General features: G+C 67.0%; 29 protein-coding genes. 20 read left to right on the top strand and 9 right to left on the bottom strand.

Features of this window, described 5'->3' with window-relative positions; translation table 11 throughout:
- The 3 genes from gspF to ACREPD_RS11550 form a co-directional block, all read left to right on the top strand.
- The coding region (gene gspF / locus ACREPD_RS11540; protein ID WP_431599465.1) for a type II secretion system inner membrane protein GspF at positions 1-1,043 on the top strand (1,043 nt) is incomplete at its 5' end.
- Between the two features lie 189 nt (positions 1,044-1,232).
- Complete coding sequence (locus tag ACREPD_RS11545) at positions 1,233-2,444, top strand: substrate-binding domain-containing protein (protein WP_431599466.1); 1,212 nt, start codon at positions 1,233-1,235, stop codon at positions 2,442-2,444.
- A gap of 194 nt (positions 2,445-2,638) precedes the next feature.
- The gene (locus tag ACREPD_RS11550; protein ID WP_431599467.1) at positions 2,639-15,016 is read left to right on the top strand and encodes a filamentous haemagglutinin family protein; all 12,378 of its coding nucleotides are present in this window, start codon (positions 2,639-2,641) and stop codon (positions 15,014-15,016) included.
- A 42-nt stretch (positions 15,017-15,058) separates the two neighbouring features.
- On the opposite strand, the gene ACREPD_RS11555 is transcribed toward ACREPD_RS11550, so the two are convergent.
- From ACREPD_RS11555 to gspH, 3 genes are read right to left on the bottom strand one after another with little or no spacing between them, the layout of a single operon-like run.
- Positions 15,059-15,676 (bottom strand): PulJ/GspJ family protein, encoded by a 618-nt coding sequence (locus ACREPD_RS11555; RefSeq protein ID WP_431599468.1) that lies wholly within the window; start codon positions 15,674-15,676, stop codon positions 15,059-15,061.
- Positions 15,673-16,032, bottom strand: a complete 360-nt coding sequence (gspI, locus tag ACREPD_RS11560; protein ID WP_431599469.1) for a type II secretion system minor pseudopilin GspI — start codon at positions 16,030-16,032, stop codon at positions 15,673-15,675. Before gspI ends, ACREPD_RS11555 begins: the two co-directional genes overlap by 4 nt.
- Entirely contained in the window at positions 16,029-16,478 is a 450-nt protein-coding gene (gene gspH / locus ACREPD_RS11565) for a type II secretion system minor pseudopilin GspH (protein ID WP_431599470.1), read from the bottom strand. Before gspH ends, gspI begins: the two co-directional genes overlap by 4 nt.
- 114 nt (positions 16,479-16,592) lie before the next feature.
- On the opposite strand from gspH, the gene ACREPD_RS11570 reads away from it, so the two are divergent.
- Positions 16,593-17,054 (top strand): hypothetical protein, encoded by a 462-nt coding sequence (locus tag ACREPD_RS11570; protein ID WP_431599492.1) that lies wholly within the window; start codon positions 16,593-16,595, stop codon positions 17,052-17,054.
- 7 nt (positions 17,055-17,061) lie between these two features.
- On the opposite strand, the gene ACREPD_RS11575 is transcribed toward ACREPD_RS11570, so the two are convergent.
- Complete coding sequence (locus tag ACREPD_RS11575) at positions 17,062-17,376, bottom strand: hypothetical protein (protein WP_431599471.1); 315 nt, start codon at positions 17,374-17,376, stop codon at positions 17,062-17,064.
- Positions 17,377-17,577: 201 nt separating this feature from the next.
- On the opposite strand from ACREPD_RS11575, the gene ACREPD_RS11580 reads away from it, so the two are divergent.
- The 6 genes from ACREPD_RS11580 to ACREPD_RS11605 are packed head-to-tail and all read left to right on the top strand — an operon-like array spanning position 17,578 to position 24,342.
- Positions 17,578-19,212 (top strand): ShlB/FhaC/HecB family hemolysin secretion/activation protein, encoded by a 1,635-nt coding sequence (locus ACREPD_RS11580; protein ID WP_431599472.1) that lies wholly within the window; start codon positions 17,578-17,580, stop codon positions 19,210-19,212.
- Between the two features lie 34 nt (positions 19,213-19,246).
- Complete coding sequence (locus tag ACREPD_RS11585) at positions 19,247-21,037, top strand: DUF2341 domain-containing protein (RefSeq protein WP_431599473.1); 1,791 nt, start codon at positions 19,247-19,249, stop codon at positions 21,035-21,037.
- 10 nt (positions 21,038-21,047) lie between these two features.
- A complete protein-coding gene (locus ACREPD_RS11590) occupies positions 21,048-21,461 on the top strand; it encodes an ExbD/TolR family protein (protein WP_431599474.1) in 414 nt (137 codons plus the stop codon).
- Positions 21,462-21,466: 5 nt separating this feature from the next.
- The gene (locus ACREPD_RS11595) at positions 21,467-22,165 is read left to right on the top strand and encodes a TonB family protein (protein ID WP_431599475.1); all 699 of its coding nucleotides are present in this window, start codon (positions 21,467-21,469) and stop codon (positions 22,163-22,165) included.
- Positions 22,166-22,208: 43 nt separating this feature from the next.
- Positions 22,209-23,969 carry a putative porin gene (locus ACREPD_RS11600; RefSeq protein ID WP_431599476.1) on the top strand — a complete coding sequence of 587 codons (1,761 nt, stop codon included), beginning with the start codon at positions 22,209-22,211 and terminating at the stop codon, positions 23,967-23,969.
- A gap of 37 nt (positions 23,970-24,006) precedes the next feature.
- A complete protein-coding gene (locus tag ACREPD_RS11605) occupies positions 24,007-24,342 on the top strand; it encodes a hypothetical protein (protein ID WP_431599477.1) in 336 nt (111 codons plus the stop codon).
- Positions 24,343-24,373: 31 nt separating this feature from the next.
- On the opposite strand, the gene ACREPD_RS11610 is transcribed toward ACREPD_RS11605, so the two are convergent.
- From ACREPD_RS11610 to ACREPD_RS11620, 3 genes are read right to left on the bottom strand one after another with little or no spacing between them, the layout of a single operon-like run.
- Positions 24,374-25,753, bottom strand: coding sequence for an MFS transporter (locus tag ACREPD_RS11610; RefSeq protein ID WP_431599478.1), 1,380 nt, complete (start codon positions 25,751-25,753; stop codon positions 24,374-24,376).
- Positions 25,750-26,994: a cytochrome P450 gene (locus ACREPD_RS11615; protein WP_431599479.1), complete on the bottom strand. Its 1,245-nt coding sequence runs from the start codon at positions 26,992-26,994 to the stop codon at positions 25,750-25,752. Before ACREPD_RS11615 ends, ACREPD_RS11610 begins: the two co-directional genes overlap by 4 nt.
- A gap of 49 nt (positions 26,995-27,043) precedes the next feature.
- Entirely contained in the window at positions 27,044-27,826 is a 783-nt protein-coding gene (locus ACREPD_RS11620; protein WP_431599480.1) for a tRNA-dependent cyclodipeptide synthase, read from the bottom strand.
- A gap of 223 nt (positions 27,827-28,049) precedes the next feature.
- Between ACREPD_RS11620 and ACREPD_RS11625 the strand changes: the two genes are divergently transcribed.
- On the top strand, positions 28,050-28,781 hold the full coding sequence (locus ACREPD_RS11625) for a helix-turn-helix domain-containing protein (protein WP_431599481.1): 732 nt from the start codon (positions 28,050-28,052) through the stop codon (positions 28,779-28,781).
- Here ACREPD_RS11625 and ACREPD_RS11630 read toward each other — a convergent pair.
- Together ACREPD_RS11630 and ACREPD_RS11635 are read right to left on the bottom strand one after the other, a co-directional pair.
- Positions 28,778-31,480: a UvrD-helicase domain-containing protein gene (locus ACREPD_RS11630; RefSeq protein ID WP_431599482.1), complete on the bottom strand. Its 2,703-nt coding sequence runs from the start codon at positions 31,478-31,480 to the stop codon at positions 28,778-28,780. The two genes, ACREPD_RS11625 and ACREPD_RS11630, sit on opposite strands and share 4 nt — an antisense overlap.
- Positions 31,481-31,618: 138 nt before the next feature.
- Positions 31,619-32,839, bottom strand: coding sequence for an MFS transporter (locus ACREPD_RS11635; protein WP_431599483.1), 1,221 nt, complete (start codon positions 32,837-32,839; stop codon positions 31,619-31,621).
- On the opposite strand from ACREPD_RS11635, the gene ACREPD_RS11640 reads away from it, so the two are divergent.
- From ACREPD_RS11640 to ACREPD_RS11680, 9 genes are all read left to right on the top strand, one after another.
- The gene (locus tag ACREPD_RS11640; protein WP_431599484.1) at positions 32,826-33,452 is read left to right on the top strand and encodes a D-Ala-D-Ala carboxypeptidase family metallohydrolase; all 627 of its coding nucleotides are present in this window, start codon (positions 32,826-32,828) and stop codon (positions 33,450-33,452) included. The genes ACREPD_RS11635 and ACREPD_RS11640 overlap by 14 nt on opposite strands.
- A gap of 155 nt (positions 33,453-33,607) precedes the next feature.
- Positions 33,608-33,862 (top strand): hypothetical protein, encoded by a 255-nt coding sequence (locus ACREPD_RS11645; RefSeq protein ID WP_431599485.1) that lies wholly within the window; start codon positions 33,608-33,610, stop codon positions 33,860-33,862.
- 36 nt (positions 33,863-33,898) lie between these two features.
- A complete protein-coding gene (locus ACREPD_RS11650; protein ID WP_431599486.1) occupies positions 33,899-35,572 on the top strand; it encodes a type IV secretory system conjugative DNA transfer family protein in 1,674 nt (557 codons plus the stop codon).
- A gap of 421 nt (positions 35,573-35,993) precedes the next feature.
- Positions 35,994-36,443, top strand: coding sequence for a hypothetical protein (locus ACREPD_RS11655; RefSeq protein ID WP_431599487.1), 450 nt, complete (start codon positions 35,994-35,996; stop codon positions 36,441-36,443).
- Positions 36,444-36,532: 89 nt separating this feature from the next.
- Entirely contained in the window at positions 36,533-37,585 is a 1,053-nt protein-coding gene (locus ACREPD_RS11660) for a virB8 family protein (protein WP_431599488.1), read from the top strand.
- Complete coding sequence (locus ACREPD_RS11665) at positions 37,582-38,361, top strand: TrbG/VirB9 family P-type conjugative transfer protein (protein WP_421567386.1); 780 nt, start codon at positions 37,582-37,584, stop codon at positions 38,359-38,361. Before ACREPD_RS11660 ends, ACREPD_RS11665 begins: the two co-directional genes overlap by 4 nt.
- Complete coding sequence (locus tag ACREPD_RS11670) at positions 38,358-39,617, top strand: TrbI/VirB10 family protein (RefSeq protein WP_431599489.1); 1,260 nt, start codon at positions 38,358-38,360, stop codon at positions 39,615-39,617. The genes ACREPD_RS11665 and ACREPD_RS11670 overlap by 4 nt, the downstream gene beginning before the upstream one ends.
- Before the next feature lie 15 nt (positions 39,618-39,632).
- Positions 39,633-40,676 carry a P-type DNA transfer ATPase VirB11 gene (virB11, locus tag ACREPD_RS11675; RefSeq protein WP_431599490.1) on the top strand — a complete coding sequence of 348 codons (1,044 nt, stop codon included), beginning with the start codon at positions 39,633-39,635 and terminating at the stop codon, positions 40,674-40,676.
- Positions 40,676-41,115: lytic transglycosylase domain-containing protein (locus tag ACREPD_RS11680; protein ID WP_431599491.1), on the top strand; the 440-nt coding region annotated here is incomplete at its 3' end. The genes virB11 and ACREPD_RS11680, both read left to right, overlap by 1 nt.

The raw sequence follows: 41,115 nt of genomic DNA on the forward strand, positions 1-41,115 counted from the left end.
GGCGCCGCGCGCTCAGTGCAACGGAGCTGGCGTGGGCCACCCGGCAGCTGTCCAGCCTGCTGGCCGCGCGCCTGCCGCTGGAGGCCGCGCTCAGCGCGGTGATCGAACAGGCCGAGCAGGCACACGTGGTGCAGGCGCTGACGGCGGTGCGTGCGGACGTACGCAGCGGCCAGCGGCTGACCACGGCGCTGGCCAGCCGCCCGCGCGACTTCCCGGCCATCTATCGCGCGTTGGTCGGTGCGGGCGAGGACTCCGGTGACCTGGGCCAGGTGATGGAGCGCTTGGCCGACTACATCGAGGATCGCAATGCGCTGCAGGCCAAGGTCATCACCGCCTTCATCTATCCCGGCGCGATCAGCCTGGTGTCGGTGGCGATCGTGATCTTCCTGCTCAGCTATGTGGTGCCGCAGGTGGTCACCGCGTTCGTGCAGGCGCGGCAGACGCTGCCGCTGCTCACACGGGTGATGCTGGAAGCCAGTGCATTCGTGCGCGAGTGGGGCATCTGGGTGGGGCTGGGTGTTGCGGCTGCCGTGGTGGGGTGGCGGCTGGCGTTGCGCCGCCCCGCATTCCGCCTGCGCTGGGATACCGGCCTGCTGCGCGTGCCGATGCTCGGCCGTTTCGTGATCGGCGTAAACAGTGCCCGCTTTGCCTCCACGCTCGCGATTCTCATCGACGCGGGCGTGCCGCTGCTGCGTGCACTCGACGCGGCGCGGCAGACGCTGGGCAATGCGCTGCTTGCACGCTGTGCGGACGACGTGGCGGCGCGTGTGCGCGAGGGCGTGGGGCTGGGGGCGGCATTGAAGGTGCAGAAGGTATACCCGCCGATCCTCGTACATCTGGTTGCCAGCGGCGAGAAGACCGGTGCGCTTGCACCGTTGCTGGAGCGCGCGGCGCAGACCATCTCGCGCGAGATCGAGCGTCGCGCGATGGCGCTCACTGCATTGCTCGAACCGGCGATGATCCTGGTGATGGGTGGCGTGGTGCTCACCATCGTGCTCGCGGTGCTGATGCCGATCATGGAAATGAACCAGCTGGTCAACTGAGTTCTCCACACCGTTCTCCAGAGTATTACAGCGAGTTCCACACCTTTCTTAAGCGCGCTGTCATCGCACGCGCCGAGCATCACCTACGTCGTCGCAGCGAGGACTGGGAGGTCCCCGGCGGCAGCAGGTGCAGTGATCGTTCCTCCCTCGGTGTTTCAACTTCGTAGTAGAACCCTTCTGGAGAAGACCATGAGCAAGTACAAGATCCTCGCCGCGGTGGTTGCCACCGCTCTGATGTCCGTCGCCGGCGTTGCCTCGGCCCAGGTCGCCGTGACCGGCGGTGGCGCCTCGCTGCCGGCCGACCTGTACAAGGGTTCGTCGGACAGCATCCTGCCGGCCAACTTCAGCTACGCCGTGACCGGCTCGGGCACCGGCAAGAGCGCGTTCCTGACCAACAACTCGGCACTGTTCAGCGCCACCGGCACCGTGCATTTCATCGGCAGCGACTCGGTCCTCAGCGGCGGCCCCGCCCTGGTCCCGACCGCCGGCAGCGAGCGCGCGATCTACAACAGCACCTACAACGTGGCCGGTGACGCGAACCGTTACGGCCCGCTGCTGCAGTTCCCGTCGGTGGCGACCTCGGTCACCATTCCGTTCAACAAGGCCGGTGCCGCGCTGAACATCGCCGACGCCGACCTGTGCCGCATCTTCTCCGGCCAGTACACCACCTGGGATCAGGTTGCAGGCAGCGGCCGTACCGGCAACCTGCGCGTTGTGTACCGTAATGAAAGCAGCGGCACCAGCGAGCTGCTGACCCGCTTCCTGACCACGGTCTGCGAGAACGAAAACCTGTCGGCCAGCACGCTGAAGGACGGCAAGTTCTCGGTGCAGTCCACCTTCAAGAACCTGTTCGTCGGCAACGTGGCGCCGGGCACCTTCGACGCCGCTCCGGCCAACGGTGGCACCTCGCTGTACACCACCGTGTACGCCGCCGAAGGCCGCATCGGCTATGTCGGCCCGGACGTGATCCCGAACCTGGAAGACGCCACCAAGGTTGCCAAGCTGCGCGGCTTCTCGCCGAGCGAAGTGAACGTGTCGGAAACCCTGGACACCGTCGCCCCGCCGAGCACCCCCGATGAGCTGGCCAACCCGTCCCGTTGGGCGCCGGTCTTCACCAACCCGTCCAAGGGCTATCCGATTGCCGGCTACACCTACTTCGTGGTCGGCCAGTGCTACAAGAGCACCCCGGTCACCGCCCAGCTGCGTGCCTTCCTGTCCACCCACTACAACGCGGGCGTGGCCGGCACCAACGACACGGCGGTCCGCGCGCATGGCTTCATTCCGCTGAACCAGGCGTGGCGCGAATCGATCCGCAACAACCTGGTCCTGGCCAGCACGGTCAACGGCCTGGGCAACACCACCACCTGCGGCGTCTCGCCGAACACCATCGGCCGCCCGTAAGCGGCAGGTATCAAGGAACGATACCCAGGGCGCCGGCAGCAATGCCGGCGCTCTTTTCGTTGGTGGGCAAGCCAACTCCCTGTCGGCTTTGCGCCGCCGCCCCCGTCTAAGAGGTGCGTGGCCAGATCCTTGGGGGGCCACATCCATTCAGCAACCGCTCGTGTCGAGCGGGCCTTCCGGTTGACGAGGTTTCGATGTCGCACCTGCATTCGACCGCCCTGCGCGGTACCGCCGCTTCCCAGCGTACGCTCGGCAATCACCCGATGGCGTGGGCCATCGCCGTGGCCTTGAGCTCCCTCACGGTGCCGGCGGCCGCGCAGCAGGCCTTCAGCCCAGCGTGGTTCGCCGAGAAGGGGGCCGCACAGGGCGCGGCGGCGCAGAGCGGGCGCATGCCAAATGGAGTGCCGGTCAACTTCGGCCAGCCCACCCAGCAGCAGGACGCGGCGCGGCAGAAGCTGCAGCAGTCCATCGACAACCTCGGCAGCGCGGCGCAGGCGATCACGTTGCAGCAGCGCCTGCAGGAGCAGGCCCGCCAGAATCTGCGCAACGCCGGTTACGTAGTGGCCGATGGGTTGGGCGAGGGTGGCCTGAAGGTGGATGAGAATCCGCTCACCCGCGGCTGGCTCAACGCACGCGAGGCGATACAGCGCACCGGCGCCGACGGCAGGGTCGAAGTAAGCATCGAGCAGACTGCCGACAAAGCCGTCCTGAACTGGGAAACCTTCAACGTAGGCGGCAACACCACGCTCAGCTTCGGGCAGAACGCGGACTGGGCGGTGCTGAACCGGGTCAACGACCCGAATGCCCGGCCCAGCCAGATACTGGGTCAGATCAAGGCGCCGGGCAGCGTGTTCGTCACCAACCGCAACGGCGTGGTGTTCGGCAACAACAGCCAGGTCAACGTGCGCAACCTGGTGGCCGCCGCCGCCCGGATCAGCGATGCACAGTTCAAGGACAACGGGCTGTACAGCGCGGACAACACCCATGCCACGCTGACCGATGCACTCGGCGATGTGGTGGTCGAGCGCGGCGCCCGCATCACGACCCATGAGCCGTCCACGGCGACCCGCAGCGGCGGCTATGTACTGCTGGCGGGGCACACGGTTGAGAACGCCGGGCAGATCGAGACGCGGCAGGGCCAGACCCAGCTTGCCGCCGGCGATGCATTCGTGATCCGTCGTGGCGTCGGCACCGCGCAGAACACCGCGTCCACCACCCGCGGCAATGAGATCGCGCCGCAGTTCGTCGCGGGCAGTACGGCCGGTGAGGTCAGCAACACGGGCCTGATCCGCGCACGCGAAGGCGACATCACCCTGGCGGGGCGCACGGTGGAGCAGGCCGGTGTGGCAGTGGCCTCCACCACCGTGAACCAGCGGGGCAGCGTGCACCTGCTCAACGCGATCAGCGACCACGCCGGTTCGGTGACGTTGACGGAAGGGTCGACCACGGCGGTGCTGATCGAGGACGACGGCAAGGCCACCGCGCTGGACAGCCAGCGCGATGCGCTCATCGCCGAGTCGGCGGCGCAGGATCCGCTGCGCGCCACCAGCAACAGCGGTACGTTCGACAACCTTTCGCGCATGCAGGACCGGCGCGACCAGTCGCGCATCGAGATCGTTTCGGGCGGCGCGGTCGCCTTTGAAGGACAGTCCCTGACCCTGGCCACGGGCGGCCAGGTGGTGGTGGACGCCGCGGGGCGCAGTTTCCTGGCCGATGGCGCGCGCGTGGACGTGGCCGGCGCGACCGGCGTCAAGGTCTCGATGGAGAGCAACAACGTCAAGATCAACGTGCAGGGCAATGAACTGCGCGACTCCCCGGACAACCGCGACAGCGGCAAGCTCAACAACCTCAACAACAACAGCGCGTGGATCGATCGCCGCTTGCTGGTGCATGTGCCCGCCGGAACCGGTGGCTACGAGGCGGATCGCTGGTATGCGGCGGGCGGGCTGCTGGAAGTGGGCGGCTACCTTGGCACCAACGGCCATTCCATCGGCGAGTGGGCGGCGCAGGGCGGCAGCGTGCTGCTGGGCGGCAGCGAGGTCATCACCCAGGCTGGCTCGCGGATCAACCTGGCCGGTGGCAGCCTGGACGTGGCCACCGGCACCATCCACCAGACCTGGCTGCGCGGCAACGATGGCCAACTGTACCGGCTGGACGACGCACCGGCGGCGATGGTGTTTGCCGGGGTGTACCGTGGCTTTGAAAGCGCGCACGAACGCTGGGGCGTCACCGAGAGCTTCCGCAACCCGCTCATCGCCAGTGAAACGCGGGTCGAGAACGGCTATACCGTCGGCCGTGACGCCGGCAGCCTGACACTGTCCGCGCCGACGGTCGTTCTGGAAGGCGATATCGACACCGGCACCTTCCAGGGCGTCCGCCAGGACCGTGGCCCGGATGTCGGCCAGGAGGGTTACGCGCAGGCGCAGACGGCGGTGGCCCGCAATGCCGCGCTGCTGCTGGGCAGCTACAGCGCCCGCGGCCGCGACGGTGCATTCGCCACCGAGGTGCGGTTGGACGATACGCGCGCCACACCGGCCGCGTCTGGCCTGCAGACCCCGTTGGAGGCGAGCCGTCGCAATACGTTCTGGATGGACGCCGATACCCTCAGTGCGCAGCAGTGGGGGCGACTGGACCTGACCACCAGCGGCACCCTGCGCACCGCCGGCAGCCTGCACCTGCAGGATGGCGCGGCCTTGGCATTTACCGCCGCCCGCGTGGAGATCGACGGCGATATCGCGGCCCACGGCGGTTCGCTGCTGGCCGGCAATCTGTTGAACGTGCAGGGCACACCGCAGGCGCTGCTCCGTGAGGGACGCGGTGGCGTGGTCGTGGGCGACAACGCCCGCATCGACCTGAGCGGCACCTGGACCAATGCGCTGATGCAGCCCGAGGCGACCGCCCGTGCCGCCTGGATCGACGGCGGCACGGTGCAGCTGGAAAGCAGCCACGACGTGCAGTTGGGCGCGGGCAGCCAGCTTCTGGTGGATGCGGGTGGGCGGGTGACGGTAGGTGGCGACATGCGCGGCGGCAAGGGCGGCAGCGTGCTGTTGCGCGCCGACGACGCGCGTGTGGCCAGCGATGGCTCCGGCCGCGTCACGCTCGGCGAAGGCGCCACTTTCAGTGCGCTCGGCGTCACCGACAGCGGCCGTTTCACACTGGAGACCGGCGGCCAGGTGCGGATCGGGGGCGAGCCCGCGACGGATGGCCTGGACCTGGATGGCGCCGTGTTCGCCAGCGGCTTCGCGTCCTATGACATCAATGGCCACCGTGCACTGGATGTTGCCGATGACGCGCAGCTGCAGGTGGTGCGCCCGACACTGCGGCCAACCGCCGGGGCTCTGTCCGCCACTGACCGCGATGCAGCGCTCGAAGCGTGGCTGGCGCCGCAGTACCAGATGGATCTGGCCACGGGCGCAGTCATCCAGCGCGACGGCGCGAACCTGACACTGCGCTCGGAGCGCGCGTTCCACGGCGGCGACCTGCGCATTGGCGACGGCGCGCTGGTCGGAGTGGACAGCGGTCAGTCCATCGCGCTGCGTGCGGGCGGCAACATCACCGTGGACGGCACGCTGCAGGCACGCAGCGGACAGATTTCCATCAACGGTACCCGCAATCCGTCCACGCTGTTCGACGGGGTGCCGGGTACCCGCACCTGGCGGATCGGTGACGGGGCCGTGCTCGATGCCAGCGCGGACAGCTTCGTGGGCACCGACGCCAGCGGGCGGCGCCAGGGCATCGTGCATGCCGGCGGCAGCATCAGCATTGGCGGCGAGCTCGACTGGGAAGCGCGCAACGCGGTGGTCGATCCGGTGGATGCCTTCGTGGTCGTGGACACCGGCGCACGCCTGCTTGCCTCGGGAGCGACCGAGCGGCTGCAGGTGCAGGGGCGCGGCGAGCAGCAGGTGGATACCAACGGCGGCAGCATCGTGCTGCGTTCGGCGGATGCGCTGTACCTCAACGGCACCCTGGAGGCCGCCGCGGGCGGCAGTGGTGCCGAGGGCGGCACGCTCGGCATCGCGTTCGGTGGCGCTACGTACGCAAGCACAGCCATTGACGCGGTGCTGGTGGCGCGCACGCTGGGCCTGGGGCAAGCGCGGGAGGATGCGTCGGATACGCGCGTTCCCCGCTATGGACACGGCTATCTGAGCGTGGAACAGATCGAACAGGGCGGCTTCGACCACCTGTCGCTGTTCGGCGACGTGCGTGCGGATGACAGTCTGGACCTCTCCATGGGCGGAAGCCTGCGCCTGCATGGCAGCATCGGGTTCGTACCGGGCACCGAGGCGCAGCGCACGCTGATGCTGTCGGCGCCGTATCTTCGCCTCGCACAGGCGACCTGGCGGATCATCGGCGGTGAGAACCTGAAACGTTCCGTGGCCGCACCGCTGGACACGAAGAACGATCATCGCCTGCAGGCCAATGCCGCGCTGATCGATGTGCGCGACGTGGTCAACGTGGCCGGCTTCGACCAGGTCAATCTGCACAGCAGCGGCGACCTGCGCCTGCTGGCCGGAAGCACGATTGGCGCCAGTGGGTTCACACAGCTGGCAGCGCCGAAGGCACTGGAGATCACCGCCGCGCAGATCTATCCCACCACCGGTGCGCGTGCGGGCATTGCCGTGGGACTGGACCCCAACCGGGTGGGTAGCGATGGCTTCTGGACCTGGGCGAATCCGGAGGCGGTGCTGCGCATCGCGCGGTCCGAAGGCAGCACGGCACCGCTGCCGCATTCGGTGTTCGGCACCCTCAGCCTGGTCGGGCCCACCATCGAGCAGGGCGGCATTGTGCGCGCGCCGCTCGGCGCGCTGCGCCTGGGCGGCACCAGCACCCAGGCGGAAGGGGCACAGGTACGCCTGCTCGCTGGCAGCATCACCTCCACCAGTGCGGCGGGGCTGTCGCTGCCCTACGGCGGCACCGTCGATGGGCTGCAGTGGTACGTCGATGGTGCGCTCGTTTCGCCGCAGGTGATCGGCGGCCGGATAGGCTCCACTGTGGAGCCCATCGGCATCACGTTCGACGCGGCGCAGACGTCGATCGACGCCGGTGCCTTGCTGGACCTTTCCGGCGGCGGTGAACTGACCGGTGCGGCGCACGTGAGCGGGCGCGGTGGTTCGGTGGACATCCTGCGCCACGCGCTGGCGGACGCCAACCCGGCGTATGCGTTCAGTGCGTCAGGCAATCCGGTGTACGCGATCGTGCCGAGCTACACCGGCAGCGCCGCGCCGGCGGGGATGGCGCAGGGAAGCGCCGACCCCGCGATCGGTCAGCGCATCGTGGTGCCGGCGGGTGTCCCCGGCCTTGCCGCGGGCACCTACACGTTGTTGCCGGCGGTGTACGCGCTGCAGCCCGGGGCGTTCCGGGTGGAACTGGGCGGCTCCGGCGTCACCGGCGTTGCCGGTGCCGTGGCGACGGGCACCGGCTCCTGGCGGGTGGCAGGGCAGCAGGGGAGCGGGCTGGGCGGTGCGATATCGCCCCTGCTGACCGATCTGCTGATCACGCCCGCCGACGTGGTGCGCCGCCATTCGGGCTACAACGAAACGAGCTACAACAGCTTCGTGGCCAGCGACGCGGCGCGCGTGGGCGTGCCGCGTGGCATGCAGACCGTGGATGCGGGGCGGCTGAAACTGGCGCTCAGCCCCGATGCCGGCCGAAACGGCGTCAGCGCACTGCAGGTGGCAGGCGAAACCCGGTTCGACGCAGCCGGAAGCACGGGCTACGCGGGCAGCGTGGTGGTGACCACGACCGGCGGAACGCTGGACATTGTGGGCGCAGGAACGTCCGCTGTAGAAGGCGCAACCGGCGCCGTGCTGGAGGCGGAGGCATTGAATGCCTTGAACCCTGCCCGGATGGTGCTGGGCGGCGACTTCAATATGGGCGCGCTGCTCGAACCTGCCTTCAATATTACGGCGACCACCGACACGGTCCGTGTGCGAGAGGGAGCCGCACTGCGCGCGCCGGAACTGGTGCTGACCGCGCGGCCCGGGGGCGAAGGCATCATCGTGGAACAGGGCGCAACGCTGAGTACACTGGGTGAAGGTGCGGCGTCCTTCGATGCCACCGACGGCTACTTCTACCAAGGCATGAATTCGGCCGTGTTCGCCGTGTCGAACGGCGAGGTCAACCTGCTGCCGACGTCGGGCCAGGCCACTGTGGACATCCGTCTGGGCACCTGCCTGAGCGTTTCGTGCAGCGGGCAGGCGCTGGTGGTCTCCGAGGGCAGCATCATGTCCGCTACGGACGGCCGACTGGAGATTGATGACAACGCCAGTTATGGCACCCGCCGCCTCGGGCTGGCGGTGTCGGCGATCAACCTTGGCCAGACCGATGCGCTGCGTGACTTCGCCGCCAATGGCGGCCTGCCGCCCGGCCTGGCGCTCAATCAACAGGTGCTGCAGCAGCTCCTGCAGGGCAACACCGCCACCCAGGCCCCCGCACTGGAAACGCTCAGCCTGAGCGCACGCGATGCGATCAACGTGATCGGGAGCGTGGACCTGGATACCCGCGATGCCGCCACCGGCGTCAGCCGGCTGAAGCAGCTGGTGCTGGGCGCACCGGCCATCCATGGCTATGGCAATGCCGAGGACCGCGCGCGCATCGTGGCGGATACGCTGCTCTGGGACGGCGCGCTGGCCACTGGTCAGCGCATCGGCAGCGAAGCGAGCGCGCCGCAGGGCGCGGCAATGGTCGGCCGACTGGGCAGCGGGCAGCTCGACATCATCGCCTCCACCATCGAATTCGGTTCTGCGGCGTTCACCCGCCGCCCGTCGGCGTCGAGCGCCGCCCGCCAGCTGCTCGGGTTCTCGTCGGTCAACCTGCAGGCCAGCGACCGCGTGGTGTTCTCGGGCAAGGGCAGCCTGGATGTGTATCAGCAACAGGGCGACTACGTGACCGGGCAGGGCTGGCAGTACAGTGGCGGCGCACTGGACATCGCCACCCCGCTGCTGACCGGCGCGGCCGCCGCACAGTTGGCGGTGCGCACCGGTGGCGCGCTGACCCTGCACGGCGCCACGGCGACACCGGGCGACAACGCCGCGCTTGGCGCGGAGCTGTCGTTGCAGGCCAAGGACATCATGCTGGACAGCACGGTGCTGCTGGCTTCGGGCCGGCTCACCGCCAAGGCCACGGGTGACATCACGCTGGGCGCGGCAGCGGACCTCGATCTTGCCGGGCGCAAGGTCAGCCTGCTGGACGTGGACAAGTACAGTTGGGGCGGCGATGTGGAACTCGGCACCACCGAGGGCGACATCCGCACCGACGCTGCATCGCGCATCGACCTGTCGGCGCGCAACAACCGTGGTGGCCGCTTGACCGTCGATGCGGTGGGCGAACAGGGCGGCCGTGTCGACCTGGCCGGCAGCATTCTTGGCGGCGCGAGCGGCCAGACCGACGCAGGCGGCAGCGTGGTGCCATGGGACGCGGGCGAACTGGTGCTGCGTGCGCGCCAGCTGCAGGATTTCCAGGGTCTCAACCAGCGCCTCAACGCCGGCGGCGTGACCGGCGCGCGCAGCTTCCAGCTTGCGGAAGGCGACCTGGTCGTCGGCGACGAGGTCAAGGCGCGCTATGTCGACATCAGCGTGGACGGTGGCCGTCTCGACGTGGCGGGCCGCATCGACGCCAGTGGCGTCCAGGTGGGCGGCATCCGCCTGGCGGCGCGTGACGCGCTGCGGGTGGACGGCACGCTGGACGCACACGGCACCGGGCTGCGCGTGGACAGCTACGGGAAGATCATCGACAGCCCGAACCGGGCCGATATCGAACTGACCAGCGGGCAGGGACGCGTTGAGCTGGGCGGCGCAGCGCAGCTGGACCTGCGCAGTGGAACGGGGGTTGCCACAGGAACGGCAGCGGGCCAGAACGATGGCGCGCCGCGTGGATCGCTGCGCATCAACGTGCCGCGCGTCGGCATGGACGATGCCGGGATCGATGTTGCCGGTGGGGTTCGCATCGACGGTGCCCGCGACCTCCAGGTCAACGGCTTCCGCCGCTATACCGACGCGCCGCTGGCCGCCGCGGAGGATGTGCATGGCAACCGCCCGCAGGTGGTGACCCAGGCCTGGTTCGACCAGGTCGTGGATCCGGACAACCGCGCGTGGTTCGACGCTGCGCTGGGCAATGGCGATCTGCAGCAGCGTGTGGCAGCGCTGGGCACGTACCGGTTGCGGCCCGGCGTGGAGATCGTTGCGAATGCCGGCGCGGACAATATCCGCGGCGATCTGGTGGTGGCCGGCGACATCGACCTGTCCGGCTATCGTTACGGCCCGCAGGCAGACCGGGTGGATCCGGCACGGCGCGGGTTTGGTGAATCGGCGGCGCTGGCACTGCGCGCCGAGGGCGATATCCGGCTGTATGGCAGCATCAACGACGGCTTTGCGCCGCCGCCGGCCAATCCGGACGAGGCGGGCTGGATGCTGATCCCCAGCCCAGCCGGCAACACCCGCACCCCGTACGGCGCGGACATCATCGTGCCCAACGGCGGCGTACAGCTGCAATCGGGCACCCAGTTCGTTGCCGGTGTCATCCTGAACTACGCCATTCCGTTCCGCGCCATGACGTTGCCGGCGGGCACGGAGGTGCCGATGGCTACCCGTATCGACGGTACGCTGCTGCTGACCGCGGGTACGGTACTGCGTGCGCCGGTGACCACCGCAGACGGGCAGACGCTGGCTGCCGGCACCGTGCTGTCGGCGCCGTTGAACCTGGGCCCGGGTGCGGTGCTTGGCGCCGGCTTCCGGCTGGACAGCGCGCTGCCGATCCAGGCGCAGGTCTGGCCGGCGGGCGTTGCACTGCCCGCCGACATGCGCCTGAGCGCTGCCGTGGACCTGAAGGCCGGTTCGCTCATTCCGTCCATGACTGAAATACAGCTGGCTGGGGACCAGCCGGTGAACCTGCGTCCTGCCGATGCCAGTGGCAGCCAGGGCCGCAACTGGGCGCTGGCGCCCATGTTGCCCGAGGGCACCGCGTCGTGGGACATCACCGCCGTGGCGGGTGCCGATACCGGCGCGGCCGATAAGCGTGCGCGCCGCTTCGGCGCCGATGGCAACCTCGTCCTGGCCGATACGCACTATTCGACCATCCGCACCGTGGAAACCACCAGCCGGTTCGAGGGCGAACGCGTGATCACGCTGCAGGGGTCGCTGGACACCTGGGGCGACGACAGCTTTGCCGGCAAGCCGGTTGTGGAGCTGGCCGACATGTTCGGCATGACCGAGGACAACTTCTGCGCGACCTTCGACGGCGCCTGTGGGAATGCGCCCCGACTGGTGACACGGGAGGGGTCGCTGGAATGGAATGGCGACGAGAGCTACACCGGACGCCCTGCCAGCGAACTGGCGGCGTTGCATGACATGACCGAGGAACAGTTCTGCGCGCGGGCCGCGTACCTCTGCTACGGCGGCGGGACCTGGATCGACGAAACCCACTACAACAGCCGGGTCGGCAGCCCGGCCTGGAGCGTGCTGCGCACCGGCGCAGGCGATCTCACGCTGCTGGCGGCGGGTGATGTGGAGATGCGCTCGGGCTACGGCGTCTACACCGCGGGCACGCCGACCTCCTTCGGCGACGACCGCGATGCCGCGTTCAATCCCGAGCGTGCACCGGCACCGGGAAACACCCAGCTGTTGGGAGCCGTGCAGGCCGGCGGTGCCTACGATGCGGCCCTGGCGTCCTATCAGGCGTGGTATCCCGATGCCGGTGGCAACCTGCGTGTGGCGGCGGGCGGTGACATTCGCGGCGATGTGTGGGCGGAACGCGCCTTCCTGGGCCAGAGCAGCTCCCCCGATGCGGCCGATGCGGCGAGCGCTGCGGTGGGCAACTGGCTCTGGCGCCAGGGCGGCGCCGCCGGCACGACCGCGACCGCGACCGACGCCAGCTGGTGGATCAACTTCGGCACCTACACGTTGGTACGCAACGCAAGTACGTCGACCCCGCGCATGAGCGGCTTCACCGGTTTCGGCACCTTGGGCGGCGGCAATCTCCGCCTTGAAGCGGGCGGGCACGCCGGTGTGCAGTCGGCCATGGGCGGTGCCTTGCAAGATGCCAGCGGCGCCGGACACTCCACGGCACTTGTCGCGGTGGTGGGATCCACCGGGCGGGTGAGCGAGGGTGAGCTGTTCCTGACCGGCGGCGGCGATCTGTCGGTGCGCACCGCCGGTGCGTTCAATCCGGGTCTCGATGCGACCACCCAGTCTTCAGGCGGCAACATCCAGAGCCTCGAGCTCAACGGCACATTGGTGAACCTGCGCGGCGAGCTCACCCTGCAGGCATCACGCATTGGCGGCATCGCTACCACCTCAGCCAGCTACCGGCGGCTGGACAATGCGCTGCCGGCCGCAGACCCGTTCACCGCCCAGCGTGGTGCGGCCATGGGCGGTCCCGTGCTGGTGCTCGGTGACGCCACCGCACTGCTGCAGGCGCGTGGCGATGCCGTGCTGGGTGCGGTCACCGACCCGGGCCGCGCAGCGGTCCTCAACTACAACGCCGTGACACTGGCCGACGGCACGGTTGCGGCCGGCGCCAGCTGGTTCTCGCTGTGGACCGACCGCACCGCGCTGGATATGGTGGCGGCAGGCGGTGATCTGGCGCCCAGCCTGGTCGGCAATCGCCACACGATGGGGCGCGACGTAAATGGCGAAGGCTTCGGCTCCTCGCTGCGCTACTGGCTGCTGCCCTCGACGGTACGCCTGCTCGCGGCCAGCGGCACCATCAAGCTGGACCAGGCCTCCGACACGGGCAGCGATGTACTGCTGACGCGACCGTCCAGCAGCGGTGTGCTCGAGGTGCTGGCGAAGGAATCGATCCTGGCCACGCCCGGGGCGGTGGGCATCAGCAGCGGCGGCGCCGACGCCCGCCTGCCGACCCCGTTCGACCCCGCGTACGTGGCGTATAAGGCGCTCGTCCGCGTCCGCGACAATCTTTCGGTCGATGCGCCTGCGGTGGAACCACGGGACGGCCTGCCGCTGTTCGCCTTCGGTGCGCCCACGCTGCAGTTCAACGACCTGCGTGCGGCCGGCAGCGTTCCCAACCGCTTCTATGCGGTGGAGGGCGACATCATCGGCCTGCGCACTGGCCAGCACTGGGAGCTGGATCGCCAGGTGGGCGACACCCGCACGGTGTTCACCTTCGACGATGTCGCCGCGCCGGTGCATGTGCGGGCGGGCCGCGACATTCTGCTCAGCGACATCGGCGGCTTGAACAACACCGGCACCGACATCAGCATCGTCGAAGCAGGGCGCGACATCGTGCACACGCCGATCCGCATTGCAGGCCCGGGTGACCTGGATGTCAGCGCCGGCCGGCAGATCCGCCAGGAGGACAAGGCCAGCATCACCACCACGGGCGGCCTGGCGCAGGGCGACACCCGCCCGGGTGCCAGCATCGCGGTCACCGCCGGCAACGAACAGCTGGACTACGCCGCGTTGCGTGCGCGCTACCTCGACCCGGACAACCTGGCCGACCCCGCGCTGACGCTCGCCGAACAGCCCGGCAAGGCGGCCAAGCTGTATGGCACCGAGCTGGAGACCTGGCTGCAGGAACGCTTCGGCGTACCGGCCAAGGGCGATGCGGCAGTGGCGCTGTTCGATTCGCTGCCGCCCGCCCAGCAACGCCTCTTCCTGCGCCAGGTCTACCACGCCGAACTGCGCGCGGCCGGCCGCGAGTACAACGATCCGGACAGCCCGCGTTTCGGCTCCTACCTGCGCGGCCGCGAGGCGATTGCCACGCTGCTGCCGGAGAAGGATGGTGCAGGCAAGGCGATCGACCGCCGTGGCGATATCGTGATGTTCGGCGGCTCCGGGGTGCGCACCCAGGCTGGCGGCAACATTGACATTCTGGCCCCGGGCGGCCAGATCGTGGTCGGTGTGCAGGGGGTCGTGCCGCCGGCGTCGGCGGGCCTGGTCACGCAGGGGCAGGGCGACATCCGGCTGTTCAGCGATGGCAGCCTGCTGTTGGGCCTGTCGCGGGTGATGACCACATTCGGCGGTGACATCCAGGCGTGGTCCGCCCGTGCCGACATCAATGCCGGCCGTGGCGCACTGACCTCGGTGCAATACACCCCGGCGCTGCGCGTCTACGACCAGTGGGGCAACGTGAACCTGTCGCCGCAGGCACCGGCCACCGGTGCGGGTATTGCCACGCTGGCGCCGATTGCCGAAGTGCCGGCCGGCGACGTGGACCTGATCGCGCCGCTGGGCACCATCGATGCGGGCGAGGCGGGCATCCGCGTCTCGGGCAACGTCAACCTCGCCGCGCTGCAGGTGTTGAACGCGGCCAACGTGCAGGTGCAGGGCGAGAGCACCGGCCTGCCGGTACTGGCCACGGTGAACGTCAACGCGCTGACTTCGGCCAGCGCGGCCGCCAGCAGCGCCAGCCAGGCGGCGCAGGACGTGATGCGCAAGACCCAGGACGACGCACGCCGCAACCGGCCTTCGGAAATCAGCGTGCAGGTGCTGGGCTTTGGCGCCAGCAGCAGTGTTGATCCGAAGCCGCGCGTGTCCGAGCCGGTAAGCGCGTATGACCCCAACAGCGCGTTCCGGTTCCAGCAGGCGGACGCGGCTCCCCGCACCGAACGGAGGTAGCGCCACGCCCTGCGTGGCCTGCTACCTGCTCTGTGTCGGGCCTCACTGCAACGCGAGTACCCGCACATAGCGCCGCGGCCCGCGTCCATCCTCCACCTCCACCGTGACCCGCACACCCTGTGCGGGCAGGGTGTCACCCGGGACCGGTAACGTGCGCCAACCGTTGCCGGGTTCCCACGCCTGCACATCGAAGCGCTTCAGGTCACCGGCGACCACCACCGCGCCCGCTGCTGCCGGCGCCGGCAGGGGAAATCCCGTGCCGGGGGCGCCACTGGCTCGGCGTAGCGTGCGTCCCTGCTGGAACCAGCGCACCCGTTGCCAGCGTGCCCCGTCACTGCCCACGCTGCGGGTGATCTCCAACGAGACATTGCCGCCCGGATCGCGTGCGCTGATCATCGACGGCGGCAGCAACCGCTGCGGTGTGTCGGCCGGCAGCGGGGCACCGCGCTGCAGTTCGGCGTCGGCCCGCATCTCGATATCGCGTTGCAGCTGCTGCAGGATCCGCAGCGATGCGGTGGTTTCCGCATCGCTCGCACGCAGCCGCTGGTCGCTGTCGTCCACGCTGTCCAGCGCCCGCCAGCAGATGACGCTCAGCAGTGCCATGACCGTGATGGCGATCATCACCTCGATCAGGGTGAAGCCCTGTTGCCGGCGCATCATTGTGTTGTGCTCCACGGATTGCGTACCACGATCAACCGTTTGTCGGGTTGTTGCTCCAGGTAGATCGCCAACTCCACCAGGCGCTCACCGTTGCGCTGCTCGATCCGCTGCAGGCCCAGGAAACGGCTGCGGCCCTGTTCGCATGTCCAGCGTGCGTCCTGCAGGGGGTACGCGTTCAATCGCAGCTCTTCCCAGCGGTTCTGCACGCAGATCAAGGCGAGGCGACGGTCGCGGATGCGCGCCTGGTCGTCGGTGGCGACAGAGACCGCGCGCATCACGGCGGCCAACGCCACGGCGACGATCGCCAATGCGATCAACACTTCGATCAGGGTGAACCCGCCTGCGCGCCGGCTCATGGCTGCACCTGGAGCTGGCCGTTGCCATCGTCGGTGATGCGCAGGTGCTGCGCGCCGGCGCTGAGCTCGAGCTCCCACGGCGTGCCGATCCATTCCGGACTCAATTCGATGCCGTCGCGCGGTCGCACCGCGACCTCAATGGCCTGCCAGTGGCGCGGGCGCAGCTCGTCGTCGCGCTGCAGCACCACCCAACGCCCACCGTCGCGGCGGCTGAAGGAATAGCCCTGTGCATCGGCCTGCCAGCGGAGGGTGCGGCCATCGATGCGGGCGTCGTCCCGCGCGACCTGGAGACGCTGCGCGAGCTGCAAGGCGTCCTGCCGCAACTTGCGCTGCGGATCGAGCAGGGTGCCCATGCCCAGGCCGATCCCGGCCGTGCAGATGCCGATGATCACCAGCACCACCATCAGTTCCATCAGGGTGAAACCATGTGCGCGGCGGTGATGCATCAGCCTGGCATCCTGCGATGACCTGTCCGGCCGAGCGTAGCGGGGCTTGATGAAACAAAAGCGTCAGCTAGGCCTGCTAGCGTCGTGCCCAGCCCGCTACGCAAGGGAAGCCGCATGGACGTGCGCCATTGGGATCGCAATCGACTGTTAACCGCGCTGGCCGCCGCGCTGCTGGTCGCTGTGTCGGGATACTGGGCCTGGCAGTTGACCGTGCCGGCCGTGGAGGTCGAGGGCATCCAGGTCCGGCGCGGCGCAAGCCGCGCACAGCCGGTGGCCCCGGCGCTGGTTGCCCCGCTGGTGCGCGTGCTGTCGCCGGGCGCAGTCGCGACAGACGTGCAGGTACTGGGCGTGCTGGCGGGCAGCCACGCGCCGCTCGCGTTGTTGTCCGTGGATGGCGCACCGGCGCAGGCGTACGCCACCGGGCAGCGTCTGGGGCCCTCCACGCGGGTGGCCGAGATCGGGGCGGAGGTGGTCACCCTCGAGCAGGCCGGGCAATTGCGCGCGTTGCCGGTCCCCGCGCTTCCACCGCTGGCCGGGCAGGGCATCGTGCGCGCCGACGCCGCGACAACGCGCTGATCCGCGCTCATCGCGCCGGCCGCTGCGGCACCACGGAGGTGCCCAAGGCATTGCCCATGCGCTGCCGCGTGCCTTCCAGGTTGTATTGCAGCAGCCGGTTGCCGGGCTCACGCGAAAGTCGCTCCGCCTCTGACACCGGCACCGGTCGAGTCGCAGCGGGCGGCGTGAGCCGCGCCTGCAGGCAGGCCCACGGGCGCACCGTTTCGCCATTCACTTCCACCTCGATGCAGGCCGCGGCCGGAGTGGGTGTCGCCTTGGCCGGTGCGCGGGGCGCATCGCCTGCAGCGGCGGCCAGCGCGGTGAGAAAAAGCAGGGTGTGCACGGCGAACTCCGGGATTTCCGCTCTCTTCCTCAAAGACGGATGTCGCGCAGCGAAAGCGCCATCGCGTCGTGCGACGCCGCAGTTGTTCTCCGCACCTCTGGAAAATTCGATGGCGGCTTTGACGTGCCGTACACGTCCTGAAGAGGAACCGGCGTGCTTCACCGCGCTTTCCGCTCCCCTGTTGCGACGCGATGCCCTCTGATGACTTCCCGACTGCGCCGTTCCGCCTTCGTTCTACCGCCCAGCGGACGCCTGTCGGCGGCTGTGGCGTTGCTGCTGTCGCCGTTGCTGGCTGTCGCGCAGCAGGCCGGGCAGGATGCGCCGGTGCCGGCCAAGGTCACCATCAACGAGTATGTCGTGCGCGGCAACACCGTGCTGGACATGCGCCAGATCGAAGCGGCGGTAACCCCGTTCCTCGGCCCGGAAAAGACCATGGAGGACGTGGAGCGCGCACGCGATGCGCTGTCCGAGCTGTACCAGAAGGCCGGCTACCAGTCGGTGTTCGTGGAACTGCCCGAACAGCAGGTCAGCGGCGGTGTTGTCCTGCTCAAGGTCAACCAGACCCCGATCGGCCAGCTGCGTGTGGTTGGCGCGACCGGCAAATCGCCCGAGCGCATCCGCAACCAGGTCCCCGCGCTCGCCGAAGGCCAGGTGCCGGACTTCAACGCCGCGCAGACCGAGTTGTCCGCGCTCAACCGCAGTGGTCGCCGGCAGGTGATGCCGGTGGTGAAGGAGGGCACGGTGGCGGGCACGATGGACGTGGATCTGCAGGTGGAGGAGCGCTCACCGTGGCGTGCCAGCGCGGCGTTGAACAACGACCACAGCGCCGATACCGAAGACCTGCGCCTGAGCGCATCCATCGGTCACGACAACCTATGGGGAATCGGCCACAGCGCCACCCTGAGCGTGTATACCGCGCCGCAGGACACCGACCAGGCGAGGGTGATCTCTGCCAGCTACGTGGCGCCGTTCGAGGGCACCCCGTGGGGCCTGGAGTTCAACGGCTACACCTCCGACAGCCAGGTGCTGAACGTAGGCGGGCAGGGTGCGGCGGGCGGCGGTACCAGCGTGCTCGGCGATGGACATTCGCTGGGCCTGAAGCTGACCTACCTGCTGGAGGGCAGTGCCGCCTGGTGGCGCCAGCTCAGCGTCGGCGTGGATTTCAAGGATACGAAGGAAGACACCCGGCTGGGCGACGAAAGCATGGTCACGCCCCTGAAGTACGCGCCGATCACGCTGGGAATCACCGGCGTGCGCCAGGGCGACACGGACGTGACCAGCTTCAATGCGCAGCTGGTGGTCGGCACGCGCCGCCTGTTCGGCTACGGCAGCGACACCGCCGACTTCGACCAGAAGCGCTACCGCGCCGATCCCAGTTTCGTGGTGCTCAAGGGCGAGGCCGCCAACACCCATACCTTCGCCAGCGACTGGCAGTGGTATGCGCGCGCGTCCCTGCAGATGACCGATGCGCCGCTGGTGTCGGCCGAACAGTACGCGGCAGGCGGCATGTACACGGTGCGCGGTTACCTGTCGGCCGAAGCCATCGGCGACTACGGCGCGCTGGCCAACCTGGAATGGCGCACCCCGGCGCTGCGTGCCGGCACCTGGCTGGACGCGCGCCTGTACGCGTTCGCCGATGCCGCCTACCTGCGCCTTCGAAAGCCGCTGCCCGAGCAGGAAGACAAGTACAACCTGGCCTCGTTCGGCATCGGCGCGTCGCTGCGCTTCGGCGACCACCTGCAACTGCGCCTGGATTATGGCTACCCCTACAGCGATGGGCCGACCACGTCCAAGGACGACCCGCGTTTCAACTTCAACCTCAGCACCAGCTATTGACCGACGCGTGCACGCGTCGAACCGGAGATTGCGCATGGCCCGTTTACTTCCTCGACTGCTGCTGTTGCTGGCCGCGCTGGTTGCGCTGCCGGCCACCGCCGCCGACGCCGACTGGTGGCAGGCCGAGTGGCCCTACCGCAAGCCGATCACGCTGGATGCCGGCCCGCAGGGCGCCGGCCTGGCCGCTGATCCGGGCCGGAGCCCGGTGCTGCTGCGCCTGCATACCGGCAACTTCGCCTTCGATGGTGTTGCCGACGGCGGCAAGGACCTGCGCTTCCTGTCCGCCGACGGGCGCACCGTGCTGAACCACCAGGTCGAGCAGTTCGACCCGAAGTTGGGCATGGCGCTGGTCTGGGTCGATGTGCCGGCGCTGGCGGCCGGCGCGCCGCAGACCATCTGGATGTACTACGGCAACAAGAATGCACCGGCCAGCAGCAACGGCCAGCAGGTCTTCGACCCGGACTACACGCTGGTCTACCACTTCGCCGATGCCAACGCCCCGGCACGCGACACCACCGCTTACGGCAACAGCGCAGGCGCCGTGGTCCCGGCGGCCGAGGGCGCCGTGATCGGGCGCGGCGCGCAGCTGGGCGCCGCGGCGCTGCCGCTGCCGGCCAGCGCATCGCTGGCGCAGGCGGCGGGCGCGCCGTTCACCTTCTCCGCCTGGATCAAGCCGGCGGCCGCGACCGGCGCCCAGGCCATCTACAGCCGTCGTGAGGGCGAGGGCGAGCTGCTGATCGGCATTGCCGACCGCGCCCCGTTCGTGCAGCTCAATGGCCAGCGCAGCACACTGGGCCAGCCGATTCCTGAAGGCCAGTGGGCGCACCTTGCCGTGACGGCCGCCGACGGCACGCTGCGCCTGTACCTCAACGGTCGCGAGGTGGCACAGCTGGCCGGCAGCCTGCCGGCGCTCAACAGCGCACCGGTGATCGGTGCGGACGCCGCGGGCGCCGCGGCGCCGCTGGCGAATTTCGACGGTGCCATCGACGAAGTGCGGCTGTCACGGGTGGCACGCTCGCCGGCGCTGCTGCAGGCCGACGCCGCAAGCCAGGGCGGGGACGCCCGCCTGGCCAGCTACGGAGCCGATGAACAGACCACGGGCCAGAGCCATTTCGGCTTCATCCTCAAGGCGATGCCGGTGGATGCCTGGGTGGTGGTGTTCCTGCTGGGCCTGATGCTGCTGCTGTCGTGGACGATCATGATTGCCAAGAGCCGCTACTTCGGCACCGTGGCCACCGCCAACGACGCTTTCACTGTGCAGTACCGCAAGGTCGCCGGTGCGCCGGTCGCCTCGCTGCAGGAACTGGAGCGCACCGGCACGCTACCGCCGCGCATCCGTGAACACTCTTCGCTGTGGCGGCTGTATCGCATCGCGATGGAGGAGATGGACGGCCGCGGCTCGCACCATCACGGCCTCACCGCGGCAGCAATCACCTCGATCCGCGCGTCGATGGATGCCGAGGTCACCCGCGAATCCGAACGCATGTCGCGGCGCATGAACTGGCTGTCCACCACCATCGAAGGGGCGCCCTACATCGGCCTGTTCGGCACGGTCATCGGCATCATGCTGGTGTTCGTGGTCGCGGCGATGGCAGGGGCGGTGGACATCAATTCGGTCGCGCCCGGCATGGCCGCCGCACTGCTGTGCACGGCCGCGGGGCTTGGCGTCGCCATCCCGGCGCTGTTCGGCTACAACTGGCTGGCGGCGCGTGCCGAAGCCATTGCCGCGGACATGTCCGTATTCGTCGACGAGTTCACCGCGCGCCTGGCCGAAGAATTCGACCGCAGTGCACCGGACGCCGCCGCGCGCCCGGTCACGGCCTGAGGTCCGCGTCATGGCCAGGACAAAACGGTTCGGCATCAAGAAGCGCGAGAAGGGGATCAACGTCACCCCGTTCGTCGACGTGCTGCTCGTGGTGCTGGTGATCTTCATCCTCACCAGCAACGCCAGCATCCCCGGGATCGAGGTCAACCTGCCCAAGGCGAGCAACAGCACCGCGCTGGAGAAGCCCAAGACCAAGGCGATCACGATCGACACCAACGGACAGGTGTTCCTTGACGCCTATCCGGTCAGCCTGGCCGAGCTGGAAGACCGCCTGCGCACCGAGAAGGCGACCAACCCCGACTTCCCGGTGATCGTGCGCGGCGATGCCCAGGTGCAGTACGCACGCGTGGTCGAAGTGCTCGACCTGCTGCGCCGGATCGAGCTGAGCCAGGTGGGCCTGGTGACCGGCAAGGTGCAGGGATAACCCCGATGCCCGGCACCCGCTCCCCCGAGACTGGCCGACCACCCGGGCGCAAGCCGTGGCTGGTCACCGCCGTGCTGTGCGTCCTCGCGTTCCTGCTGCTGGCCGGACTGCTCGGGTGGCTGCTGATCAAGGACACCGCCAGCACCCGCCGACCGGTGACGCCGCCGCAGATGCTCGCCTTGCCGCCGCCGCCCCCACCGCCGCCACCGCCGCCGGAACCTCCACCGGAACCCGAGACGCCGCCGGAAGAGACGGTGCCCGAGCCCGATACGGTCGAGCCGGTTCCCGCCGAGGAGCCGCAACCGACGCCCGACACGGCCGACCCGGTCAGCATGGATACCGACGCACAGGCCGGCACCGACAACTTCGGTATCCGTTCCGGCAGCGGCGGTGGCATGAGTGGCACCGGTCCCGGCGGCGCCGGCAATGCGAGCTACGGCCGCTACCTGGGCTACGTGATGCAGCAGGCCATCGCGCGCGATGACCGGCTGAAGAAGCTGGCGTTCCGGCTGCAGGTCGACGTGTGGATGTCGCCGGATGGCCGCATCACCCGGGTCGAACTCAACCGTGGCAGCGGCAACGACCAGGCCGATGCGGCCGTCGTGGAAGCGCTGCGCCAGCTGGGCCAGGTGGACCAACGACCGCCGGCATCGCTGACCTTCCCGGCGCGCGTGCTGGTCCAGGGGCGCCGCCCCGGTGCCTGATTTCCGTCGACTTCCCTGTTTTCCCTTTGCAGCGAGATCCGTGATGAACATCCGCAACCGCACTCCGAACGCGATCCCCCCGCGCCCCCTGCGACGGGCGCTGCTGTGCTGTGCCGTACTGTTGGCGATGGGTGCACCGGCGGGGGCCATGGCCGCCGAGGAAACCACCATGGTCAAGCTGATCCGCGGCCTGATCGCCAGCGGCGCGCTGCGCGCCGAAGACGGCCAGGCCCTGCTGCTGCAGGCGCAGGCCGAGGCAGCCGAAGCGAGCTCGGCACGCACCACCGCCAGTGCCGCGCCCGCCGCTGCAAGCACCGGCGGCGTGGCGCTGGAACCCGGCGACGTGCGCGTTCCTTATATCCCGCAGCACGTGCGCGATGGCATCCGCGACGAAGTCCGCACCGAGGTGTTGACCCAGGCACAGCAGGAGGGGTGGGCCGCACCCCACGAGGTGGCCGACTGGACCAAGCGGATCAAGGTGAGCGGCGACATGCGCGTCCGCAGTGAATCGCGCTTCTATTCGGACAGCAACAGCGATATCGAGATCGACTGGGCGGCGATCAACAACGGCAGCGGCTACGACACCAACCCGAACACCAACCTGGGGCTGCCGCCGCTGCGCAACACCCGCCAGGACCGCCGCAACCTGTGGCGCATCCGCGCCCGGTTGGGGGTGGAGGCCGACATCAGTGAAAACACCCGCGCCGGCGTACGCCTGGCCAGCGGCAGCAACAGCGGCCCGGTGTCCACCACCGAGCAGCTCGGCGGTGGCCTGGAGAAGAAGGACCTCTGGCTGGACCAGGCGTGGCTCTCCTATGCCCCCACGTATTGGGCCACGATCAGGGGCGGCCGCTTCGGCAATCCGTTCTGGTCCAGCGACACGCTGTTCTCCACGGACCTCAATGTCGACGGTCTGGCGGCGAACTTCGTCACGCCCTGGTTGAATTCGGGTTCGCTGTCGGTGTTCGGCACCCTGGCGGTAGTGCCGCTGGAGTACACCTCCGACAATTCGCCCAGCCAGAGCCAGGTGAAGACCCCCAACGAGAACAAGTGGCTTAGTGGTGCACAGGTCGGCGCGGACTGGCGCTTCAACGAGCAGAACACGCTGCGCGCGGCCGTGGCCTACTACGACTACAAGAACGTCAGCGGCAAGGTGTCCTCGCCGTGCCTGCTGTACGCGGGCGCCGCCGGCTGCGACACCGACTGGTCGCGCCCGGCGTTCATGCAGAAGGGCAACACCCTGATGCTCATCCGTGACATCGCCCTGAATCCGCTGGACCCGGCCAATACGCCCACGCCGCAGTATGTGGGCCTGGCGTCGCCGTTCCGGCTGGCCGACGTGAACCTGCGCTGGGACACGGCGTTGAGCTACACGCTCAACATGCGCCTGGAGGCGGACTACATCCGTAACCTGGCCTACGACCGCAACGCCATGTTCGCCCGCGCCAATGGCGGCATCGTCAACAACTTCGGCAATGGTGGCGCGACCACGGCGGACACGTTCCGCAGCGGCGACACCGCCTGGATGCTGCAGGCGACCTTCGGCGCCGTCGACCTGAAGCAGAAGGGCCAATGGCAGGCGCTGCTGGGCTACAAGCGGATCGAGCCGGATGCGCTGCCCGATGCGTACAACGACCCGAACTTCCATCTGGGCGGCACCAACGCGCGTGGCTACTACGTCGGCGGTGCGTATGCGTTCGACCAGCGCAGCTGGATCAGCGGCAAGTGGATGGCGGCCAAGGAAGTGTTCGGGCCGCCGCTGGCCATCGACGTGTTCCAGCTGGAGTTCAATACCGGCTTCTGAGCCGGCAGCGGCCACCATCGCACCACGGGAGGGAAGGATGAATCGCCGAAAACTGTTCGAGAGCGTGGTGGCACAGGACCCGTCGCCAGGCGAGGGGCCCGCGTATGTGTCGGTACAGAACCTGCGCCAGCACCTGGCCGAGTTCCTGCTGTACGCCGGCCGGCCGGTGGTGATCATGCGCGGGCGCAGCGAGGTCGGCTACTTCCTGCCGGCCCGCTGCTGGCGCCAGCGCGAGGACGACCCGGTGGCCGCGGCGGCCACGCGGGAGATGCTGGCCGCTGCAGGCTACCAGCCCGAAGATGTGGACCGCTCCGAGCGCGAGTACGCACGGATGCGCGAGCGCACCATCATCCATCCGAGGCATCCGCGTTGACGTGGTCAATGCGTCGCGCCGTCGGTCTTGGTCACGCGGCAGCGCGCTGAGGCACGGGGCAGGCGGCGCCGCACAGCACCAGCGCCACCGTCAGCAGCACATGTGCGCTTGCATAGCCCCCCGTGGAGCCGGGGGAAGCGCTGCTGGAAGATCCGCATAGCATGGCGACCAGCGCCGCGCCTATCGCGGCACCCAGCAAGGTAACCACCCGCGTCAGTGAGCTTGCCTGCGCGACCTGAGGGCCTACCAGGCCCCCGTAAGCACTGGACATGGACAGGATGGTCAGGACGCCAATTCCCGCGCCGCGCAACACCATGCCCACCGTCATGAGCGGAAGATCGTCGACCCAGGGTGGTAGCAGCAGGAGAGAGCCCAGGACTGCCAGCAGCACGCAGCTCTGTGCAACGCGCAGGTCGCCGCAGTGGCGCGCGGCCATGGGAAGCAGCTGGCGGGCGACGAGCATGCCGACGCCGTGCAGCGCCAGCAGCAGGCCGGTCATGCCCAACCCATGGTGACCGAGCTGGGTCAGATACAGGGGGAACAGGAACAGCCCGCCGTAGTACCCCACGCTGGAGAGAAACAGCAGGCCACAGGAACGCCGGAACGGAACGTGCGCGTATAGCCGAATGTCCAGAATTGCATTGCCCGGCGTTCGCCAGGCATGCACCAGAAAGGCGAGCAGTGCGGCGAATCCCACCAGCCCGGAGACCCATGACGATCCTGTAGTGCCAGCCGCTGTCGATAAGCTGTAGACACAGCAAACCAAGCCCAGCCCGAGCAGCACGAAGCCTGTCATATCAAGATCGGTGCGATGGCTGTCCCGGATGTCCGGTATCGCTCGGCAGGTCAGGTGCAAGGCCAGAAGTCCAATGGGAACATGCGCCCAGAAGATCACTCTCCAGTCGACCAGCAGCAGCGAGGCACCACCCACCAATGGGCCCAGGACAGGTACAAGCACGGAAGGAATGGACATGGTGGACAAGGCACCACGGGTCTTGCGCTGGCCCAGGGCTGTGACCACGATAGTCTGCATCGTCGGAAGCATGATGCCGGTTGCGTTGCCCTGCAGTGCTCTGGAGAGGATGAGCATCTCGGCTGTCCGGGCGACCGCACATAGGCAGGCGCCGGCAAGAAACAGCCAGAGTCCGGCCAGCCACACCGACCTGGCGCCCATGCGACCGCAGAGCCACGCGGATAGCGGCACGGCGGTAGCGGCAGCGAGGGTATACGCGGTGATCACCCATTGCATCTGCGACAGCGGAGCGCCCAGTGCGTACCCAATGTCCAGCAGCGCAATGTTGAGCAGGGTGGCGTCCAACAACGGAAGCACCGCGCCAAGCATCAGCGCATGGACAAGGGGGCGATCTACCGGAGCGAGCGGTTCGTCTGGTGTACCTTTCGCGGTGCTCACGTGCGCGGCCCCAGGGGCACTGCACCGTCATACGGGGCAAACTCAAGTGGCATGGCCACCGGGCCCCGGGTGTAGAACCCTTCCTCCTCGAGCATGAATCCCGGCGGAGTTCGAAGATCTCGCAGGTGGTCCAACAGAATGTTGGCTGTCAACTCGAGCTGCATCAGTGAGAACGCCGCCCCCACGCACATATGCGTGCCTGTGCCGAATGCGAAGTGCATCGAGGCTGCGCCGCCAATGGGTGCCTGCTGCGCTGCCTTTCGTCTGTTGATGTCGAACGTCGTTGGATCGCGGAAGACAGAGGGATCCCGATTGGCCGCCCCCGGCATGCAGAACACGCGCGTGCCAGCGGCCAGGCGTACTCCGCCAACAGTCGCGTCATCGTTGATCTGTCTGGGTATCAGTTGTACTGGCGAAGAGATCCGGAGCGTCTCGGCAATGGCGGGAGCAAGCAGATGACGATCATTCCTCACCCTGTCGAGCAGCGTTGGGCAGGAAACAAGATGATGAAAGAGGTACGCGAGGGCCTTGTCGCTTGGCTCGGCGGCGGCCAGCACCACGTTGAGTACCAACGCGACTGTTTCCGGGGTGGTCATGCCACCTCCCGCGGCCGGATTGCAAAGCAATGGGATCAGACCGTCGCGGCTGCTGCCCCTCAAGTCCTCGACCAGCGGCGTCAGGTACGCAATGAATGCCTGGCTGCACGCAACGCTGTGCAGCCTTTGTGCCTCCGTGAGCCTAAGGCTGGTGACAAATGTAGCCACACCGCTGTGCCATGCAATGACGTCCAGATACCTGTCCGTGGGCAGCCCCAAGGCTTCCAGCGTGACCAGCATGCTGTAAGCCTTTCCGAAGTCGTTGATCAGGTCCAAGCGCCCACGCCGCAAAGACTCCGCGAGCAGCGCCGACGTTACCCGCGCGATGATCTGTGCATGGCGCTCGCGGTTGGATCGACCACTGAACGCAGAGAGGACCAGGCCGCGCTTCGCCTTATGCTCCTGTCCCTCCATCTGAGCCAGAACTCGATCCCCCATCATGGGTTGAGCGCTTTCTGCCAATGGCGCTGTCGTAAACACGTCCGAGCGAAGCGCCTGGGCAACGTCTTCGTGGCGTCCAAGGAAGTAGGCGTCGATGGCCGGGTCCAGAAGCATGGCGTCGGCGGCGTGCAGGCGCTCGAACATGGGGATGGGATCGCGCTGGAATGCTGGATCCATGGCGTCGAACTCGATGATGTTGCGCATTGGAATGCCTTCGAGGTGCGTGGGGTGGCGCGCCGGTGAACAGGATTGGTCAGCGGAACAGGTCGGAAGCGATTGGCGCGTCAATCGAAACGATGCCGTGCCCTTGCCGTCCATCAACGCTTAGCGGAAATGCACCCGACAGCAGCGCCTCGCCAATGGGCCAGGGGCGGTGATACGCCAGTACGGAGCTGGCTGTGTCAAGCAAGTCCGCACTGCAGAGGTAGAAAGGAATTTCCGCGAGGATGTAGGGCGCGGCGACCAGTGCCGCCTCAGCCGGATCTGGCGCCGTGGGAAGTGAATCCGGCGCCTGATTGCGCCGGTTCAATACGTGGTTAGACATTTCAAGGCAGGCGGTTCGAAACTCGGCGCAGTTCTCAAAGGCATCCTGCGCAAGTGCTTTCATTTGTCTGTAGCGCTCGTTGCAGAAATAGTCAGCGAACTCGATGATCCGCGTCCTCGACAGTGCCTCGCCCATTCCGTCCAGTATCTTTCTCAGCGAGCGCCGATGCCGATTCAACTCTTTGCGTGTCTTGCGGAGCGCTTTTGTGAGCGGCGTCCCTGCAGCGATGAGCAGCAGCGCAGCACTCTCTTCGTCCGGGAGCAATACATCGACGCGCTGGAAGCTGGTGCTGGCCCATGCAAGCAGCGACGCGACGTAGTCCGGTGAGAAGCGGGAATTGAATGGGCTGATCCCGATGAGAACATGGTCGCGCCGCGCAATGACTTCGGTGCAGCGGACGGAGTGCCCGCGAACAGACAGTGCAAAGCAAGCTGGTTGCTGTTTGTTAGGCATGGCGATGGAGAGATCGAGAATGGGTGCGGCGGATTGCATTGATGGTTTTCCTGATGGCGAGCAGGCATCTGCATTTCCATCGCGTATTGCTGGAAACGTGGAGCAGAGCGCGGGAGGAGAATAGGGGCGCGTGATAGCGTGTGCTATCCACAACGTCGCGTTTGTTGTCGAAATCATGTCAAGCAGAGGATCGACAAGACGCCGAATCGAACCGCAATCAGGAGATCCTTTTTCTCCCAGTAGGGAATTCCCGATTCGATGCGTGGTGCGAACGCATTCGGCGCAGACTGAAGTTCAGGTTCACAGTCACCCCTGGGCGCAGATGGTCTTCTCGGAGCACGGGACCGTTCGGGTGCAGGCCGACCGCAAGATGTTCACCGTTCCTCCATGGAGCGCGGTCTGGATTCCTGCCGGAACGTTGCACCTGGCGGTTGTGGCGCAGGAGGCAACGCTGATCGCGGTGCACCTGCTGACCGATCCCGGTGGCAGGCAGGATCAAGGCGGCTGGAAGGTCTGCCAGGTGCTCCAGGTGCGACCGCTGCTGCGTGAGCTGGTGAAGGCGATCTGCGAGGACGAGCATGGCGCGCTGCCGTCGGAGCGCTATGCAAACGTGGTCGAGCTGGTGATGATCGAGTTGCGCACGGCGCCGCGTATCGCATTAGGCATTTCAATGCCTGAGGACAAGCGGTTGCGTTCAGTGTGCGAGGCCTTCCTGGCCGACGCCCGGCAGGATCGTGCTCTCGCTGAGGTCGCCCGCAGCGCGGGTGCCAGTGTGAGCACGATCAATCGTCTGTTCCAGTCAGAGCTGGGGTGCAGCTTTGCAGGATGGCGCAAGCAGGTCCTGCTGGCGCGCGCGTTTGCCTTGGCGGCAGAGGGATCGTCCGTCAGCCACATTGCCATGGATCTCGGCTACAGCAGCGTCAGCTCATTCTCTTACATGGTCACGCAGCTGCTTGGGCTGCCACCCAGCAAGGTGCTGGGGCGGCAACGCTAGCCGCCGCTCTTGGGCTTGTACTGGCAGCGCGGATACCCCGAGCACGACGAGAACTCGCCATACGGCCCACTACGCTGCACGATCACCCCGCCATCGCAGGCGGGACAGGCCTGCTCGCGGATCGGCTCGCCGTTGATCGCCGTCACGCTGAGCGCGCCGTCGTGGACCAGCTCACTGAGGAATGGCGAGCGCTTGCCCTGCACGGTGAACATCGCCACCGAACGTCGCGCGCGGGTCAGCACCACATAGAACAGGCGGCGCTCCTCACCGAGTGGGAAGGTGTCGGCGTGGGGCATGGCCAGACCCAGCACCGGATCATCGGCGCGGGCGCTGGGGAAGCTGCGTTCCAGCATCGCCGGCAGGATGACGATGTCCGCCTCGGCGCCCTTGGAACGGTGCGCGGTGTGGAAGCTCAGCTCCAGGTGCGCGCCGAAACGTGACGCCCAATGCGCGGGCAGGTACGCACGGTCGGCGTTGTAGCGGCCCAGCACGAAGACGGACAGCTTGCCGTTCCTGCCCGCCGGGATCGCGCCGCTCTGCAGTTGCTGCTGCAGCCGCTGCAGATACTGGTAGATGGCGTCCTGCAACCGGTCGCGCGTGGCCACCTGGAAGGCCTGCAATACCGGCCCGTGGACAGGGGCGAGTGAACGCACCTGTTTGGCGATCTGCGCCGGGTTCTTCGACACGAAGCGGCTGGAGGCATCGCACAAGGCCTGCGGGCAGCGGAAGGTCTGCTCCAGGTGCATCACCTGGGCCGGACCAAAGGTCTCGTTGAATCCGGTCATCACACTCACATCGGCCCCGGCGAACCGGTTGATCGACTGCCAGTCGTCGCCCACCGCGAACAGGTGGCGGCCGGGTGCCTGCACCAGCGCCCGGCACAGCCGCGCGCGGGCGCGTGAGGCGTCCTGGAACTCGTCGGCCATCACCAGCAGGTAGGGCGAAGCATAGCGACCGCTTTCCAGGTACTCCGCCGCCTGGTTGAGCATGTCCTCGAAGTCGATCGCGTTCTCGGCGGCCAGTGCGTCGTCCCAGGCATGCAGGATCGGCGTGGCCAGTTCCAGGAACAGGCGGTAGCGGTGCTTGAAGCGGTCTTCGGGAAACTGCCGCAGGCGCTCGGCCATGTCGGTCACGCCCAGGCCGTTGCTCTTGGCATGGCTCATGAAGGTGCGCACCAGGCCGATCAGCTCGGTGTCCGGCATCGGCTTGGCGCCGTCGTCGGGCAGTTCGCGGTCGGGGTGCGGGTCCAGCGTCAGCCCGTGACGCGACAGCGCGTCGCCCAGCACCTCGAACAGCGCGCCGCTGCGCAGCTGCTGCGAATGGGTGTCGAGGTGAGTGGCGGAGCGGTCTCGAACGGGGGCGGTGCCATCGGCCTCCGCGTCCAGCCGGTGGCGGTGGTACAGCGCGGTGCCCGGATAGAAGAAGTCGGCGCCGCCCGGGTTGAAGGTGTCGGTGGTGGTGTCCAGCGTGGGGTGGGCTCCATAGGTGTAGTCCACGCCGTTGTAGAACAGCCAGTTCGCAATCACGCACTCTTCGATGTTGCGTACCCGCTCGCCACGCAGCGTGCGCACGTAGCGGTTGCCCTCGCTGTCCCAGCCGTCGGCGACGGGCGCTTCGCCCTGCATCGGCAGGTCCCGGCCGAACACCAGCCGGAACAGGTCCCACTGCGTGCGGAAGTGCAGGGAGCGGTCCTTGAGCCGGTCGATGATGTCGGCCAGCTGATGGAAGCCCTGCGTCGCATCCACCGCCCAGCCAGGTACCTCGGGCATGCGGCCGGTCACCTTGCCGATGATCTGCCGCCCCAGCGCATGGAAGGTGCGCGCCTGCACGCCCTCGGCGGCCATGCCCAGCCGCTGGAACGCGGCGTCGGTGCGCTGCTGCAGCTCCGTGGCCGCTTCCTTGTTGAAGGCGAGCATGACGATCTGGTCGGCGGCAGCCAGGCCGCGATCAATGGCGTAGGCGGCCTTGGCCACCATCGTGGACGTCTTGCCCGAGCCCGCCGCGGCCACCACCAGCATGCGGCTGTCGAAGCAGATCACCGCGCGCGCCTGCTCCACCGTCAGCGGCTGGCGCTCGACGCGGTCGAGCAGGTCGGCGGCATCGCATCGCTCGTGCTGCAGGTGCGCCTCGTTGCGCGCCGCCCACAGCGCGGACCAATCGTCTGACCAGCGCAGCAGATCGTGCTCGATCTCCGAGGCTTCGCCGTCGAGTTGCGGGCGAAGCGCCGGGTCGTCGAACACCGCCCACAGGGCCTCGTCATCCAGCGGCAGGGTGGGGCGCTGCAGCAGCAGCGTCTGCTGCTGCTCAAGGGTGAGCCAGCGCCGCTGTGCGTCGGCGCGCTCCAGCACGGTGTCGGCCTGGAGCAGCCAGTCGCGGAGCTGTGCCAGTGCTTCATTGGCATCGGCCAGCTGGCGGTCCTGTTGAAGTGCCTGGGCGCTGGCCGACCATAGCGCGTGCAGCGCGTCTGCCTGTGCATTCGGTAGTCCGCCGAGCTGCAGGTCGCCGTCTTCGGTGGCAATGCGCAGCGTGCTCCACACCGGTCCGCGCTGCAGGCGCCACGCGTCTGACGCGGCAATGGCCAGCGTGTAGACCTGGTCGTCGACGGTCAGCTCGAAACGATCATCCAGGCGACGCAGGCGCCAGTCCGGCGAACGCGAGAGGCGGCGGCCCCAGGGGGAAGGGGACCAGTCGTGCGTCATCACTACATCCAGGAATGCGGGCAGGGCGGCGGCGCGGGTCGCGCGCCGATGAAACGATCAGGGCGTCATGATAGGAAAAACCAAACGAAAAAACCCCGCCGGGGCGGGGTCTCTTCAGGTTGTGGCTATCGGCGTCGCTCAGCGATCGCAGGCCACCGCGGCATTCGTGCGCGACTGCCGTTCCACCAGCACGGCCACGCCCCACAGCAGCAGGCCGCCCAGTGCGGTGGCCGCGCCGACATAGCCGGTCACGGCCGGGCTGAAGCCGGCGCCGATGGCCATGCCGCCGAACCACGGGCCCAACGCATTGGCCGTATTGAAGGCGGCATGGTTGGAGGCGGCGGCCAGCGTCTGTGCCTCGCCGGCCACGTCCATCAGGCGGGTCTGCAGCACGGCGGCCAACGCGCCCATGGTGCCCACCGCGATGATCATCGGGAAGATGCTCCACACCGAGGTGGCCGCCAGCGGGTAGACCAGCAGCACCGCGATCGACCACACCAGCACCAGGCCGGCGGCGCGGAACTGGAAGCGGTCCACCAGCCAGCCACCGGCAACGTTGCCGATGATCGCACCGACACCGAAGATGCCCACGGCCACCGGCATCCACGATTCTGCCAGGCCGGTCACCTGCACCAGCGTCGGCGCGAGGTAGGTGAACACACAGAACATGCCGGCGAAACCAATCGAGCCGATCGCCAGCGCCAGCCACACCTGCGGGCGGTTGAAGGCACGCAGTTCGCGCATCGGTGAGGTGCGCACCTCGTTGGGATCGGGCAGCAGGAAGCGCGCGATCATCAGCACCGTGGCAATGGCCAGCACGCTGACCAGCGCGAAGGCGGTACGCCAGCTCAGCTGCTGGCCGAGCCAGGTGGTGAGCGGATTGCCGACCAGAATGGCGACCGACAGGCCCAGCAGCACCTTGGACATCGCCGCGCCGCGCTGGGCCGGCGGGCTGATGGCCGCGGCCACCAGCATCGCCACGCCGAAGTAGGCACCGTGCGGCAGGCCGGCCACGAAGCGGGCAATGAGCATGGTGGTGTAGTCCGGCGCCAGCGCGCTGGCCAGGTTGCCGACCGCATAGAAGCCCATCAGGCCCAGCAGCAGCGTACGGCGTGCATAGCCGGCGCCGGCGAAGGCCAGGACCGGGGCCCCGACCACCACGCCCACGGCGTAGGCGCTGATCAGGTGCCCCACCTGGGTTTCGCTGATCGAGAGTCCGCGGCTGATCTCCAGCATCAGCCCCATGCTGGCGAACTCGCTGGTGCCAATGGCAAAGCCGCCCAGCGACAGGGCCAGGATGATCAGCGTGCGCTCGCGCGCGGTCAGGCGGGCGGCCAGGGGAAGGGTGGTGGGGCTCATCGGGCGGCAATGGATCGGAACACGGCCGGCAATTGTACTGCTGCGGTGCACCATTCAGCTTAATCAGGCCCAATTTCGTCTGGAATGCTGTGGTCCGCAGGGGGAACTGCCGGCTGAGGCGGCATTTCACGCCGTGCAGCGGGCCGGGATGCACGCTGGGGTTCCCTCCAATGCCCGCCCGCTGATGCAGCTCACGGCCAACTTCACCCTCGACGAATTGACCCGCACGACCACCGGGTTGCCGAACGTGCCCAACCGCAGCGAGCGTGCCGCGCTGCTCGCGTTGGCCGAGCATGTGCTGCAGCCCTTGCGTGACGCGCTCGGTCAACCGGTGCGGGTGACATCGGGCTTTCGCTCGACGGCGGTCAACCGCGCGGTGGGTGGCGTGCCCAGCAGCCAGCATCGATCCGGGCAGGCGGCCGACATCCATGTCAGCGGCATGTCAGCGATGGCGTTGGCGCGACGCATTGTCGCGCTCGGCCTGCCGTTCGATCAGCTCATCGAGGAATTTGGGCAGTGGGTCCATGTGTCCTACGGACCGCTGCAGCGTCGTCAGCAACTCATCGCGGTGCGGCGCGAAGGGCGTACACGCTACTTGCAGGGCGTGATGTGATGCATTGATCGCGATCGCGTTCCATTGTCCCACCACGCGCACCATTCACACGATACATGCGTCTACACACTTGTATTGTCAGGAATTTCTTATTGGCAGCGAGCGCTTCGTGCATTAGCATGCGGGCCACTGACGTCATCCGGGGAGCGTGCGTGATGGTCGAGTACCCTCATGCATTGCGGGTGGAAGGCAGGTTTCAACTGGTTGCTCTTACTACTTCGCCGGTCTACAGCCCGGCCGATGTGGTGGGCTACGCCGTTTTTGACTCTGACGGAACGCGGCTGACCGATGTACTGTCGCTTGAACAAGCGCACGCGTACTGGTTGGAGCTGCTCGAAGAGGAAAAGGCGGTTCGCTTGAGCGACGAAACGACAGAGACGCGTCCGCTGCCACGACGGCGCAGACGCTAGACGTAGCGCCTTGGGGCGCGTCATGGAGGATTGGGTTTGTCCACGCAGAAGATTGTTGTCACCGCTGTCGTCGTCCTGTTGACCGCGCTTGTCGGCTACTGCCTCGCCGGGTATCTCACCCTGCTGTTCCTGCGTCTGGACACCGGGTTGTTCAGCTGGAACACCTATTACCAGTACATCCAGGCCATGGATCAGCCGGCGGTCGCGCCGTACCTGACCAAGATCAAGGCCGCAGGTGCCGTGGGCTTCGGGCTGCCGGCACTGCTCTGCCTGGTGGTGCTGTTTCTCATGTTCAAGCCCAAGAAGAAGTCGCTGCACGGTGATGCGCGCTTCGCGGCCGCCTCGGACCTGGCCAAGCACGGCCTGTTCAAGAAGTCCGACAACGGCATCGTGGTGGGCAGCTTCGGCGGCAAGCTCGTTCGGCTGAGTGGCCAGCAGTTCGTGATCCTGGCCGCACCGACCCGCTCGGGCAAAGGCGTGGGCGTGGTGATTCCGAACCTGCTCGAGTATGGCGAATCCATCGTGGTGCTGGACATCAAGCAGGAGAACTTCGACCTCACCAGTGGCTGGCGCGCCGGCCAGGGCCACGAGGTATTCCTGTTCAATCCGTTCGCCGAAGACCGCCGCACCCATCGCTGGAATCCGCTCAGCTACGTCTCCGACGACCAGGCATTCCGTGTCTCGGAGCTGATGAGCATCGCCGCGATGCTGTATCCGGACGGTTCGGACGACCAGAAGTTCTGGATCAGCCAGGCCCGCAATGCGTTCATGGCCTTCGCGCTGTACCTGTTCGAGAACTGGGACGACGAACGCCGCATGGGCTTCCCGGGCGGGCAGGGCACGCCGACGCTGGGCGCGATCTACCGGCTGTCCACCGGCGACGGCAGCGACCTCAAGAAGTATCTCAAGGCATTGTCGGAGCAGAAGTTCCTCAGCGGCAACGCGCGTTCGGCGTTCGCCAACATGCTGTCGCAGGCCGATGAGACCTTCGCCTCGATCATGGGCACGTTCAAGGAGCCGCTGAACGCCTGGATCAACCCGGTGCTGGACAAGGCCACCAGCGCCAACGACTTCCTGCTCACCGACCTGCGCAAGAAGAAGATGACGATCTACATCGGCATCCAGCCCAACAAGCTGGCCGAGAGCCGCCTGATCATCAACCTGTTCTTCAGCCAGATCATCAACCTCAACACCAAGGAACTGCCCAAGTCCAATCCGGACCTGAAGTACCAGTGCCTGCTGTTGATGGACGAATTCACCGCCATCGGCAAGGTCGACATCATCGCCTCGGCCGTGTCCTACATGGCCGGCTACAACGTGCGCCTGCTGCCGATCATCCAGAGTATGGCCCAGCTCGACGCCACCTACGGCAAGGATGTGTCGCGCACCATCATCACCAACCACGCCCTGCAGATCCTGTACGCGCCACGCGAGCAGCAGGACGCCAACGACTATTCGGAAATGCTCGGCTACACCACCGTGCGCAAGAAGAACGTGACCCATGCGCGTGAGAAGACCCACAGCTTCACCGAGGAGCGGCGCGCACTGATGCTGCCGCAGGAACTCAAGGCCATGGGCAACGACCACGAGGTGTTCCTGTACGAAGGCATTCCGCACCCGGTCAAGTGCGACAAGATCAAGTACTACCAGGATCGTTATTTCACGTCGCGGCTGCTGCCGAAGACCGCAGTGCCGATGTTGGATCTGTAAGCGTTTCGCGTGAAAACGTGTGACGTGCGTCAAAAAAATTGCGGGTGAGTGTGTGTGAACGTTAAAAATTCGTCACGTTTGACGTTGATTTGACGCGAAATTGTGTCATCGTATTTGTGATGGACGTTCCATACGTCATGAATTTGTTGTTGAGAACAGTGCTGGAAGACATGCACTGAAGTACACCAAGAGGAACAAGGATGGCTTTTCTCGGGTTGAGGGGTGCAGGCGCAGGGGCCGAACACGCGTTCGGGGCGTCTACACACCAGACGGGGCGGGGGCCCGGTTGCACCAGTGAAAGGTGTTGCAGCTTGCATCCAACGTTGGTTCGTCGTGCCTGACAACAGGCTGCGACGGGTCGGTGCGTTGCCGTCATTTCCGGGTTAAAAGCCGCTATTCCGTACGTCATAGGGAAGTCCGTATGAAGCAAGCGTTTCTGTCAAAGGGTTGCACCGTTGCCATCATCGCCGCCGTGGTGCTGCTGGCCGGTTGCGCAACCAAGCCCGCACCGAATTTCGGTGGTCGTTGGAAGCCGGTGAATCGTTTCGCCAGCACCACCATGGAAATTCCGCTGTACTCCAGCTACGTGTACCAGGCCTCGCCCATGGACGGCACCTTGAAGTCCATGCTTGAACGCTGGGCCAAGGATTCCGGGATGACGCTGGATTACCGCATCACCTCGGATTACACGCTGTACGGCGCGGTGGCCAAGATCGTCACGACCAATCCGCAGCAGGCGGTGATCGACCTCAGCTCCGCGTATGCAGGGCAGGGCGTGTCGATCTCCATCGTCGGCAACCAGATCGTGGTGCAGGTGGCGTCTCCGTCCACCGCCTCGTCCGGTAGCGCCGACGCCTCCAGCGGAAGCTGATCGGGTAGGCATCAGGCAACCGCGGTGTTCCCGGCGCGTGCCGCCGGGGTATCGCGCCCATTGATATTCCAGCAGTACGGATGAATTCCATGTTCCGAAAGAAGGACGCAGGCAACAGCCCGAGAGTGGACCAGGCCGTCGCGAAAGCGGTGAGCTACGAGGTCACGGTGGCCGACCTCGCACGCCGCAGCGAGCGCCGTGCCTGGTGGGTGGCGGGTTCATCGCTGGTGATGTCGCTGGCCCTGGCCGGTGGCTATTACTACATGCTGCCGTTGAAGGAAAAGGTGCCGTTCCTGGTGATGGCCGATGCCTACAGCGGTACGGCCACGGTGGCCAGGCTGACCGGCAACTTCGAAGGGCAGAACATCACCGCCAGCGATGCGATCAACCGCAGCAACGTGGCCCAGTACGTCATGGCGCGCGAGTCGTACGACTTCGCCGTGATGGGCCTGCGCGACTGGCAGCTGGTGCACGTGATGTCCAGCAAGCCGGTCAGCGACGCGGTGCGCGCGCGCTATGCGGGCAACAACCCGCAGAGCCCGATCGTGCTGTACGGCAAGGAGCGCGCCATCCGGGTGAAGATCCTCAGCATCACCCCGCTGGAAGCCCAGCCCAACGGCGGCTTCCGCGGCGCGTCGGTGCGCATCCAGCGCAGCATCTACGACAAGATCAAGAGCACCACCAATTACCTGGACAACCAGCTGGTGACGCTGCGCTTCCGCTACGACGGCAAGCTGGCCCTGTCCGAGCAGGAACGCATCCTCAACCCGCTCGGCATGGAAGTGTTCGAGTACCGCGTGGACAACGATTATTCCCGTGGCATCCCGGGCCCGGACGACGCTGCCCTGCGGCAGCAGTCCGATCAGGCCCAGGACGCTGCATACGCCGCCGCCCAAGCCGCCGCCGCCGCACCTGCGATCGACCCGGTCACCGGCCAGCCGGTCGCGGCGCCGCAGGGCTACCCGCAGGGGCAGCCGGCGCAGGGACAACCCTACCCGGGGCAGCAGGCACCGCAGGGCGCCTATCCGGCACAGCCGGGCCAGGGACAACAGATGCAAGGGCAGCCGATGCCCGGGCAACCGGCCATGAGGCCGGCTCAAGGAAATTCCACCGGAACTGCTGATGGAGCAAGCACCCGATGAGTAGTCGAAAGGTACAAGGAGGAGCATTGGCCGTCGTGTCGATGCTGTCGTTGATGTTCTCCGCAGGTGCGTCTGCACAGGCAGTGGATCACTACGAATACGAGCAGGACCGCATCTATCCCGTGCGCACCGGCCTGGGTCTGACCACCCAGATCGAATTGAGCCCGAACGAGAAGATCCTGGACTACAGCACCGGCTTCAGCACCGGCTGGGAGCTGACCCGTCGCGAGAACGTGTTCTATCTCAAGCCGAAGAACGTCGACGTCGACACCAACATGATGGTGCGCACCGAGACCCATTCGTACATCTTCGAACTGAAGGTGGTCGCCACGGACTGGCGTCAGCTGGAACAGGCCCGCCGCGCCGGCGTGCAGTACAAGATCGCTTTCACCTATCCCAGTGACACCGAATTCGGCGTCGCCCAGACGGCGGTGCAGGAAGAGGCCAAGCCGCTGCTGAGCACGGAGCTGGCCAAGGACCGCCAGTACAACTTCGATTACTCCTATTCCACCCGTCGCGCCAAGAAGATGGGCTGGTTGATCCCGGTCAACGTCTATGACGACAGCCGCTTTACCTACGTGAAGCTGCCGAACTCCCCCGAGTACAAGACCGGCATCTTCCCGGCCGTATTTGGTCGCGATGAAGAGTACGGTGAGGAATACGTGGTCAATACCACTGTGGAAGGCAACACCCTCATCGTCCACGGCACCTACCCGTATCTGGTGGTGCGCCATGGCGATAACGTTGTCGGCCTGCGAAGGAACGTGAAGAAATGAGCCAGCACAACACTCCGGGCAATGACCCGAACGACACGCGAGACGACGGCCAGCGCGAATACGGCGTCGGCCAGGGCGGGGTAGACCCCTCCAACCCGTACTTCGGCAATGCCCAGGCCGCGCAGGCACCGGATCTGGATGCCGGCGCCCCGCAGCTGCGCTCCGCCGAAGAGCAGCGGCTGAACCGCAAGGCGCTCGCCTTTATGGGCGGCATCTTGGTGCTGCTGGTGGCCATGGGCTTCCTGCTGTTCCGCAAGAACAGCGGCGACGAGCCGGCCAAGCGCCAGGCTGAAACCACCCGTGCCTCGGCGCCTGAGCTGCCGCGCCTGGGTCCGGATGCCAACACGCCGCCGCTGCCGAGCGATGTGCAGCCCATTCCCATGCTGCCGCCGCTGCCAGAAGAAGACACCCGCGCCAGCCGCATGGCTGCGATGATGCCGCCGCCGCCGGAACGCGAAGTCGACCGCGGCCCGACCCTGCTGGACCGTCGTATCAGCGGAGGCGCCGGCGTAGGCAATGGCGACGGGTCGGGCCAGACCAACCCGAACGATGACTACAGCAAGATGATGATGGCCGCCATCCAGGCCAGCAACGGCGGTCAGCCGGCTGCGCCGGAGCGCGTGCGTCGTGGTCCTGACGTGGATGATGTGTCCAGCGCGTCGTTCATCCGTTCGCCGGATGCGCTGCTGGTGCGCGGTACCTACCTGCGCTGCATCCTGGAAACCCGCATCATCAGCGACTTCGCCGGGTACACCTCGTGCCTGCTGACCGAGCCGGTGTACTCCATCAACGGCCGCACGCTGCTGCTGCCCAAGGGTTCCAAAATCTACGGTTCCTACGGTGGCGGCCCGATCGGCGACCGCGTGGAAGTGATCTGGGACCGTGTCACCACGCCCAACGGCATCGACGTGGCCATGTCCAGCCCGGGTATCGATGGCCTGGGTGGCGCCGGCATGCCGGGTCAGTACTCCGCGCATTGGGGCAGCCGCATCGCCTCGGCGCTGATGATCAGCCTGCTGGCCGACGCCTTCAAGTACGCCGCGGCTGAACATGGCCCGGAGAGCACGACCATTACGGGCAGCGGCTTGGCGGTGCAGTCACCGTATGAAAGCGCGACCGCGCGCCAGATGGAACGTCTGGCCGGTGAAGCGCTGAGCCAGCGTCGTCCGCCGACCGTGACCATCAACCAGGGTACGCGCATCAACGTGTATGTCGCCAAGGATGTCGACTTCAGCCAAGTGCTGCGTAGCCGGTAACGAAGTGACCTGACCATGGACGCAGAAGTGGCCCCCATCGCCCAAGTCTCCAGTGATTTCCTGCGCTATCAGTACGAAGTGCTGGGAATTGCCGAGTACATGAGCTCGCCGGACGTGACGGAAATCTGCATCAACCGTCCCGGCGAGCTGTACCTGGAAACCCGGGCGGGGTGGGAGCGGGTGAATGTGCCGGGCCTGACGTACGAGCGGGCACGGCAGTTCTGCACGGCGGTGGTGAACGAAAGCAACACCGGCCAGCGTATTACCGACGCTGACCCGGTGGTGTCGCTCACCTTCCCGACCGGGCAGCGCGCCCAGTTCGTGATTCCGCCGGCCTGCGACGCCGGCAAGGTCTCGATCACCATCCGACTGCCGTCCAAGCACACCAAGACGCTCAGCCAGTACCACGAAGATGGCTTCTTCAACCAGATCCTCGAGCAGGACGGCAGCCTCAGCGAGCAGGACCGTGAGCTGGTGGAGCTGCGTGCTTCGCGCGATTACGCCGAGTTCTTCCGGCGTGCGGTGAAGTACCGCAAGAACATCGTGGTGTCCGGCGCCACCGGCAGCGGCAAGACCACCTTCATGAAGGCGCTGGTCAACCATATTCCGGACAGCGAGCGCCTGGTCACCATCGAGGACGCCCGCGAGCTGTTCCTCAGCCAGCCGAACGTGGTGCATCTGCTGTATTCCAAGGGTGGGCAAAGCACCAGCAACGTGACCGCCAAGAGCTGCATGGAAGCGTGCCTGCGCATGAAGCCCGAACGCATCATCCTCGCCGAGCTGCGCGGCGATGAGGCGTTCTACTTCATCCGCAACTGCGCCTCCGGCCACCCCGGTTCGATCACCAGCTGCCACGCAGGCAGCCCCGAGCAGACCTGGGACCAGCTGGCACTGATGGTGAAGGCATCCACCGAAGGTTCCGGCCTGGAGTTCGAGGTGATCAAGCGCCTGCTGATGATGACCATCGACATCGTGGTCCACATCAAGGCCCATGCGGGTTCGCGCTACATCACCGGTATCGACTTCAATCCCGGCCGTGCACAGGGAGGACAGCACTGATGCTTCCAGGATTCGAAATGCTTGCCTGCCAGGACATGGCAGTGCCCATGGACGTCATGCAGCACGTGATCAACGTGGAATCGTCCCGCAACCCCTACGCCATCGGCGTGGTGGGCGGCGCGCTGGCGCGCCAGCCCAAGCAGCTGGACGAGGCGCTGGCCACCGTGCGCATGCTGGAAGAGAAGGGCTACAACTTCTCGGTCGGCCTGGCCCAGGTCAACCGCTACAACCTGCCCAAGTACGGCCTGGATTCGTACGAGAAGGCCTTCCGCCAGTGCGACAACCTGGTGGCCGGCTCGCGCATCCTGGCCGAGTGCTACAAGCGCTCGGGCGGTGACTGGGGCAAGTCGTTCAGCTGCTACTACTCGGGCAACTTCACCACCGGCTTCCGCCACGGTTACGTGCAGAAGATCTACGACTCCATCCAGCGCAGCCAGCG

The sequence above is a fragment of the Stenotrophomonas sp. genome (genome assembly GCF_050737075.1).
GTDB lineage: Bacteria > Pseudomonadota > Gammaproteobacteria > Xanthomonadales > Xanthomonadaceae > Stenotrophomonas.

What these genes read in the sequence shown, in the direction of transcription:
- ACREPD_RS11600 (WP_431599476.1), top strand. Translation starts at nt 22,209, where the DNA reads ATGAACATCCGCAACCGCACTCCGAACGCGATCCCCCCGCGCCCCCTG.
- ACREPD_RS11615 (WP_431599479.1), bottom strand. Translation starts at nt 26,994, where the DNA reads ATGCGCAACATCATCGAGTTCGACGCCATGGATCCAGCATTCCAGCGC.
- ACREPD_RS11630 (WP_431599482.1), bottom strand. Translation starts at nt 31,480, where the DNA reads ATGACGCACGACTGGTCCCCTTCCCCCTGGGGCCGCCGCCTCTCGCGT.
- gspI (WP_431599469.1), bottom strand. Translation starts at nt 16,032, where the DNA reads ATGAGCCGGCGCGCAGGCGGGTTCACCCTGATCGAAGTGTTGATCGCA.
- ACREPD_RS11665 (WP_421567386.1), top strand. Translation starts at nt 37,582, where the DNA reads ATGAGTAGTCGAAAGGTACAAGGAGGAGCATTGGCCGTCGTGTCGATG.
- ACREPD_RS11660 (WP_431599488.1), top strand. Translation starts at nt 36,533, where the DNA reads ATGTTCCGAAAGAAGGACGCAGGCAACAGCCCGAGAGTGGACCAGGCC.
- gspH (WP_431599470.1), bottom strand. Translation starts at nt 16,478, where the DNA reads ATGCATCACCGCCGCGCACATGGTTTCACCCTGATGGAACTGATGGTG.
- virB11 (WP_431599490.1), top strand. Translation starts at nt 39,633, where the DNA reads ATGGACGCAGAAGTGGCCCCCATCGCCCAAGTCTCCAGTGATTTCCTG.
- ACREPD_RS11580 (WP_431599472.1), top strand. Translation starts at nt 17,578, where the DNA reads ATGACTTCCCGACTGCGCCGTTCCGCCTTCGTTCTACCGCCCAGCGGA.
- ACREPD_RS11595 (WP_431599475.1), top strand. Translation starts at nt 21,467, where the DNA reads ATGCCCGGCACCCGCTCCCCCGAGACTGGCCGACCACCCGGGCGCAAG.
- ACREPD_RS11555 (WP_431599468.1), bottom strand. Translation starts at nt 15,676, where the DNA reads ATGATGCGCCGGCAACAGGGCTTCACCCTGATCGAGGTGATGATCGCC.
- ACREPD_RS11645 (WP_431599485.1), top strand. Translation starts at nt 33,608, where the DNA reads ATGGTCGAGTACCCTCATGCATTGCGGGTGGAAGGCAGGTTTCAACTG.
- ACREPD_RS11605 (WP_431599477.1), top strand. Translation starts at nt 24,007, where the DNA reads ATGAATCGCCGAAAACTGTTCGAGAGCGTGGTGGCACAGGACCCGTCG.
- ACREPD_RS11670 (WP_431599489.1), top strand. Translation starts at nt 38,358, where the DNA reads ATGAGCCAGCACAACACTCCGGGCAATGACCCGAACGACACGCGAGAC.
- ACREPD_RS11620 (WP_431599480.1), bottom strand. Translation starts at nt 27,826, where the DNA reads ATGCAATCCGCCGCACCCATTCTCGATCTCTCCATCGCCATGCCTAAC.
- ACREPD_RS11655 (WP_431599487.1), top strand. Translation starts at nt 35,994, where the DNA reads ATGAAGCAAGCGTTTCTGTCAAAGGGTTGCACCGTTGCCATCATCGCC.
- ACREPD_RS11570 (WP_431599492.1), top strand. Translation starts at nt 16,593, where the DNA reads ATGGACGTGCGCCATTGGGATCGCAATCGACTGTTAACCGCGCTGGCC.
- ACREPD_RS11585 (WP_431599473.1), top strand. Translation starts at nt 19,247, where the DNA reads ATGGCCCGTTTACTTCCTCGACTGCTGCTGTTGCTGGCCGCGCTGGTT.
- ACREPD_RS11550 (WP_431599467.1), top strand. Translation starts at nt 2,639, where the DNA reads ATGTCGCACCTGCATTCGACCGCCCTGCGCGGTACCGCCGCTTCCCAG.
- ACREPD_RS11545 (WP_431599466.1), top strand. Translation starts at nt 1,233, where the DNA reads ATGAGCAAGTACAAGATCCTCGCCGCGGTGGTTGCCACCGCTCTGATG.
- ACREPD_RS11635 (WP_431599483.1), bottom strand. Translation starts at nt 32,839, where the DNA reads ATGAGCCCCACCACCCTTCCCCTGGCCGCCCGCCTGACCGCGCGCGAG.
- ACREPD_RS11590 (WP_431599474.1), top strand. Translation starts at nt 21,048, where the DNA reads ATGGCCAGGACAAAACGGTTCGGCATCAAGAAGCGCGAGAAGGGGATC.